Raw genomic sequence first — 55,888 nt, 5'->3', positions numbered from 1 at the left:
AGACCATTTTGTTGGTCGGTCAAGTGCACACCGATCTGCCGTACATGCCCGGCGATGCCGAAGTCGATATCGACACCTTCGACCTGCTGATCGACGCGAAGGACAGCAGCACGCTGTTTTCCACGCCGAACATGCCGGTGGGCTTTCAGGATCACTTCATCGGCTTGCACGCCAGTACGCTGGTGCGCGACGGCGGTACGTTGCAGATCGGCATCGGCTCGATGGGCGATGCACTGACCGCCGCACTGCTTGCGCGGCAGGCAGACAACGCCGGTTATCAGGCCCTGCTCAATGACATCAATCTCAGTCAGTGGGCGCAGTTGATCGAGCGCGAGGGCGGTACCGCGCCGTTCGCCAAAGGCCTGTATGGCTGCAGTGAAATGTTCGTCAACGGTCTGCTGGTGCTGGCCGATGCCGGGATCATCCGGCGCAAGGTCTACCCCGACGTGCACACTCAGGAGCAGGCCAACGCCGGCACTCTCGATGAGTCGGCGCAAACCGATGGCATCTCGGTGCACGGCGGCTTCTTCCTCGGTCCGCGCAGTTTCTACGAGCGCCTGCGTGAGTTGCCGCAGAGCAAGCGCCTCGAATTCAACATGACCCGCATCAGCTACATCAACGAGCTGTACGGGCAGGAAGAGCTCAAGCGCTTGCAGCGTCTCGATGCGCGATTCATCAACACCGTGTTCACCATGACGCTGATGGGCGCGGGTGTGGCCGATCAATTGGAAGACGGGCGGGTGCTCAGCGGTGTCGGCGGGCAATACAATTTTGTTGCCCAGGGCCACGCGCTGCACGATGCGCGCTCGATTCTGATCCTGCGCAGCTGGCGCGAGTCCGGCGGCGAGGTCAGCTCGAACATCGTCTGGGAGTACGGCCACTGCACGATTCCACGGCACCTGCGCGACATCGTGGTCACCGAGTACGGCATCGCCGATCTGCGAGGCAAGTCCGATGCGGTGGTGATCGAGTCGTTGCTCAATATCAGCGATTCACGCTTCCAACCGGGGTTGATCGAGCAGGCACAGAAGGTTGGCAAACTGCCGAAGGATTTCCGCCTCGATCCGCGCTTTGTCGACAACACCCCGCAACGCTTGCAGGTGATTGCCGCGAAGCATCCGAACCTGTTTCCGGAATATCCGCTGGGCTGTGATTTCACCGCGATCGAGCGCGATCTGCTGCGGGCGCTGAACTGGCTGAAGAGCAAGTTCAAGCTGAGCGAGATTCTGGAGCTGGGCAAGGCTGCGCTGGATGCGCCGGAGGCTTCGACGTTCCCCGAACACCTTGAACGTATGCAACTGACCAACCCGGAAGGCCTGAAAGAAGACCTGTTCCAGCGCCTGCTACTCACCGGCCTGAATGCCACCGCGCAGTAACCGCCCACCGCAAAACCCACTGTGGGAGCGAGCCTGCTCGCGAAAGCGGTGTATCAGTCAACCAAGATGTCGACTGACCCTAAGCATTCGCGAGCAGGCTCGCTCCCACAGGGGGTAATGCGGTGTGGTTTATTCGATGAAGGTAACGACGCCATCCTTCAGCGATTTCACGCGGGCCAGCGATTCAACGCGATAGCCCTGCGAGTCCAGCTCGGCACGCCCACCCTGGAACGACTTCTCGATCACGATGCCCAGACCGGCGACGGTGGCGCCAGCCTGTTTGATGATCGAGATCAGCGCCTGCGAAGCCTTACCGTTGGCCAGGAAGTCGTCGATGATCAGCACGCGGTCGCTGCTGGTCAGGTGACGCGGCGAGATGGCCACGGTACTTTCGGTCTTCTTGGTGAACGAGTAAACGGTCGCCGACAGCAGGTTTTCGGTCAGGGTCAGGGACTGTTGCTTGCGGGCGAAGATCACCGGCACGCCCAGGTTCAGACCGGTCATGATCGCCGGAGCGATGCCAGAGGCTTCGATGGTGACGATCTTGGTGATGCCCGAATCCTTGAACAGCGTGGCGAATTCGTCGCCGATCAGCTTCATCAGGGCCGGGTCGATCTGGTGGTTCAGGAAGGCGTCGACCTTCAGGACCTGGTCGGAAAGCACGATGCCTTGTTCGCGGATTTTCTGCTGCAATGCTTCCATGAAGCTGTCCTCGTTCAGCGCTTGTGCGCCCTAAGCTTTAAAAAAGTGGTCAATTCTAGCGCTTTAACATCGCGCGTATATCAGCCAATGCGCTATTGCCGCGCACGGCTTTGACTTCGGTCGGTGTGTCGTCGTTGCCTTCCCACGCCAGGTCGTCCGGCGGCAGCTCATCGAGGAAGCGGCTTGGCGCGCAGTCGATGATCTCGCCGTACTGTTTGCGCTTGGCGGCGAAGGTGAACGCCAGGGTTTGACGGGCGCGGGTGATACCCACGTAGGCCAGGCGGCGTTCCTCCTCGATGGTGTCGGCTTCGATGCTGGAGCGGTGCGGGAGGATTTCCTCTTCCATGCCCATGATGAACACGTAAGGGAATTCCAGGCCCTTGGACGCATGCAGGGTCATCATCTGCACGCCTTCGGCGCCATCCTCTTCTTCCTGCTGACGCTCGAGCATGTCGCGCAGGACCAGTTTGCCAATGGCGTCCTCGACGGTCATTTCGCCGTCTTCGTCTTTTTCCAGGGTGTTCTTCAAGGCCTCGATGAGGAACCAGACGTTGCTCATCCGGTAGTCCGCAGCCTTGTCGCTGGAACTGTTGGTGCGCAGCCAGTTCTCGTAGTCGATGTCCATGACCATGCTGCGCAGCGCCGAGATCGGGTCTTCGCCGGCACACTGCTCGCGCACCTTGTCCATGAAGCGCTTGAAGCGCGACAGGCGATCGGTGAAGCGGCTGTCGAGATGTTCGCCCAGGCCGATTTCGTCGGTCGCGGCGTACATCGAGATCTTGCGTTCGGTGGCGTAGTTGCCGAGTTTTTCCAGGGTGGTCGAGCCGATTTCCCGGCGCGGCACGTTGATCACCCGCAGGAAGGCGTTGTCGTCGTCCGGGTTCACGATCAGGCGGAAGTAGGCCATCAGGTCCTTCACTTCCTGACGGCCAAAGAAGCTGTTGCCGCCGCTCAGGCGGTACGGCACCTGGTGGTGCTGCAACTTCAGTTCGATCAGCTTGGCCTGGTAGTTGCCGCGATAGAGGATCGCGAAATCGCTGTACGGGCGGTCGGTACGCAAGTGCAGGCTGAGGATTTCCATGGCCACGCGCTCGGCTTCGGCGTCCTCGTTGCGGCAGCGGATCACGCGGATCTCGTCACCGTGGCCCATCTCACTCCACAGCTGTTTTTCGAATTCGTGCGGGTTGTTCGAGATCAGCACGTTGGCGCAGCGCAGGATGCGGCTGGTGGAGCGGTAGTTCTGCTCGAGCATCACCACTTTCAGCGACGGGTAGTCATCCTTGAGCAGCATCAGGTTTTCCGGCCGCGCGCCACGCCAGGCATAGATCGACTGGTCGTCGTCGCCCACCACGGTGAACTGGTTACGCTTGCCGATCAGCATCTTCACCAGCAGGTACTGGCTGGCGTTGGTGTCCTGGTATTCGTCGACCAGCAGGTAACGCACTTTGTTCTGCCACTTTTCGAGAATGTCGGCGTGCTCTTCGAAGAGCTTTACCGGCAGCAGGATCAGGTCGTCGAAGTCCACCGCGTTGAACGCCTTGAGCGTGCGCTGGTAGTGGGTGTAGACGATGGCGGCAGTCTGTTCTTTCGGATTGCGCGCGTTTTCCAGCGCCTGGGCCGGCAGGATCAGGTCGTTTTTCCAGGCGCCGATCATGTTCTTGATCTCGTCGACGCCGTCGTCGCCTGCGTATTCCTTCTGCATGATGTCGGTCATCAGGGCTTTGACGTCGGTCTCGTCGAAGATCGAGAAACCGGGTTTGTAGCCCAGCCGCGCATGCTCCTTGCGGATGATGTTCAGGCCCAGGTTGTGGAAGGTGCAGACCGTCAGGCCGCGACCTTCGCCGGCACGCAGCAGGGTGCCGACCCGCTCCTTCATCTCGCGCGCGGCCTTGTTGGTAAAGGTCATGGCGACGATGTACTGGGCGCGGATGCCGCAGTTCTGGATCAGGTGCGCGATCTTGCGGGTAATCACGCTGGTCTTGCCGGAGCCAGCGCCGGCGAGCACCAATAGAGGGCCGCCGACGTAGTTCACGGCTTCTTGCTGCCGGGGATTGAGTCGGGACATACGAAAATTCGGGAGTCGTTGACGAAATGGGCCGGCATTTTAACAGGCTCAGCGATTTGTGCTGCTCTGTCCGACTTGTGACGTACCACGCGATTCAAATTTGCCGGTTTTGTTACTTTCGCGGAGGATACACGGTGATTTTGCGGCTAATGTTCTCATTCGTGACACAAAATAACGTTCTGATAATCGTTGTCATTGAACATCGCAACGGCATAATGCCCCGCCCACATCATTGCAGAGTCTAGGGAGCTAGCTTGTCTACGCCTGTCGAACCCTTGCGTTTGCTGCTACTGGCCGAAGAGCCAGCGTGGACAGCGTTATTGCGCGAGTGTCTGGCTCCGATGGGGAGCGCGGCGGTGCTGATCAGCGCACCGAGCTGGGAGTCGGTCAGCAGTCTGTTCGAAGACAATCGCCACGCGGTGCTGTTGACCGTCCCCGCGTTGCAGCCGGCCCCGGGTCGTTGCAGCCTGCCGACGGTGTTGCTGCTGGATCACGAGCCGGTCACCGCGCCGGTTGGTGTCAGCGACTGGCTGGTGTTCGACGCCCTCGACGCCGGCATGCTGCGCCGTTGTCTGCGCCATGTGCGTGAACGCGGCGTCCTCGAAAACACCCTGCAACGCCTGGCCGAACAGGATCCGCTGACCGGCATCGCCAACCGCCAGGGCTTCCAGACCCTGCTCGCGGCGCGCCTGGCGGAAAACGACGGCCGTGGTCTGGCCCTCGGGCATCTCGATCTCGACAACTTCCGTCACGCCAACGACGCCCTCGGTCATCAGGCCGGCGATCGCTTGATCCTGCAAGTCGTCGCGCGGCTGAAAAGTCAGCTCGAGGCCGGGGATCAACTGGCGCGGCTGGGCAGCGACGAGTTTGCCTTGCTGATCGACACCCGCCGCGCGCCGCAACGCGCCGAGTGGATGGCCGAACGCATTACCGAAGCCCTCGCCGAACCGTATTGGGTCGATGGCGAAAGCCTGTTGATCGGCTCCAGCCTGGGCATCGCCCATGCCCGTGCACAGGGTGGTGCCGACCCGCTGATGTGGCACGCGCACATCGCCATGCAGCAGGCCAAGAGCACGCAGGGCTGCACCTTCCATATCTTTAACGAACGCATCAACCGCAACGCCCGGAGCATGGCCGACCTCGAAAGTGAGCTGCGCCGGGCCTTGCGCCGCGATGAGTTGGAGTTGCACTACCAGCCACGGCTGAATCTTGCAGACGGGCAGATCGTCGGCCTCGAAGCCCTGGTGCGCTGGCGCCATGGCGAGCGCGGTCTGCTACCGCCAAGCGAATTCGTGCCGCTGGCCGAGCAGAGCGGTCTGATCGTGCCGCTGGGCTACTGGGTGATTTCCCGCGCGTTGCGCGACATGCAGGCACTGCGCGAGCGCGGGCTGCCGGCGCTGCACATGGCGATCAACCTGTCGTTCCGCCAGTTTCAGGACAGCCAGTTGCTGCCGACGCTCAGCCGGCTGATTGCCGAGCGCGGGGTCGAGGCGCAGTGGCTGGAGTTTGAGCTCACCGAAACCGCCGTCATGCGCCGCAGCGATCTGGTCAAACAGACCATGGACGCCCTCGGCCGCCTCGGCGTGCGTTTCTCGCTGGATGACTTCGGCACCGGGTTCTCGTCATTCGTGCACCTCAACAGCCTGCCGATCACCTTGCTGAAGATCGACAAAAGCTTTGTCGGCGGCATGGAGCAGCGCGAAGAGAACCGCAAACTGGTGCACGCGATGATCAACCTCGCGCACAACCTGCATCTGGAAGTGGTGGCCGAAGGCGTGGAAACACCGGAACAGCTGGAATTATTGCGCGGCTTTGGCTGCGATCAGGTGCAGGGCTATCTGATCAGCCGGCCGTTGCCGTTGGCAGAACTGGTTGAATACCTGACCTTCGGCTCTAGCCAGCAGCCAGCCCTCGAAATCGTCAGTTGAACGCAATCTCCGGGTTAGGCATGAATCCCTGTGGGAGCGGGCTTGCTCGCGAAAGCGGTGTGTCAGCAAAGATAATTTGACTGACCGATCGCATTCGCGAGCAGGCTCGCTCCCACAAGGTGAAACTCACTCAGGTTGAGGGATGTTGAAGCCCCGAGATTGCGGTTCGCGCTGAATCATCCGCTTCATCTTCCATTCAAACGCCAGCGTCAGGCTCACCGCCGCACACGCCAGCCCCAGCGCCAGCCCCCACCAGACGCCAGTCGGCCCCCAGTTCAAATGGAACGCCATCCACCACGCCGCCGGTGCGCCAATCAACCAATAACAAGCGAGGCCGACCAGAAACGTGGTTTTCGCATCCTTGAGCCCACGGATGCAGCCCATGGCGATGGTCTGCGTGCCGTCGAACAGCTCGAACCACGCCGCCACCGCCAGCAGGCTCACCGCCAGACGAATCACTTCGGCAAAGGCCGGCTCGTTGTGATCAAGGAACAATCCGACCAGTTGATTCGGCAACAGCCAGAACACCATGGCGAAACCCAGCATCACCACTGCACCGAAAACGATGCCGACCCGGCCGGACATCCGCGCGTCGCTCAGTTGCCCGGCGCCGTAGTGCTGGCCGACGCGCATGGTGATCGCGTAGGACATCCCCGCCGGTACCATGAACGCCACCGAAACGATCTGCAGAGCGATCTGGTGTGCGCCGAGTTGCGTGCTGCCCATGGTGCCCATGCACAGCGCCGCGAAGGCAAACAGTCCGACTTCCACCGCGTAGGTGCCGCCAATTGGCAGGCCGAGCCGCCACAGTTCTTTCAGGTACTGACGATTTGGCCGTGACAGGCCGGCGCGCAATGGGTAGGCGTCGTAGGCCGGGTGCCGGCGGATGTGCCAGGCCAGCGCCAGCGCCATGCAGTTGGCAACGATTGCCGTGACCAGGCCGATGCCGGTCAACCCCAGTTTCGGCAGCCCGAACATGCCGGTAATCAATGCGTAATTGAGCAGGAAGTTGGCCACAGTGCCGCCGAGGCTGATGACCATCACCGGGGTCGCTCGGCCGATTGCACTGGTAAAGCCGCGCAGGGCCATGAAGCTCAGATAGCCGGGCAGGGCGAAGGGCAGAGCGATCAAAAATTGTCCAGCGGCGTTGACGTTGGTTTCGGTCTGGCCGAACAGCAGCAACACCGGTTTCAGATTCCACAACAGCAGCCCGGCGCCCAGCGCCATCAGCCACGCCAGCCACAACCCGGCCTGCGTCAGGCGGGCCGCGCCGATGATGTCGCCGGCACCCTGACGGATCGCCACCAGCGTGCCGACCGCTGCAATCACACCGATGCAGAAAATCGACACGAATGAATAACTCGCTGCCCCCAGTCCGCCGCCGGCCAGGGCTTCGGGGCTGAGGCGCGCCATCATCAGGGTGTCGGTCAGCACCATCAACATGTGCGCCAACTGCGAAGCAATCAACGGCCCCGCCAGCCGCAGGATGGCCCAGAGTTCGGTACGCACAGGATGCTGCATGGTCATCACCACCCATTAATCAGAGGGAACAAGAGTCCGTCGATTCTCGGCGCTTGGCAGGGTTTGCACAAAAGGATAAAAAGGATGGGTGGCATGATTAAAACTCATCATGAGTAAACCTCGCCGGGGTGGCCGGATGCCGCTAAAGGAGCTTTGTGTATGTCCCGTCGTCTTCCTCCCTTGTATGCCCTGCGCGCATTCGAAGCGGCGGCGCGGCACAGCTCGTTCACCCGGGCGGCCGAGGAATTGTCGATTACCCAGAGTGCAGTCAGCCGGCACATCAAGACGCTGGAAGAGCATTTCGCCTGCAAGCTGTTTCACCGCAGCGGACGCAACCTGCAACTCACCGAGTCGGCGCGGCTGCTGCTGCCCGGCATTCGCGATGGTTTCGCGGCGCTGGAGCGCGCCTGCAACACCTTGCGCGCCGAAGACGACATCCTGCGCATGAAAGCGCCGTCGACCCTGACCATGCGCTGGCTGCTGGCCCGGCTCAGCCGTTTTCGTCACCTACAGCCCGGCAATGAAGTACAACTGACCAGTGCGTGGATGGACGTGGATTCGGTGGACTTCAACAACGAGCCCTTCGACTGCGCGGTGCTGCTGAGCGATGGGCACTTCCCGCCGGACTGGGAGGCCAGCCTGCTGTTTCCCGAGGAGTTGATTCCTGTCGGCGCGCCGAACCTGCTGAACGATCAACCCTGGGATGTGACGCGGTTGGCCTCCACCGAGTTGCTGCACCCGACCCCGGACCGGCGCGACTGGCGCAGTTGGCTGGAACATATGGGGCTGTCCGATCAGGTTTCGCTCAAGGGCGGACAGGTGTTCGATACCCTGGAGCTGGGCATGATTGCCGCGGCGCGAGGCTACGGGGTGTCGATGGGCGATCTGCTGATGGTCGCCGAAGATGTGGCGCAAGGAAGACTGAGCCTGCCATGGCCGACCGCGGTCGCCAGCGGACTGAATTATTACCTGGTGTGGCCAAAAACCCGTCCGGGAGGTGAACGTTTGCGCCGTCTCAGCGACTTCCTGCAAGGCGAAGTGCGAGCCATGGCGTTGCCGGTGGTCAAGCGCTTGAGCTGAAACGTTAGAGCCGCCACAATGCCGGCCTTGTGCCATAACCCTGCTGTTCGCTCAAGTATTCGGCTTTACCGCCGAATACGTGCATGTGGAACCGCCGTGCAGGTATCCACGATTCACCCCCATTAGAAAATTATCCGAGCTGCGATCAAGGAGGATCGGCAAGTTCGGCCAGGAGCTGTCCATGTCTCAACCTCGCGCTCGGATCGCCTCGCAGCTGGGCCTCGCGCTCGCTGTGATACTGGCGATCGTCATCAGCGGCAGTACGGTGTTCGCCCTGCGTTCGCTGGATTCCGCCAACCTCGCCACCCGTGAAGAGCACCTCGCCAGTGAGGCGCGGCTGCTGGCCGACCAGTTGAGCACTTTCCACGGCACGCTGCGCGAAAGCACCCAGCGCCTGAGCGGGCTGTTCGAGAAGCGCTTCAGCGCGGGCCTGAGCATTCACCCGGATGAACCGGTGAACGTCGCCGGCACCCAGACCCCGGGCCTGCACTTGGGCAGCGAAGTGTTGAACAACAACTTCAAGGAAGTCGACGAGTTCAAGCAGATGACCGCCGGCGTTGCCACGCTGTTCGTGCGCAGCGGCGAAGACTTCGTGCGGGTCAGCACCTCGTTGACCAAACAGGACGGCACGCGCGCTATCGGCACTCTGCTCGATCACGCACACCCGGCCTACGCGAAGTTGATGGCGGGTCAGGGTTACGTCGGCCGCGCGTTGCTGTTTGATCGCTCCTACATGACCCAATACACCCCGGTGCGCGATGGCAGCGGCAAAGTGATTGCGGTGTTGTTCGTTGGTTTTGATTACACCGATGCGCAGAACGCCCAGTTCGACAACCTCAAGCGCTTCCGCATCGGCCAGACCGGTTCGCTGGCGCTGCTGGATGAGCAGAACAGATGGTTGGTGGCCCCGGCGGGCGTCCAGGCATTGGATCAGGCGGTCACGGTGATCGGCGGCCTGGCGAAAACCCCGGGCAAGGGGCAGTTCTGGAGCGACAAGAACGAAGATTTCTACAGCGTTTCGGTGCCATTTGACGGTGGGCCGTGGGCGGTGGTGGCGAGTATGCCGAAAGCCGAGATTCGCGCGGTGACCTGGAGCGTCGGCACGCAACTGGCCATCGGCAGCCTGCTGGCGATGCTGTTGGCGGTGGGTTCGGTGGTGTGGTTGCTGCGCAGCAAACTGGCGCCGCTGAGTGATCTGGTGCGTCAGGCCGAAGCTCTCGGTGCCGGTGATCTGAGCGTGCGCCTGAACGTGTCGAGCAACGACGAGATCGGTCAGCTGTCCCGCGCGTTCAACCAGATGAGCCAGGCGCTGTCGACGATGGTCGAACACATCCGCCGCTCCTCGGAAGAGGTCAACAGCCGCGCCCAGGCGCTGTCCGGTTTGTCCGGCGGTGCGTACGAAGGCATGGAACAGCAGTCCGGCGAAATCACCAGCATGGCCGGCGCAGTTGAAGAGTTCAGCGCCACCTCGCTGAACATTGCCGACAACATGGGTGCCACCCAGCGTCTGGCCCAGGAAAACGCTCAGCAGACGCAGATCGGTCGTACTTCCATGGACGAAGCGTCTTCCTCGCTGGAGCAAATCGCTGGCGCGTTGAACACCACGGCTACCGTGATCAACACCCTTGGCCAGCGTTCCCAGGAAATCGGCGGCATTGTCAGTGTGATCACCTCGATTGCCGAACAGACCAACCTGCTGGCGCTCAACGCGGCCATCGAAGCGGCCCGTGCCGGTGAACAGGGCCGTGGTTTTGCCGTGGTCGCCGATGAGGTGCGTAACCTGGCGTCGCGCACCCGTCAGGCCACTGATGAAATCTCCGGGATGATTCACAGCATTCAGCAGGAAACCGGCAACGCCATCAGCACCATGGAGCAGGGCAATCTGCTGATGCAGGAAGGCCTGTCGCGCAACGCCAACGTGGCGTCGGCGCTGGCGCGGATCGATGAGCAGAGCCGTTCGGCAGGGCAGCAGTTCGCCGCGATTACCACCGCGACCCAGGAGCAGAGCAGCACGGCTACTTTGCTCAGCAGTAACCTGCAGAGCATTGCGCTGGCCAACAGTGAGCAGCGTGAGGTGGTGTCGAACCTCGCGGTCACCGCCAAAGAGCTTGAAAAGCTGGCGGCGGATTTGCGTTCCGAGGTTGATCGCTTCCGTTGATACAGCCTTGATATCGCTTTCGCGAGCAGGCTCGCTCCCACAGTTTCCGGGGTAGCTCATAAATCGTTTGAGCACCCGAATACTCTGTGGGAGCGAGCCTGCTCGCGAATGCAACGCCGCCGATCCATGGCAAATCATCCTATATGTCTCTCATCTTTTCTTGCTGAAACGTTTCCGCAACGCTATAAAAATGGCACAACTCCAATAAAGGCTGCTGCCATGACCCCGTTCAAACTCGCCGTTGCATTCGGCGCACTCTCTGCTGCTTCCCACGCCATGGCCTGGGATTACGTACTCCTCGATACCAACAAGCCCGCGCAAAACTGGAGCATTACCAGTGAGCAGCTCGGGTTGAAAACCGACAAGCCTTTCTCCGTCAGCCTGCGCACCTTGCACGGCGGGCGACAGGAAGGTGTCAGCATCGTCGATATCGATAACGGCACGATGAAACTCTCGGTGGTGCCGACCCGTGGCATGAATGTCCTGCAGGCGTCTGTCGGCAACGTGCGCATGGGTTGGGATTCGCCGGTCAAGGAAGTGGTCAACCCGGCCTTCATCGAACTCAATGGACGCGGTGGCCTGGGCTGGCTGGAAGGCTTCAATGAGTTGGTGACCCGCTGCGGTTACGAATGGGTCGGCCATCCCGGTATGGACAATGGCGAGTTGCTGACCCTGCACGGCCGCGCCGCGAACATTCCGGCCAGCACTGTCACGCTGCACATCGATGAAAAACCACCCTACGCCATCAGTCTGCGCGGTGAACTGAAGGAACAGGCGTTCAAGAAAGTCGACTTCTCGGTCGTCACTGAGCTGGTCACCGAGCCGGGCAGCGTGCGCTTTGCCCTCAACGATACGCTGACCAACAACGGTGATTATCCGAAGGAATACCAGGCGCTGTATCACAGTAACTTCAGTACACCGTTCCTTGAGCAGGGCGCGCGGTTCGCGGCGCCGGTGAAACAGGTCTCGCCATTCAACGACAAGGCCAAAGCCGAGTTGGCGGACTGGCAGATTTATCGCGGTCCAACCAAGGACTACGATGAAACCGTCTATAACGTCGTGCCCTACGCCGACGCCAAAGGCGAAACCCTGACTGTTTTGCACAACAAGGCTGGCAGCCTCGGTGTCTCTGTTGGCTTCAATACTCAACAGCTGCCAGTGTTTTCCCTGTGGAAAAACACCGACACCCAAGGGCAGGGCTATGTCACGGGCCTTGAGCCAGGCACCAGCTTTTCCTACAACCGCCGCTATCAGCGTCCGCTGAATCTGGTGCCGACCATTGCGCCAAAGGCCAGCCAACAGTTTCAGATCAGCTACAGCCTGCTGGCAGACAAAGGCGCTGTGGATAACGCGCTGAAGCGCGTGAGCGAAATCCAGGCCGGGCGTGAAACCGAAGTGCGACAGGCGCCGCTGGTGGATCTGACCGAGCATTAAGGCGTCGCCGGGCGGTATTGCAGCGCTTCGGCCAGATGCTCACGGCTGATTGCATCGACTTGCTCAAGGTCTGCCAGGGTTCTGGCGACCTTGAGCAAACGATGGGCTGAGCGCAGTGACAAGGTCAGCCGTTCGCAGGCTGACTCCAGCCATTTCTCATCGGCTGTAGATAATTGGCAGTGCCGCTTCAGGCCTGGCAGATCGAGGAACGCATTGGCACAACGCTGACGCTTTTGCTGGCGTTCGCGTGCCTCGGCCACCACGGCTGCCGCACTGGCGCTGTCCTCGCCTGGCTTCACTGCCGGATTCAGCGCCGTCGCTTCCCGCGCCACCGTCAGGTGCAGATCGATCCGATCCAGCAACGGCCCCGATAGCTTGTTGCGGTAGCGCTGCACCATGTCCGGTGTACACGAGCACTTGCCGCTCGGCTCGCCAAGATATCCACAGGGACACGGATTCATTGCCGCCACCAACTGGAAACGCGCGGGAAAGCGTACGCGATCCTTGGCTCGGGCAATCACGATATGCCCGGATTCCAGCGGCTCGCGCAGCACCTCCAGCACCTTGCGATCAAATTCCGGAAGCTCGTCGAGAAACAGCACACCGTGGTGGGCGAGGGTGATCTCGCCGGGTTGCGGTTTCGAGCTGCCACCGACCAGCGCCGGCCCGGAGGCCGAGTGGTGTGGCTGGCGAAAGGGCCGTTGCGGCCAATGGGTCAGTGGCACGCCGCTGGCGACCGATTGAATCGCCGCCACTTCCAGCGCCTCGCATTCTGAGAGTGGCGGCAGCAGCCCCGGCAAGCGACTTGCCAGCAATGTTTTGCCCGTCCCCGGTGGCCCGCTGAACAACAAGTTGTGTGATAATACACCGCATATTATTTCAAGTTGATTAGCCATGACGTCCAAGCCCAAGGCATACAGCTATATTCGCTTTTCCAGCCCAGAACAGGCTCGTGGTGACAGCCGTCGGCGGCAGTCAGTGGCGGCCGTTGAGTACGCAAAAGAACACGGTTTGGAGCTCGTCAAGGACGCTGAATACGCTTTCGCTGACCTTGGCGTGAGTGCGTACAGGGGTGACCACGTAAATCGCTTGTCGAGCAATCTAGGGCGATTCTATGAGTACGTAAAAGCGGGCAAAATCGAACCTGGGTCTTACCTCCTTGTGGAATCGTTGGATCGGCTTAGCCGTGAACAAGTCCCAGAGGCACTAAGCCGGTTTTTACTATTGTTGAATGCGGACATTATCGTCGTAACATTCGGAGATGGCACGGTCTACAAGAAGTCATCCGATTCAATTCAGTTAATTATGTCCATCATTCATATGGGCAGGGCACATCAGGAATCGCACTGGAAAGGAAGTCGTGTCTCTGATGCATGGCAAGAAAAACAAGCACTGGCACGTTCCGAGGGTAAACCGATAGGTGCCGCATGTCCCCAATGGTTGAAATTTGACGGTGAAAAATACCAAGTGATCCCGGAAAGGGTGGAAGTGGTAAAGCGTGTGTTTGAGTTGACCATACAGGGCTATGGGCAGCGGGCAATTGTTAAATTGTTTAATCAAGAAGGCGTTCCTGTATTCGGAACCAAGAACAGGAACAAATCCGGGCTTTGGGGTAATAGCTCAATAGCAAAAATATTGGGCAATAGGTCTGTTTTGGGTGAATACCAACCAAATATTTGGAAGAATAATAAACGTTCGCCGTCTGGCAATGTGATTGAGGGTTACTATCCGAGCGTGGTTGATCAAGATATATTCTATGCCGCGTGGAATGAAAGGAAAGTCAGAGATGTCTCCAAAGTAACGAATCAATCCACGAACTTCAACGTGTGGTCAAAAATTGCAATCTGCTCCTATTGTGGATCAGCCATGCATCTTGTTGATAAAGGTAGGCCGCCGAAGGGTCAAAAATACCTTCGTTGTTCTAAATCTTCCAAGGGCGCCTGTGATAACAAGTCGATTCGTCTTGATCAATCTGAACTAATCTTCAAAGAAATGCTTGCCAAAATTAATTTGATCGGAGTAGTCAAGAATGATGTGGTGGCGCTGCGAAACAACATTACAGAGTTGAGTGGTCGTATCAGTGCCACTAGTTCAAAGTTGCAAGATTTGAATGAACTGATCAAGGAGTATCCATCAGCTTCTCTGGCTCAGTCGATAAAAGAAGTTGATTTACAGATCCAGAATTATATCAGCGAGCGTGATAGGTTGACTGGCTTGGTAGCCGCGCAACATGTAATTGATAAAGCCCAGTTTATGGCGGATTTGGACTTAAATACATATGAAGGTCGATATTTAGCTAATCAGCAGGTTCGGAGGCAGCAGATCAAGGTTCGTATGAAGCGTGACGAAGTGCGAATCCAATTCAATGTCCAATCGGATTGTGTCCCCAAGCTTGCGTTCGTCTGGGATCATGGTAAAGATTGGATTATTGTACCCCTGTCGAGAGAGTCTCTGCGCGCCAGCATTCGTCAGAATGATATGGCTAAAACAGCGTTATTTGAGAGACTTCCGAAATTGATGGAGGCAGTAAGGCTGGATGAAAGCATGCAGCCATACATAGAAATTCTATCGTCCGAAGGGGAGCGGTATAAAGCCGATTACAAACTTTCTGAAAGAGACGTGCAGCGGGTGCAAGCAGCCACCGATAGATGGTTGGCAACACTTAACCAGAGTTCACTGGCATCAGAGAATGATGAAGCGTTACCTCTTGGAGGCGAAGACCCGAAGCTGGCTTAGTTGATGGTACCGACGGAGTCCCTTAGAATTACTACACCCCCCGCCGTAGGGGGGGGGCTCAGCCGGTGGAAGTCTTTTTGATTCGATAGACCGTTGCAACCCCCACGTCAGCAAGCTTGGCGATGTCATTTGCAGACATCGTTGGGTGTTTGGCCATCAACAATTTTACTTTTGCCCATTTTTCCATGTTCTTGCCTTTGCCAACTGGCGTCCACTTCGGGTCTGCAAGGCGCTTGTTCTCCAAGCCTTGTCTGATTCGCTCAACACGTTTTTCTTGATCAAGACGTGCCATCGTAGCCATGAGATCCAGCAGCATACTGTTGATTACTGACATGATCTGGCCGGTCATACCCTTGTCGTCAATCAACATGTGAGTTGTAGGTAAATCTGCAATCACAAGGCGTAAGCCCTTTGCTTTGATCTTGGCTTTCAATGTTTCCCAATCCAATTGGGACAGACGGCTTAGACGGTCAACACTTTCACACACAATGCATTCACCGGGTTGGGCAGCATCCAGCAATCGCATTAGCTCTGGACGATCTAATGTTGTCCCGCTGACGTGCTCCGAATAAACACCGAGAACGACAAGACCTTTGTCTTTAACGAATGCATCCAAGCTAGCTTTCGCTCTGAGTGCGTCTTGGTCTTTGGTACTGGCTCTAAGGTACAGATGTGCGTTCAATTTTTTATCCTTTGTAGTTATTTTTGATAGATCTATGATAAATCGATCATATGCCTATCGGCAATAGGTTTTTGATAGGGGGGAAGTGACGCTTATCGAACTACCAGAAAAGTAGACTCTTTTGATAGTGTCAAAGGCTGCTGATCGAGCAGCAGTCGCACCTAGAAGCGAATGGCCACCATTCAACAGCAATAGCTAACTCGGTATCCTGCGCACCTCAGCAAATGACACGGAACACAGGGAACGTTCAGCAGGTATTTGGGATTTATCCTACAGCCAGTGCCTGGGCTTCCCGGTAACGTCATCCTGCCCCAGCCTCAGGTTGGAATTCCCCAAGGACGAAAGGAAACCCATGTCTGGCTATGTACCCAACCCACCCAAGGGCTACCGCTACAGCGGCGTTGAGCCTGTTGACATCCATGCCCAGCGTTGGGCGGAATACCCAGAACTCCTCACCGAAGAAGAAGCTAAGGCGAATAGCTCGGGCTGTGTGTTCGCCAAAAGCTGCGACCTCGCAAACGGCGTTATTGACCACATCAAAACAGCCGGATTCGTTCCCGTTGAAAAGGTGGGCAACTACGGTGAGTTTTCCATTCTCGGTGGCCGTGAAACGGATGCAGCCGGGAACATTCCCCTCAAGAAGATCAGTGGTAACTCGTTACCCGCTGCACTGGGCACGCTTCTATTAGGTGGTGCTGCTACGGCTGCTGGTGTGTCATGTGGTGGGTTATGCACTGCTGGCGCTGTAGCTGGTGGGAGCGTTGCAACCGGTGCAAGTGCTGGGGCCACTACTGGTGGAGTGGTTACGGCTGGTGTTGCTGCTGGGGCACTGGCCGGTGTCGTTGCATTGCTGTGGCCTTCCAGTTTGGGCGATAGCAGCCTGTACACAGAACAACAGCTTAAATCCCTTGAGAAAGCCCGTACACGTGTTCGAATTCACGTCGAACAGCAGGCGGATGGCACCTTAAAGGGATACGGGTACAACACCCAGAAGCGCACCGACTGGGAGATGATTCCGGTGGTGCAATTCGTTGAACAAGGCTCTCAGCAAGTGGCGGACTTCGGCGACGGAGTCACCCTGATATGGACACCAGCCGTTGACCCGTCCAGTACGTCAGGAATCCCACCGTTAGAGGGTGCACCCCAAGCTCCACAGATATGGATTTATCCGCCTACCGAACAAGCGGATAACATGATCGTTAGCCCTATCTACCCTGACGAATACAAGGATTTCATTCTTGTATTCCCGGCTGATTCTGGCATTCAGCCGCTGTACATCGTGATGAATGTCCGGCTTGATCCCGGCACCGTTACGGGACAGGGAAAGGATGTGACGGGCATTTGGCTCGCTGGGGCAACTTCTGGACTCGGTGCACCTATACCTACAGAGATTGCAGACCAACTCAGGGGCAAGAGCTTCGGCACCTTCGATAGTTTCAGGCGGGCACTCTGGAAAGCTGTAGGTGGTAGCGGATTGGTGGAGCAATTCACAGACAATAATGTTGATCGAATGCGTGAGGGTAAGGCGCCAAAGGCACGTTACAGGGACAGAGCAGGTAAACGCAGTTCGTTCGAGCTTCACCACGCGGACGAAGTTGCCAAAGGCGGGAAAGTCTACGATGTCGATAACCTGAACGTCGTTACTCCCAAACACCACATCGACATACACAGAAACGGATGACGCCAACAATGAAGACCGATATCACCGATTACACCGAAGACGAATTCATCAGCTTCATGCACAAGCTGTTAGCTGAAAACAAGGCAGCAACCGACGACGTGCTAGATGTCCTCCTAGACCAATTCTGCGAGTTGACTGGCCACCCAGATGGCACCGACCTCATCTACTACCCAGAGGGAGGCTCGAACGGATCAGCAGAGGACGTGACACGTGTTGTGAAGGCTTGGCGTGCTGCTCAGGGCTTACCGGGGTTCAAAGGCGACTAATCAAGTGCCTGGGAGGGAGTGTGACGACTGAGGGTAGTGGGTTTCGGATGCGAACCTCGTTTTTCGGATACTTGTAGCTCGCCCACACCAATGGACTGTCATCCTGCACAAATTCGGGCGTGGGCGAGCGATCCAGATTCTACCAGTTGCTAAGCTGGCATGAATCGAGGGACGTTTCATTCTGGCTATTCCTGACGCAGTACCCGTATTGCGCTCGCAATCCCTTCAGCATTCAAATCGAGTGTTTGCAGCGCTGTGACAGCGTTATCGGCAACGTCTACCGAACCTCGTTCGGCAACCCATTTGGCAAGCTCTTCAATGGCAGCACCGATTCCGTTCTGATTCATCATCAGCAGCTCGATGGCGTTGGCTAGAGCTTCATCACGATCTGACATGGCAGGGTTCTTCATTGATGGGGTTAAATCATCCTAGCCGGAAAAAAGGACATCAGCTGATCAGCATCGAATTGATTCCAAATGAGTACAGATCTACCCATCTGAAATGAGATGTGGTTCATTTGTCGACAAATATAAGCCCCAAAATATGGGGCTTATATCATTTCACAAGCTGTAACGCAGGTCGTGATATCACTTGCGTTTGCTCTTCAGTACCAAATTTTACGGGCAGTATCTCTGATAGAAATTCGGTTGTTACACCTAGATGTTCCGCTAGCGCGTGATTCGTGATGCCATGATGTTCATAAAGCACCTTGAGTGCTGCGATGATCATTTCTGGTTGTTCACGAACGCAATAAGGATCCTCTTTTTCGACTATGCCCTCACCTTGGTTTTTCAAATAGATGACTGCCCCCCGATACTGGTAGTCGTCTATCAGCCCTAAAGACTTTGCACGGTAGATAATCGCCGCCTTGCTGACTTGAAAATCCATTTTCATCATACTAATCCCTATCCAGTCCAAACGACTGCCGCGACGGGGAAAGGCTTTCAAAAATGTAGATCTTGGAATCAAGAATGCGGAAGCAAAGCGGTTGGCTTCAGATTCTGTTTTGCGATCACCAGTGACTTGCCCTTCATGCAGTACTAGATGGCCTAACTCATGAGCAATGTCAAACCGAAGTCTAAATGGACTCTGTTTTGCTTCGTTTCGCACAATAACGGGTCTGCGAGACGTAATTGACAGGGCATCTACTTCTGTAGACGTGTCTTGAAATAGGGTGACAACCGCCCCGGCACGCTCGACAACTCTGACCATATGGGAAATCGGCCCGAAGCCTAACCCCCAGTATGAGCGCAGTCGTTCAGCGGCTTGTTCAATTTCCTCTGTAGTTTCAGCCCCAGATTCATCTGGAAAATCGACCGCAGGCAAGCGAACCTTAGTGTCAATGAACTCTACCAACTGGTCAAAAACCGTGCCTCTGGCTAACACTTTTTGTTTCATGCTGGCCTTGGTGGTTGCCAGCTTACGGAAGTGTGCCTGTTCCTCAGATAACGAAACCCCGACGGGTTTGAAGAAAAACGTCGGGGCCACGTGAAGGGAGCACGCTAAATCCTGTGTTGTTGGGTCATCTTGTTTCAACTTCCCCTTGCCATTTTCTAATTGCGAAACATATTGGCGAGTTTTGCCAATATCTTCCGCTATATCGTTGAGGGTCTTGCCCCAGTAGTGGCGGGCCAGGCGTAGCTGACTACCCTTAAATACCCCGTCCATTTCTATCAACGGCTTCATCATCTTTACCTTCGGCCGTATCTTCGTCTATCGGAGACAGTTCAATTGGTTCTAGTTCCGCAGCAACCGGAATTATATTGTCCGCTGCCGCAAGAGTCCTGACGCGTTCGGCGTTGTATCGCCATTGCGCAATCAAAGTGCCATCGCGTTCTGCATGTGCTTCATACCCCACGAAATAGACTTGATGCTCATCTTCGTCGGTGATCGCTCGTTCGATGATGAACCGCCATAGGTATTCCGAATGGGCATCTTCCTCAAACAACTGCAATTGTCGGGCTTCAGAGCTCGTAGGATTTAGCACGCGCATTTTCTTTGGATTTTCGTGATCGTCAAGGAAAAAGCGTACGGTTTCGCTACCGATGCCTATCAATAGGTCGTTCCCGGCATGCTTAATGGTCAGCCAAGAATGATCCCCCGATTGTGCAAGCTGGAGGAGCGCGTTTTTGATACGCGCCCACGACAAGGTTCCACGACTGTAGGAGCAGTCAAGGTCAGTACTGGCGGTACGCAAAGCATCATCGAGCACGTCGAGAATACGCTCTGCAATGATACTGAGACGACTGGATGTCAAGCTTGAGGAGATTTCCGATGGTTTGTTCATGCGCCCGCCATACTGTTCTTATGCCGTGATTTGTAAAGCATGATTGTGCCGAAACGAAAATTTGTCAAGCGCTAGGGGCATGTGTTGCTTTGTTCTTAAGTCTTTCTCTGTCGGGCATTGATGCATGGGCTTGGATCGGAGACCTTAACGCGCTTGTTCCCTCGCCTCTGAAGCACGGAATCTGCACGTTACGGGGTTTTTGCATCACTTTAGCTTGCGAATTTCATCTGAAAATTCTTGGATCAATTCGACTAGCTCACATCGCAGCACGATGCACAGATCGTTTATCTGGATTATATCCAGTCGTCGAACCCCTCGCTCGACGTCACTCATGAACGACTGAGGTCTACCCAGTGCCCTCGAGCACTCAGCTTGCGTTAGTCCGGCTTTGACTCGGCGGGCTTTCAGCAGGGTCAAAAATACATCGTATTCACTTCGATAAATGGCCTTTGGCATGAGGGCTGTCCAGTATGAGCAGCCCTGAAACCTATATCTGATTTTCGGATATCTGAATTTCAGATATCCTGTTGATGTGCGCGCCGACTCACCCCGTCGAGCGTTTATTGACTAAGGGAATAGATATGAAGCTTTACCTTTCACTGTTTCTCGCAGCACTCTGTATGCCAGTCGCCAGTCTCGCAGGAATTTTTGCCATAGAGCTTGGATATGTCCTGAGCTTCCGCCAAGCGATTGGTGTCGGCGTTCTTGTCGGCTCTGTGATTCTTATCCTCGCCATCATCATGTTCGTGCTAAGCGTCCCATCAACCATGCAGCGTTCGCGCGCCCCATCGTGCCGCAGCAATTAAAGTCAAGGATGACGATGAAAAAGCTCTCAAAGCTTCCGTTGTTGCTGGTTGCTGCCATTGCAAGTGCATCGAGCCCGGTGATGGCAAGTCAACCAAACAACGCGAAGTCAATGGCATCTAGCTTTTACAATGAACGTCTACAAGAAATGTTAACTACCACTGGCTGGAATTTTGAATCTGCTACGGATACCAAGCAGATCGCCAGAGAGTTCCGGGCGAATCAAGCAAGGGCAAAGATTCAATTCAGTAAGCCGGGCATTTACCATGGTCGGATCAGCAAAGTTGTAGTGGATGGTCTCGGCACAAATTTTATCGTTGACCAAGGTCTAGACACCGCTGTCACGGTGCTTTTGGACAAGTATCAAGCGTGGCCATGGAAAAACACCGCATCCAAAGCTGAAGTCGGTGGAGTTCAATCAGCCCTAGAGTTCGCGGCGAATTTCAATCCGAATCAGGAAATGTATTTCCAATGCCGTCGAGTGGAATTTGGATTGGGAATATACCTATCCAACTGCCTCGCCTTCCCGGCATCTATAACCGCAACTAAGCTTGCACCTGAATTGCCACGTAACATTTATGCAGCCGCAAACTTCGAAGAATTGATCAAAGCCAGAGCCTCGGAAGGTTGGGCACGTCCATTGTCGACACAAAGCAACATGTCCGTAACGTTGGAAATTTTTGTCGACGTTGACGGGGCTATCGCCTCGGTCAACATTTCCAGATCAAGTGGTAATAAAGCTTACGATAATTCTGTGGTTGCAGCGATCAACAATATTGGTGCCTTACCCGAGATACAAGGTGTCAACTCAAGTAATGAAAAATATCACTCATTCAAAATTTCGCTTACACCAGCCGACTTGGCTTTATGATTGATACCATGGTAGATTGATGCAAGGTAGAACACCCTCCATACACTGCTTCAGCTTAAAGCGTCCTGGAGCCTTTCTGGGCGCAGTTAAGTTGCAGGCGCTACCATTGCACTACTAGCGAATCTAAATTCGTTCTGCGTGCTAATAGATGGCTTCCCGGGCATTCAAAAGCATTAGGCTGCCATCATTTCCTCCAGAACTGTTGATTCCTTACATTTGGCGAGTAATTTCGAAAAACCGAATCGCCGATGCGACTCGCCAGTACCAAATTGCTTATCCCGGATTTTCGCGAGATAACTCAGGTGATGAAAACAGTTCGCGAAAGCGTTGTGGTCACCTCGCGTCAATCGATGCTGCTTCGTAAAGTGAACGGTACCACCTGTAAGTTCAATCCAGCGATTTTCAAGCAGCCTCCATACGCCGGAATGCCCATCACCCGAAATCAGTCCCAAATTGCGCTGCAAGGTCTGGAATGCGAAAAATAAATGGTAATGGGGCTTGCCAAATTCACCAACTTCCTTGACCCAGCCGTGAACAAATCGTTTATGGTTGCCCCATGAGTTTGAACCAAGATCAGCTTTGCATTTTTTGATGTATCGACTGAGCTTTGAATTTTCCAGCTTATTGTTGTTAACGTGCCCTTCCGGAAAATGCAGATCCAACCGCACCACCGTAACGCGACAATGGTACTCTTGCAGATTGGTGATTTGGGTGTACATCCGATCAAGAATTACTGGATACAGTCCGTAACCCTTGTCTTTATCGGCGTTTACTTTAATTCCTTTGAACGTATCACTGAAGCTTATTTTCATTTTCATCTTTTGTTTTAATTCCCGTTTACCTTGATTGTTTTTATTATGGCTGTAATATATAAAATGTTATTTGCTGTTTCATTGGTGTTACTGATTGATATTAAAATGGTGCACGCAGCCGTATGCGCTCCAAGCATTGCTGTTGGTGGGGTTCAGAAGGGATTGCGATCTGACAAAAGAGGTCTCGTCTTGTCGCTGTCCTCATAGAATAACGCGAGCAAGGCTGATTCTAAACATTGAAGCAAAAAATGTTCGGATTCGATTCTGGTTTGCTGTGAGCAACATCGCCGGGAGGCGCAGTTTCAGCGGCCGGAAGGCCTGTCCTGATCTGTTTATACCCTTGGAATGCGATTACTGAGTTGTGGGCGGGATGTAGTAAAAATGATTGCTTTTTGCGTATTGCATTTGAAGGATACTAGAGGGCTTTTGTAAGTCATAAGCCATTCGGGTAAGCAGTCCGCCACCAAGATATCCTATGCCAAACTTATCTCCCATTGACATTGTTAACGCCTTACCCTTTATATGAATATTCTCAACGTTAACTCTTCTAGGGGGTGTAGTTAAGGTTATCATGCTGGGATATATGCTGTTTGACAGGTCTAAAAATTTTTCAATATCCAAGCAGGCGACCATGATGACATCGCCTTTGAATATTTCAATCACAAACTCTGTCGGCATGTCTAGAGAAACAAGGGGTCTTGAAAGTGCGTCGTGAAAGCTGTCAGTAAGATTGTAAATTTCTGACTTGCATTCAATCATAGACATCCATGAGTTAAAGCCAACGTATGCCATTTCAAGGGTTTTGTACATTCCTACGTATAAGCAGTTATCGATTACTGTTATCGCATAGTTTCCATTTTCTTCAAGTCTTTTGCGGCAGTCCATCAACTCACTGATGTAGAACGTTGGTGTAACTTTGGTTTCTTCAATCTTGAGGTTTAATCCGGTGAGTGAATCTTTTCCTAAGTTACTCCGCAAAGTGCTTGACAGGTTGTTGTTTCGTTCGATCTGATTTTTTGTTCGTTTCAGTTGTTGCTTGTCTTTGTTGTCAAAGTTGCGTGTTAAGATTTCGTTCGCAATCGCGCAGTTTAAGTTTTGTACGATTTGTGCGGTTCGTGTAATTGATGTTCCTTTTTTACCACTCTTTAATTCAATAAAAACTACGCCCGAAGGTGATCGTTTAACAATGTCGCCGTGATGAACAAACGTTGTGATGTCACTCAATATAGCTATTGTTAAAGGGCATTCATTATATTCGTCAATGGTGGGTCTAGCATCCTCTATGTTTTTGATTGAAAGGTTATCGCCGGTGTTTTTAATCGGAAGTCTGCGTATCGTAGAGTGCTCGTTGTCCAGTATGCCCCAAACAATAGAGTCGACGAATCTTCGAAAGATCAAGTTTTCTAACTTGAGTTTTCTTATTGTTTTTAGTGTGTTGGCTTTTTCTGTCGGAAGGCGCAGTTGATGTAGGCGAATCTTTTCTTTTTCTAATGCTTCAATTTCTCTTAAATTGTGAATGAGCTTTTCGATTATTAAGTTTTGTGCAAGCTTCCAGCCGTCGTGTACTGCGCCTAAGAATCTTATGTTGTTTGATTTGTCATCTTTTGAAGGTTTTACCTTGTAAATCCCATGTCCTCTGATCAAATGAATAAGCTTTACTGCCAACTCTCTTGAATCATCCCCGATGATAAGCCCTAGACGGAAAAAGCGTTCAATACCAAGAGGCTGTTTATCACCCTTATTTTGTGTGCCCGTGCCCATACTGGTTTCCCTCCGAATGTTCGGTCAGCGTAGCAGAATGGATCAGATAAACGACTGTGGTGTATTGTTGCACTACATCAGCAAATTGTGCGCGCCCGCTGCGGCAATCAGCAGCGCGCGTTTTGCGGCCATCTGTCCTTGCACCTCGTTGAGGTCGGGATAAGGTTTCGCCGCATGGATCAGCCCGTCCGAGACATAAGGCTCGACCGGCGTATGCCCGTTGAAATGCGCCACTGCTTCCAGCAGATGATCCACCGCAAACACCTTCAACCCCGAAGCCAGACATGCTTCCTCGGCATTCGCCCGCGGCACCACCAGTGCCCGCCCGGCCTTGCGCGCCGCCAGCGCCGCCGGCAACACCCCGCGTACCGGCCGCACAGCGCCGGACAACGCCAGTTCACCAAGGCATTCCACCTCATCCAGCGTCAGACACGGCACCTGCACACTCGCCGACAGAATCCCCAGGGCAATCGCCAGATCAAAGCGCCCGCCATCCTTGGGCAAGTCCGCCGGCGCGAGATTCAAGGTGATCCGCCGCGCCGGAAACTGCAGCCCGGAATTGATGATCGCGCTGCGCACCCGATCCTTGCTCTCCTTCACCGCCGCCTCGGGCAGACCGACCATGGTCAGCGACGGCAGACCGTTGGCCAGATGGACTTCGACAGTGACAGCGGGGGCATCCACGCCTATCTGGGCGCGACTGTGGACGATGGAGAGGGACATGGTCGTTCCTTGAGCTGAATCGGGGACCGCTTCCTGCGGGTTTTTGAAGGGTAGTTGGGGAAGGGCGATCAGGCGGGGGCGAACTTTCACTGGATGTTGCGGGAAAGCGGTCAACCAATTTCGAGGCGAAAAAAAACCGCCTTGAGGAGACGGTTTTCAGTTTGCAGGCTTCGGTGAGGCCAAGGCCTGCGTATCCTTTGCGGACACACTCACGTGCGATCAGGTTATGCATGTTTGCTCATTGGCGCAAGTATCAGATGGGCTTGAAAGGGGGGCAACGGTCCCGTTGATAGTGCCTCATAACGACTTGATACAAGTTGTTTAAATCGCTTTCTAAGGGCTGTCATAAAGTCCGCAATGACGATGCCCACTCATGGGGTATTCGCGAAGTGTGGCCGGGAGCGCAAAGACTTCATGTTCCTCGACGCGGTGTGAGACCCGTGCCGGTGCTTTTTTTGGGGGACTCACACCCGGCCGCCTTGGCGGACACACTCACGTGTAGTCCCGAAGGTGTTCGTACGCCGGAAAGTGCATCGGAGGTTTGGCCCCACGCAAGGAGGGCCAAAGTATGTCTAAGTTTCTTAAACATATGTGGCGCCTCGTCAGAATCGCGTTATGGGCTTTTCGCCTGTACGAGTTTCTGCGAGACCGTTGGAATAATTCGTTGTAGAGGATTGATCTGACGGAAACCGCTCCTGCCTAGGCAGGAGCGGTTTAATTTCTTTCGCAAACTTCAAGGCACTTTGGCTCAGGGTCTGCAGACTTACTCGGCCGGCGGCGTCAGCTTGGCTTCCATCTCGGCGACTTTGGCCTCAAGGCTTTCGAGGCGAGCACGGGTACGCGCCAATACAACCATCTGACTATCAAACTCTTCACGGCTCACCAAATCGAGTTTGCTGAACGCACTCTGCAGCAGCATCTTGAACTGGCTTTCGATTTCGGCTTTCGGCAGCGGGGTGTCGCCGCTGAACAGGCGGGAGGCGGTGCCGCTCAGGGCGTCGAGGAAGTCTTTGGGCGCGAGCATGGAATGTGTCCTGTAAACAGTGGCGGGCAGTGTATCACGCAGTGTCTATAGTCATTGACGCAGGCACGGATGCACGCTTTTCGCGCAAGCGGACGGACGGCAACGCACCGTTGTTGTGCGTAACCGTCGGGGCTTTTTTGCGCGGGCGCCTGTGGCAGCGGCCAAGGGCTTGAAATCAGAGGAATTTGGCGAGATGGCAAGCTTTCTGCTTAGTCGGTAGTGACCCATGCACTGATGCAGTCGCTGTGACGAATGCAGTGCGGCAGGCGGGACGGGGAGTTTCGCCGGCAGCGGTTAGCTGGCGTCAGTCGGGCAGGTAAGGCCGACGATGCGTTACAAAGCCAGGCACTGCGCTTAGACTTGAGTCGGGTTTGTTTTCCTGGGGCAAGTCCACCAATTCGGGAGAGAGTTTCATGAAGCTAGTCACTGCCATCATCAAGCCGTTCAAGTTGGACGACGTGCGCGAGTCGCTGTCCGAAATCGGCGTGCAGGGCATTACCGTTACTGAAGTCAAAGGCTTCGGCCGGCAGAAGGGTCACACCGAGCTGTATCGCGGCGCGGAGTATGTGGTCGATTTTCTGCCCAAGGTGAAAATCGACGTGGCCATCGACGACAAGGATCTGGATCGGGTTATCGAGGCGATAACCAAAGCGGCCAACACCGGCAAGATCGGTGACGGCAAGATCTTCGTGGTCAATCTGGAACAGGCGATCCGCATCCGTACCGGCGAAACCGATACCGACGCGATTTAAGCCGCCACAAACCCCAACGCCCCAGGAGAAAACAATATGACTCTGCGTAAATTCGCAGGGCTAGGAGCCCTGTTGTCCATCGTAATGCCCGGCCTTGCAATGGCGGCAGACGAAGTGGCGGCCCCGGTCCTCAATTCCGGCGACACTGCCTGGATGCTCACCTCGACAGCCCTCGTGCTGTTCATGACCATCCCGGGCCTGGCGCTGTTTTACGGCGGCATGGTTCGCTCGAAAAACATTCTTTCCGTGATGATGCAGTGCTTCGCCATTACCGGTCTGATCAGCATCCTGTGGGTCATTTATGGCTACAGCATTGCGTTCGACACCACCGGCATGGAGCAGGGCGTCGTCAACTTCAACTCGTTCTTCGGCGGCATGGGCAAGGCGTTCCTCGCCGGTGTCACGCCTTCGAGCCTGACCGGCCCTGCGGCGCTGTTCCCCGAGGCGGTGTTCATCACCTTCCAGATGACCTTCGCGATCATCACCCCGGCGCTGATTGTCGGTGCATTCGCCGAGCGGATGAAATTCTCCGCGATGCTGATTTTCATGGGCATCTGGTTCACCCTCGTCTATGCACCGATCGCGCACATGGTCTGGTCCGGTAACGGCGGCCTGATGTGGGACTGGGGCGTACTCGACTTCGCGGGCGGCACAGTGGTGCACATCAACGCCGGTGTGGCCGGTCTGATTGCCTGCCTGGTATTGGGCAAGCGCAAAGGTTTCCCGACCACCCCGATGGCACCGCACAACCTCGGTTACACCCTGATGGGTGCAGCGATGTTGTGGGTTGGCTGGTTCGGCTTCAACGCCGGTTCCGCCGCAGCCGCCAACGGCACCGCCGGCATGGCGATGCTGGTCACTCAGATTGCTACCGCTGCGGCTGCACTGGGCTGGATGTTTGCCGAGTGGATCACCCACGGCAAGCCAAGTGCACTGGGCATCGCCTCGGGTGTGGTTGCCGGTCTGGTGGCAATCACTCCGGCGGCCGGCACTGTGGGCCCGATGGGTGCACTGGTGATCGGTCTGGCGGCAGGTGTGGTGTGCTTCTTCTGCGCCACCACGCTGAAACGCAAACTCGGCTATGACGACTCTCTGGACGCGTTCGGCGTACACGGTATCGGCGGTATCCTCGGTGCGATCCTCACCGGTGTGTTCGCTGCACCGTCGCTGGGTGGCTTCGGCACCGTCACCGACATCGCCGCTCAAGTGTGGATTCAGTGCAAAGGTGTCGGCTTCACGGTGATCTACACCGCGATCGTCACCTTCATCATCCTCAAGGTCCTGGACGCCGTGATGGGGCTGCGCGTGACTGAGGAAGAAGAGTCGGTGGGTCTCGATCTGGCACAACACAACGAACGCGGCTACAACCTGTAAGTTCGCGCATTAAAAAACTTGCCCGGTTCGCCGGGCATTTTTTTGTCTGGAATTTGTCATTGAAAGGAAGGCTGAAAGGATTTTTCGTACGGCTTTGGTCGTGTTTACGGCGGGCATTTTTCTGCGGCCAATCGCTTACATCATTGCAGGAATATTAGGGCCTTTGTTTTTTCCCAGAGCGCGCTAGAATGCGCCCCGAACGTGCGGAGAACTGTATGTGGCAACAGACTCTGATAACCCTGCGGGCACGGCCCCGGGGCTTTCATCTGGTAACGGACGAGTTACTCGCCGGCCTGCCTGAACTCAAGGCGTGCCGGGTCGGTCTGTTGCATTTGTGGCTGCAGCACACCTCGGCGTCGTTGACCATCAACGAGAACGCCGATCCGGCGGTCCGTCGCGACTTCGAACGATTTTTCAATCGTCTGATCCCACAAGGAACAGACGGCTATGAGCATAACGACGAAGGCCTGGACGACCTCCCGGCGCACTTCAAGGCCAGCGTACTTGGCTGTCAGATCAGTCTGCCGGTTTCGGCAGGGCGACTGGCACTGGGCACCTGGCAAGGTGTTTATCTGGGCGAGCACCGTGATCATGGCGGTGCCCGTAAAGTCCTCGCCACCCTGCACGGTGAAGGGGCGTAAACCGTTGGTCACCCGCGGTTACCGATTTTTTTCCGGCGACTTTCGACAGTCGCCAAAGCTGGTCTATAACTAATCTGCTTTTCGCAAGTCATGAGGTAGAACATGAGCGACGATGATCTGGAAAACGACGACCTCGAAGTAGGCGACGAAGACGAGGCCGAGGACGGTCTGGAAGCAGCAGCGGAAGACGTTGCTGAAGACGATGGCGGTGACGATACGCCGGCCCCGGCTGCCAAAGGCAAAGCCAAGGCTGCGGTGTCGGTCGACGAGTTGCCGAGCATCGAAGCCAAGAACAAGGAGCGCGACGCCCTGGCCAAGGCCATGGAAGAATTCCTTGCGCGCGGCGGCAAGGTGCAGGAAGTGGAGGCCAACGTGGTCGCCGATCCGCCCAAAAAGCCGGACAACAAGTACGGCAGCCGCCCTATCTGAGGCGTGCTATCTGCTTGCTGAAAAAGCCCGCCGTCGCTGCGGGCTTTTTCATGCCTGAAACAAAGAGGTCATGGATACACGCAACCCCCTGTGGGAGCGGGCTTGCTCGCGAAGGCGGTGTGTCATTCAAATTGTATGTCGACTGACACGGCCTCTTCGCGAGCAAGCCCGCTCCCACAGGGGGTTACGTCAGGTGGAGAGGGCATTCCAGCGTGCGAGCACGGCTGGCAAATCGGTCAGGCTGCGGATTTCAGCATCCGGCAGTCGCTCGGCTTCCCAGACCTTGCCCGTCGGGTTGAACCAGACGGCACGCATGCCCGCTTGTTGCGCCCCGGCAATGTCATCGCCCGGATGATCGCCGATATGTACGGCGGTTTCGGCTGTGGCGCCACCACGCTGCAACGCCTCGTGAAACAGCCGCACATCCGGCTTGGCGATACCGATATCTTCGGCGCACAAGGCAAACTTGAAGTAATCCGCCAGGCCCAGCCGACGCACGTCGGCGTTGCCGTTGGTGACCACGCCGAGTGCGTAATGGTTGGCGAGGATTTCCAAAGTCGGTTCGACCTCCGGGAACACCTCGATCTGATGCCGCGCATGCAGGAACACTTCAAAGCTTTTGTCGGCCAGATCCGCAGCTTCGCCGTGGGCGTACCCGGCTTCCTCCAGTGCGTGGAACAGCACCCGCCGACGTAACGCACTGATGCGGTGCTTGAGGCCCGGTTCGCTGGCCAGTACCCGCTCACGAATCCCCCACAAATGCTCCACCGGCACTGCGCCCAGATTCGGCGCGTGTTCGCTCAGCCATTGGCGCAATACCGCTTCGGCGCTGACGATCACCGGGGCGGTGTCCCACAGGGTGTCGTCGAGGTCGAAGGTGATCAACTGGATGTTCATGAATCGTCGCCTTTGCTGCGTTTGGCCCGTGGGTGGGCGCTGTCGTAGACCGCCGCCAGGTGCTGGAAGTCCAGGTGGGTGTAGATCTGCGTGGTCTTGATGTCCGAGTGGCCGAGCAATTCCTGCACCGCGCGCAGGTCCTGTGAGGATTCCAGCAAGTGGCTGGCAAAGGAATGCCGCAGCATGTGCGGGTGCAGGTTCTGCCCCAGTTCGCGCTCGCCGGCCAGTTTCACCCGCACCTGAATCGCCCGTGGGCCGAGGCGCCGACCTTGTTGGCTGACGAACACGGCGTCGTCGGCCGGGTTGGTCATGGCCCGCAGCGGCAGCCATTGCTCCAGTGCTTCGCGCGCCTTTTTGCCGACCGGCAGCAGGCGGGTCTTACTGCCCTTGCCGAGCACCTGAACCATGCCGTCGGCCAGATCCAGCTGATCGAGATTGAGCCCGGTCAGCTCGGACAGGCGCAGGCCCGAGGAATAGAACAATTCGAGAATCGCCTGATCACGACGGGCGAGAAAATCGTCCTCGACCGCACCTTCCAGCAGTTGCAATGCGCGGTCGGTGTCGAGGGTTTTCGGCAGGCGCCGTTCGCCTTTCGGCGGCGCCAGACCGGTCGCCGGGTCGTGGTCGCACAGACCTTCGCGATTCAGATAGTGATAGAGCCCGCGCACCGCCGAGAGCAATCGGGCGAGACTGCGTGACGACTGCCCCTGCGCATGCAGGCGGGCGATCAGGCTGCGCAGGCGCTGAATATCCAGCGCCGCCCAACTGCCAATGTTCTGCTTGAGGCACCAGCCGAGGACTTTATCGAGGTCGCGGCGGTAGGCCGACAGGGTGTGCGGCGACACCTGTCGCTCACTGCGCAGGTGTTCGCAGTAAGCGTCCAGTTGTCGTTCCATGCTCAGCGTACCGAGCGCAGGGGGCTGTTGACCCGTGGCAGCACGCGACCCATGACTTCAGCGATGTAGCTGAGGAACAGCGTGCCCACCGAACTCTTGTAGTGCTGCGGATCACGGCTGGCGATCGCCAGAATGCCGTGGATACCTTGATGGCTGACCGCGACTACCGCGGTGGAGCCGATCTGCTTGCGCTGTTCTTCGCCGAACAGGAAGTCCAGCTCATGTTCTCGCAGAGTGCCGCTGACGCTCTTGCCTTCGGTGAGCAGCCCGCCGATCGCGGTTTGCGCGTCGGCATGAGTCACCCAGCGGCCAACCGGTGCCGGGTTGTCGCCGAGCAGGATCAGGCTGACAAAGGGCACCTGAAAGTCCTGGCGCAGGCTGTCTTCGACGCTGATCACCACGTCTTCCAGACTGGCCGCGTCCATCAGCGACAGAATCAGGCGACGGGTCTTGTCGAACAGCCGGTCATTGTCGCGGGCGACGTCCATCAACTGCGAGAGACGATGACGCATCTCGATGTTGCGGTCGCGCAGGATGCTCATCTGCCGCTCGACCAGCGAAACGGTGTCACCGCGCTGGTGGGGAATGCGCATGGCGGGCAGCAGTTCTTCGTGCTCGACGAAGAAGTCCGGATGAGCCTCCAGGTATGCGGCAACCGCTGCCGCCTCCAGGCTCTCGGACGCGGATTCGTCGGACTGTCGGGCGGGTACCTGAGGCTTATCGGTCATGGCTTCTGCTCACTCAAAGACGCACTTGTCCTTCGTATACACGCACTGCCGGGCCGGTCATCAGCACTGGATGGCCAGGGCCTGCCCATTCAATGGACAGACGCCCGCCGGGCAGGTCGATCAACAGCGGCGAATCCATCCACCCCTGGCTGATGGCCGCAACTGCAGCGGCACAAGCGCCGGTACCGCAGGCCTGTGTTTCCCCGGCCCCGCGTTCCCAGACGCGCAACTGCGCGCGGTTGCGGTCGATGACCTGGATGAAACCGACGTTGACCCGCGCCGGGAAGCGCGGATGGTGTTCGATTTTCGGCCCCAGTTCATGCACCGGTGCATTGTTGATGTCCTGTACGCGCAGCACCGCATGGGGGTTGCCCATTGACACAGCGGCCAGTTCGACCGTGGTGCCGTCGACTTCCAGCTGATAGCTGCTGGCCTGCGCCGGTGCGTCGAACGGAATATCCGCCGGCACCAGACGCGGCGCGCCCATGTTCACCCCGATCTGGCCGTCGTTACGCACGTCCAGCTCGATGATGCCGCCCTTGGTCTCGACGCGAATCTGCCGTTTAGCGGTCAGGCGCTTGTCGAGCACGAAGCGCGCGAAGCAGCGTGCACCGTTGCCGCACTGTTCCACTTCCGAGCCATCGGAGTTGAAGATCCGGTAACGGAAATCCACGTCCGGGTTGCTTGGCGCTTCGACAATCAGCAACTGGTCGAAACCGATACCGGTGTGCCGGTCGCCCCATTGCTTGGCGTGCTTGGGCTGAATATGCGCGTGCTGGCTGACCAGGTCGAGAACCATGAAGTCATTGCCCAGGCCGTGCATTTTGGTAAAACGCAGCAGCATGGGTTACTCCGGCAGCAGGCTTTCGCCGGCAAACAGCTCAGCCACGGTTTCGCGGCGGCGCACTTCAAAAACCTGATCACCGTCTACCAGCACTTCAGCGGCACGGCCGCGGGTGTTGTAGTTGGAACTCATCACGAAGCCATAGGCACCGGCCGAATGCACGGCCAGCAGGTCACCCTCTTCCAGCGCCAGCTCACGATCCTTGGCGAGGAAATCGCCGGTTTCGCAGATCGGGCCAACCACGTCGTACTGGCGCGCGGCGCTGTCACGCGGCTTGACGGCGGTGACGTCCATCCAGGCCTGATACAGCGCCGGGCGGATCAGATCGTTCATCGCCGCGTCGACGATGGCGAAATCCTTGTGTTCGGTGTGCTTGAGGTATTCGACCTGGGTCAGCAGCACGCCGGCGTTGGCGACGATAAAGCGGCCCGGCTCGAACACCAATGCCAGATCACGGCCGCTCAGACGCTCGCGCACAGCCTTGATGTAATCGCCGGCCAGTGGCGGCTCTTCATCGCGATAACGCACGCCCAGGCCACCGCCGAGATCGATGTGGCGCAGGTGAATGCCGCAATCGCCGAGGCGGTCGACCAGGTCCAGCAGACGGTCGAGGGCGTCGAGGAACGGTGGCAAGGTGGTCAGTTGCGAGCCGATGTGGCAATCGACACCGATCACTTCCAGGTTCGGCAGGTGTGCGGCACGCACGTACACGTCTTCGGCGTCGGCAATGGCGATGCCGAACTTGTTCTCTTTGAGACCGGTGGAAATGTACGGATGGGTGCCGGCATCGACGTCCGGGTTGACGCGCAACGAGATCGGCGCGCGAACGCCCAGCTCGGCAGCCACCACTTGCAGGCGCTCCAGTTCGTCGGTGGATTCGACGTTGAAGCAGTGCACGCCGACTTCCAGCGCGCGGCGCATGTCGTCACGGGTCTTGCCGACACCGGAGAACACGATCTTGTCGGCGCTGCCGCCAGCGGCCAGTACACGTTCCAGCTCGCCACGGGAAACGATGTCGAAACCGGCGCCGAGACGGGCCAGGACATTCAGAACCCCGAGGTTGGAGTTGGCCTTGACGGCGTAGCAGACCAGGTGCGGCATGCCGGCCAGCGCGTCGGCGTAGGCCAGATACTGGGCTTCGATGTGCGCACGCGAGTAGACGTAGGTGGGCGTGCCGAAGCGGTCGGCGATGGCGGACAGCGCCACACCTTCCGCGAACAGCTCCCCGCCACGGTAGTTAAAAGCGTCCATGGCGATCCCTTATTGGTAAACGTCGTGCTTGTGTGCTTTGGACGGCTGCTTTTGCGAAGACTGGGCTTGCTCGGCCGGGTCCTGATCGTCATCCGGCAGGTACAGCGGGCCTTTTTGACCACAGGCCGAAACGAGGCAGGCAACCGCGACGAGCGCAGCAAGGGAAGAGATCAGGCGCTTCATGGCGAAATCCTTGAAAATGCGTTAATTGCGCCGGAGTATACCGGCCACCCGGCAGCTTGCCTATGCGAGGGGGTTCCCGTCCGGCGGGGCTCTGTGAATACACACAAACCCCTGTGGGAGCGGGCTTGCCCGCGAAGGCGTCGGTCCAGTCGAGAAAAATGCTGGATGTGCCGGCCCCTTCGCGAGCAAGCCCGCTCCCACAAGTGTTGTGTTGGATATGCCGGCAGGTGCTTGGTCGTTAATCTTTGCAATCGGCCGGCAGCGTCCGTATCTTGCGGCGCTTGAGCCTGATCAGACATTTTTTGAGGTTGCCACAATGAGTTTGTCCGAAGCGCGTTTCCACGATCTGGTCGATGAAACCCAGGAAAAACTGGAGGACATCTTTGACGAAAGCGACCTGGATATCGACCTGGAAAGCTCGGCCGGTGTACTGACTGTGAAGTTTGAAAACGGCACGCAGCTGATTTTCAGTCGTCAGGAGCCGTTGCGTCAGCTGTGGTTGGCGGCGGTCTCCGGCGGTTTCCACTTCGACTACGACGAAGAGAGCGAGCGCTGGATGTGCGACAAGAGCGAAGAGCAATTGGGCGAAATGCTCGAACGCATCGTCAAGCAGCAGGCCGGTGTCGAATTCGATTTCGAAGGTCTGTGATTTCGTGACTGATAGCGCACCTGTTCGTCCGCCAAAGCCGCTTTACAGCAACATCAGCCCGGCCGTGCCTTCGCCGTGCAGCGGCGTGTGCCGGCTGGATGAACAGAAGGTTTGTCTCGGCTGCTTCCGCCATGTCGAGGATATTCGCGAATGGCGCTCGGCAGACGATCAGCGCCGTCGGATCATCTGCCAGCAGGCTGCCGCACGAAAAGCCCTGACTTGACTCGACCTTGTGGTGAGGGGATTTATCCCCGATAGACTGCGCAGCAGTCTCAGAAGCTTGGGGCCGCTGCGCGACCCATCGGGGATAAATCCCCTCGCCACAGGGGTTCTTGCCAGATCAAAAGTGGGTGGCTTGTATATTTTTTGAGCTGTGATAGTGTCCGAACACGCCTCAACCCATCGAGGCCTGGTGAAAACCCCGTCTTTTTTGGCGGGGTTTTGCTTTTTTTGTGTGCAGAAGAAAGGAGTCTGCCCGGATCATGACCGCACCTTCCATCACTCTTACCCGTCTGGACGTGCAACGTCTGGAGCGCTTGATCGACAACCTGAATGAGAAAGACCAGGCTGCGCCGGGCGTGATCGCGCTGCAAACCGAACTGGACCGCGCCGATACGCTGGTCGGCCACGATGAAGTGCCCGCCGATGTCGTGACGATGAATTCCCGCGTGCACTGCCGCGAAGAAGGCAGCGGCAAGGACTATCACCTGACGCTGGTCTATCCCAAGGATGCCAACGCCGACGAGGGCAAGATCTCGATCCTCGCGCCGGTCGGCAGCGCGCTGCTGGGCCTGAAGGTCGGTCAGCACATCGACTGGCCGGCTCCGGGTGGCAAGACCCTGAAACTGATTTTGCTCGAGGTCGAATCGCAACCGATCAAGGGTGGCGATTTTCCGGAGTAACCCGCCTCAGACCTGTTCGAGCGCCTCGTTCAGGGCGCGCTCCAGGTCGGCCTTGTAGCGCAGATACAAATTGCTTGAACTCTGACCATCACCGAGCAGGCCCGAGAGGTCCAGGTCGGTGATGTAGCAGCGATAGCGCTCGGTCTCGCGGCGCTGCTCGACGATCTCCCGGGCGACCACGTGGAACAGCTGGTCGCCATATTCCAGCTCGCTGAATTCCCGTTGATTGCAATACAAGGTGACCTGCACCTCTCCCGGTGCGGCTTTGCCGACGATCGCCTGCACGTCGTAGAACGGTTTGTTGACCGGTGTCTGCGGCGCCGGTCGTGGTTCGACCCGGCGCGCCCGCCCGGGGCCGGAAGGCAATAGCTGGTAATACAAGGTGTCGAGGCCGACCGCCGGGCTGCCATCCATCGGCAACAGCGCTTCGCGTCGGTACTGGATCGATTGCAGGAAGCGCTGCAGCGGTACCAGCAGGCTCTGTTCATCGTGATACGGCAGATGCTGTTGCCACAGCGCGTTGAACTCATCCAGCACGTACAGCTCGGCCTGTTGTTCGCTGATCCGGTAGAACACCTGAATCGATTCCGGCTGACCCATCGGCAGGATCAACGCGAGGTCGTGATCCTCCAGCGCCATCGGGTCCAGGTGCAGCGGGCTGTAGCGCGGCTGTTCTTCGCCCAGATAATCGAGCAGCGCCGGCAGTGTGGCGAGTGCGACATGGTTGACCTGGCCCGGCACCAGCTCCAGCACGTGATAGTGCTGTTGCACCTGAATCAGGTAGCGGTGATTGAGCTCGCTGAGCAGCAGGGTCTGCGCGGTGTCGATGACTTCTTCCACGCGCCGGGCAATGAACTGCGCGCGGTTGTGGCAGAAGCAGCGCACCTTCAATGACGGCTGCTGCGCGCCGCGCGGCAGATTGTTGAGGTAGTCGCGCAGGCAATCGAGCAGCGCGTGGGGGCCGTCGAAACGGTTGACCAGCACTTCATTCCAGCTGTTGAGCGTGACCTGATCGAGGGTCAGCACAAGGTTTTCGCGCACCCCGGCGTAACTCAGTGAGTCGGTGCGCTCGGTGGTCATCAGGATATTCAGGTCGCGGTGATGCTTGAGCGGATCGATACCGACGTTGACCAGCATCAGCACTTCGCTCGGCACCGCAGCGCGCAGCAGTCGTTCTTCGGCAACGGTCGGCAGGGGCAGGGCGATGCACTGCTGCAGGCTGCCGAGCAGGTTGAACAGCTCGAACTCGCTCATATCGCTAGTGCCGGGGTGCAGCGCCAGTCGGGTGCTGCTGTCGATCACACCGTTGCGGTGGCACCAGGTCAGCAGTTCGAGCAACTCGCGGCTGCGCTTGATCGGCGCGAAGTGCTCCCACTCCAGCGCGTTCAGGCTACCGTTGTACAAACCCCACTGGGTTTGCCCGGGCTCTTTTTTGTTCGGCGATTGCACCAGCGTCAGGGTGTCTTCGGCCAGATCCGGGGCGATGCCGGGATTGATGAATTCGACCTTGTCGGCCTTGCGCTCGAATGCGGCGTACAAGCGACGACCGAGCACGTTCAGGTCGCGCTTGTTGATCAGGCTGACGGTCTGTTCGGTGCGGGCGAACTGGGTCAGGAAGCGGTAGCTGTAATTCAGCTCATTGACCAGGGCACGGCGTTCGGCGCTGACCTGGCGGACTTTCCACTGGCTGCGGCTGTCGAGCAAGGCCAGTTGCCGCTGATCCCAATGCCATTCGTGCGCCAGGCGCTCCAGCAGCGAACGCTGCCAGCTTTGGGTGCGGCTGTTGCCGGTGAGCTTGCGGTTGACCTTGAGGTACAGCGCGCGCCGCACCAGCTCCAGACGCTCCGGCTCGTTGCGGGCGCAGAGGTATTCCTCGATGCGTCGGTACACCACCATGTACGGATCCAGCTCATCCAGATCCAGCTGATTGGCGAACACGGCCTGCTTGTAGCGCAGGCTCAGACACTGCACTTTCGGGTGTTCGCTGGCGTAGACCTCGGTCAGCAACAGCTTTAGCACTGACTTGTAGGGCGACTCGATGCCCTTGAACAACTGCCACAGGCCGGCACCGATGAACTCGCCCGGCGGAATTGTCGCCAGATGCCCGAGATCAAGCGTCTCGTCGGCGCGAATGAAACGCTTGGACAGCAGAGTGTGGGTGTACAGGTCGTAAGCGCTTTCTTCGTAGACTGGCACCAGCCACCAGATCGGTGTGCGCCCGGCCAGCCAGATCGCGGTGCGATAAAACTCGTCCAGCAGCAGATAGTGCTGCGTGCTGCCGCAGTTTTCGGAGCTGAGCTGGGTGTCGCGTTCGCCTTTGACGAAGCGTACCGGGTCGATCAGAAAGAAGTGCGCCTCGGCGCCTTGGGTCGCGGCCCAGGCTTCGAGGAGCTGGCATTTTTTGCGCAACTCGGCGAGTTCGTTGTCGCTCAGGTCCGGTGCGTGGCAAACCCACACGTCCATGTCGCTCTGATCGGCCTGGGCCAGGGTGCCGAGGCTGCCCATCAGAAACAGTCCGTGAATCGGCCGAGGCGGGTTGCTGCCATGGCGCGGCTTGTAGGAGAACGAGCGGGTCAGGCGCTGCGCTTCGGTGAGGGCGCTGGCGTCCGGTTCATAGTTGGACAGCCCGGCTGGGGTGCTGCCGGAAACATAGCCCGGCAACAGCGGGTGATTGACGTGGAAGAACAGTGGCAGCAGGGTCAGCACGCCTTGCTGGCGGCTCGACAGACCTTCGAGCGCCCGGCCAAGGCGACCCTCATTGAGCTTGAGAAAGCGCGCGCGCAGCTGGCTGAGCACCTTGCGGTCGATGCCTTCGTCCAGGTCGGGGCGGATTTCATGGGTGCGCGTCATGTCAGCTCAAACCGGCTCGCAGGCTCGGAAGAAGAGGGTCTCGGAATGGGAGGCAGTTTAGCCTTTGCGCAGCGGGACTTTTAAGCTGAATTTGTTTTTTGACGTCAGATTTTTAGCGGTGAGCGATCAAGCGGGCCCGCGGAAATCCCGTGGCAGGAGTTCCCGTGGGCGAAGACGGGAAAAATCAGGCGGTTTCCTGTTCTCTCAGAATGGTCAGCACGGTTTGCACATTTTGCGCGGCATCACGACCCAGACTGGTCAGATACCCGCCATCGGGCTGGTCGGTGAGGTCTTTCTCGAAGAGGCGTTTGGCGGCGGCGATATGTTTCGGGGCAGCGGTCTGATGAATTTTCAAACCTTCCTGGGAACTGTCCAGGGGAAAGAGTGCGAGGACTTCCAGTTCGGCAACCAGCTCAGGGGTAAGCGACATAAGGACTCCAGACTTTCTAGGAATTGGACGACAGCGCCCCTAAGGTGAACCCGCTTTTGCGGCATGTCCAGTGCTCAGATCAGGGATTTTGTCTTGAGGCGGATTCCAGTCTAGTCGGGGCCGGAGAGTTGGCTGGATGGATGGGTGACAAATTGTGTGGGAGCGAGCTTGCTCGCGAAAGCGATGTGTCATATAGCGTTGTCTTTGCTGATGCACGGCATTCGCGAGCAGGCTCGCTCCCACAGGGGGATGTGTTTGGCCTACTGTTTTTCGGGTGGCAGCTCAGGCAATGCACGCAGCGCGGTTTCATACCACTCGGTATTGAACGCGCGGTCTTCGTCGAGCATCGCGTCGATTTCGTAGGCCAGCACGTGGGCCATCAGATTCAGGATGTCATCACGCTCGTAACCGACCAGCGTCAGCTTGTTGAAGGTTGCCTTGGCCGCTGGCGGGTTGTCGCTTTCGATCTGGTTCTCGATCGCTTCGATCAGCGTCGATTCGGTGAACTCTTCTTCATCATTGTCGATGTCAGTCGGCTCGCTCATGGCAGGCTCCTCAAGGAAAGGCGCCAGTTTACCCGCATTCAGCGGCGTGATGCTGCTGGCAGGATCGAGCCCGGCGATCTATAAACAGTGCCTGCCCACCCCGCACGGCCTGGAGGCTATGTGATGTTCAAGCTCTACGGATTCGCTGTCAGCAACTACTACAACATGGTCAAGCTGGCGCTGCTGGAAAAAGGCCTGGCGTTCGAAGAAGTCACCTTCTACCCGACGCCGACGCCTGAATCATTGGCGATCAGTCCACGCGGCAAAGTGCCGGTGCTGGGCGTCGAGGCGGGTTTCATCAACGAGACCGCGATCATCCTTGAATACCTCGAGCAGACCCAGAAAGGCACGCCGCTGCTGCCGAGCGATCCATTCGAGCGGGCGCAGGTGCTGGCGATCGCCAAGGAAATCGAGTTGTACATCGAACTGCCGGGCCGCGCCTGTTATGGCGAAGCGTTCTTCGGCTCGCCGGTGCCGGAGGCGATCAAGGAGAAAACCAAAGCCGAGCTGCTGCTGGGTTTCGCGGCACTGGGCCGCCACGGCAAATTCGCCCCGTACGTGGCGGGCGACAGTTTGAGCATCGCGGATTTGTATTTCCTGTACAGCGTGCCGCTGGCGTGTGCGGTCGGGCAGAAACTGTTCGGGATCGATTTGCTGGCAGAGATGCCGAAAGCCAAGGCGCTGCTGGAGCGGCTTGAGCAGAATCCGCATGTGCAGAAGATTGCAGCGGACAAAGAGGCGGCGATGCCGGCGTTTTTGGCGATGATCGCTGCCAAGAAGTGAATTTTATAGCGCTCTGAAGGGAAGCCTTCCCGAGCAGGCTCGCTCCCACAGGGGATTTTTGTCGGCCACAAATTTTGTATTTAACAAAAATCCAAATGTGGGAGCGAGCCTGCTCGCGAAGCTTTTGACCTTAGCGGCTGGCGATGAGGGCCTGACCGCGAACCACCGCTGCCTTGACCTGCGCCGGCGCCGTCCCGCCGATATGGTCACGGGCATTCACCGAGCCTTCCAGGGTCAGCACGGCGAACACGTCCTGCTCGATCTGGTCGCTGAACTTACGCAGTTCTTCCAGGCTCATCTCGGCCAGATCCTTGCCGGTATCCACGCCGTACTTCACCGCGTGACCGACGATTTCGTGGCAGTCACGGAACGGCAGGCCACGGCGTACCAGGTAGTCCGCCAGGTCGGTCGCGGTGGAGAAACCACGCAGCGCCGCTTCACGCATGATCGCGTGTTTCGGTTTGATCGCCGGGATCATGTCGGCAAACGCCCGCAGCGAATCGCGCAGGGTGTCGGCGGCGTCGAACAGCGGCTCTTTGTCTTCCTGATTGTCCTTGTTGTAGGCCAGTGGCTGGCCCTTCATCAGGGTCAGCAGGCCCATCAGTGCGCCGAACACGCGGCCGGTCTTGCCGCGAACCAGTTCCGGCACGTCCGGGTTTTTCTTTTGCGGCATGATCGAGCTGCCGGTGCAGAAGCGATCAGGCAGATCGATGAACTGGAACTGCGCGCTGGTCCACAGCACCAGCTCTTCGGAAAAACGCGACAGGTGCATCATCGCGATGCTGGCGGCCGAGCAGAATTCGATGGCGAAGTCGCGATCGGAAACGTTGTCCAGCGAGTTGCCGCCGACGGCGTCGAAGCCCAGCAGTTGCGCGGTGTATTCGCGATCGATCGGGTAGGTGGTGCCGGCCAGCGCGGCGCTGCCCAGCGGCATGCGGTTGGTGCGCTTGCGGCAGTCGACCAGACGCTCGTAGTCGCGGCTGAGCATTTCGAACCACGCCAGCATATGGTGGCCGAAGGTCACTGGCTGAGCAGTTTGCAGGTGAGTGAAGCCGGGCATGATGCTCGCCGCTTCACGCTCGGCTTGCTCCAGCAGGCCTTTTTGCAGGCGGGTGATTTCGGCCAGGATCAGGTCGATCTCGTCACGCAGCCACAGACGGATGTCGGTGGCGACCTGATCGTTGCGGCTGCGCCCGGTGTGCAGTTTCTTGCCGGTGATACCGATGCGGTCGGTCAGGCGCGCTTCGATGTTCATGTGCACGTCTTCGAGGTCGACGCGCCAGTCGAACTGGCCGGCTTCGATTTCGCCCTGAATGGTCTTCAGGCCGTCGATGATGCTGTCGCGCTCGGCATCGGTCAGCACGCCGACCTTGGCCAGCATGGTGGCGTGGGCGATCGAGCCCATGATGTCGTGGCGATACAGGCGCTGGTCGAAGGTGACGGAGGCGGTGAAGCGGGCGACGAAGGCGTCGACGGGTTCACTGAAGCGGCCGCCCCAGGACTGATTGGTCTTGTCAGTGCTCATGAATTCGCTCGTATCGGCTTGAAGAAAGAAGGCGTGAAACGCTGGCGCGGATAATAACAGGGTTGCCAATCCTGTCGCTGACACCGGTCGATACGTTTTTTTCTCATCTGCTCATTCATAGTCGGCGCCGTCTGCGGGGGATTTGCGCAAGGATATTTTTCGATTGAGCAATATCGGCCCGGCAAGCGTCTACAGTTGGACATAAGGGTCGGCGCGACTGCGGATCGCACAAAGGTCCGGACGCCGACTATAAGAAGAGGGGGTGGGTGGTTTTGTCCTTTGGCATACCCCGTGAAAAACGCAGGAAACAGCGGGCTTTGAGCAGTACGACCCGGACACTGGCAAATATTGCTGGCCGACGTACGGCACTTTTTGGCGCTCGGGCTAGTCTTAGCGTGGATCGCGGTGACGGACGTCACTTCACCTGTCTACGCTATCCTTGTGCGAGACTCACGCAGGAATCCAGCGCAATATGAATGTCCTGATCGTTGATGACGAACCACTGGCTCGCGAGCGCCTAAGCCGAATGGTAAGCGAGCTCGAGGGTTATACAGTCCTGGAGCCCAGCGCCACGAATGGCGAAGAGGCGTTGGCGCTGATCGACAGCCACAAGCCGGATATCGTGCTGCTCGATATCCGCATGCCGGGCCTTGATGGCCTGCAAGTCGCTGCCCGTCTGTGCGAACGCGAAACGCCGCCGGCCGTGGTGTTTTGCACCGGCCCCGATGAATTTGCCGTGGAAGCCCTGCAGGCCAGCGCCGTGGGCTATGTGGTGAAACCCGTGCGAACCGAACATCTGCATGACGCCCTGAAACGGGCTGAACGTCCCAACCGGGCGCAACTCTCGGCCCTGACCCGTCCCGCCGCCGAAAGCGGTAATGGCCCGCGCAGTCACATCAGCGCCCGCACCCGCAAAGGCATCGAGCTGATCCCGCTGGATCAGGTGGTCTATTTCATTGCCGATCACAAATACGTGACCCTGCGCCATGAAAGCGGCGAGGTGCTGCTGGATGAGCCGCTGAAAGCCCTCGAAGACGAATTCGGCGAGCGTTTTGTGCGTATCCACCGCAACGCGTTGGTCGCCCGTGACCGCATCGAACGTCTGCAACGCACGCCGTTGGGGCATTTCCAGCTGTTCCTCAAAGGCCTTAATGGTGATGCGCTGATCGTCAGCCGTCGGCATGTGGCCGGTGTGCGCAAGATGATGCAGGGCCTCTGACCCGGCCTTCGCGCGCGGTTGCACTTTCTTCTACCGGGCATTGCAGGCCAGGGAGGCCACGCCGTTTCTGATTCAAGTCAAAGTGGATTTGGCTGAGCTGTTATTATCCGCCGTATCTATTCAGTACGGATTGATCCATGTCCTCTCGCGAAATCCGCATCGCCACCCGTAAAAGTGCGCTGGCCCTTTGGCAGGCCGAATATGTCAAAGCCCGTCTGGAAGCGGCCCATCCGGGTCTGCTGGTGACGCTGGTGCCCATGGTCAGTCGCGGCGACAAGCTGCTCGACTCGCCGCTGTCGAAAATCGGCGGCAAGGGCCTGTTCGTCAAGGAGCTGGAAACCGCGCTGCTGGAAAACGAAGCCGACATCGCCGTGCATTCGATGAAAGACGTGCCGATGGACTTCCCCGAAGGCCTTGGCCTGTTCTGTATCTGCGAACGCGAAGACCCGCGCGATGCTTTCGTTTCCAATACCTACGCCAGCCTCGATGCGCTGCCTGCCGGCGCCATCGTTGGCACCTCCAGCCTGCGGCGTCAGGCGCAACTGCTGACCCGTCGTCCTGATCTGGAAATCCGCTTCCTGCGCGGTAACGTCAATACCCGTCTGGCCAAGCTCGATGCCGGCGAGTACGACGCGATCATTCTCGCGGCGGCCGGTCTGATCCGTCTCGGTTTCGAAGACCGTATCACCTCGGCCATCAGTGTCGATGACAGTCTGCCGGCCGGTGGCCAGGGCGCCGTCGGCATAGAATGCCGCAGCGCCGACACGCAAATCCACGCCTTGCTCGCACCGTTGCATCACGCCGACACCGCTTCGCGCGTGACCGCTGAACGTGCCCTCAACAAACACCTGAATGGCGGCTGCCAGGTGCCGATCGCCTGCTACGCCGTGCTCGAAGGTGAGCAGTTGTGGTTGCGTGGGCTGGTGGGCGAACCGAGCGGTGGCAAGCTGCTCAGCGCCGAAGCGCGTGCGCCGCGTGCCAATGCCGAAGCGTTGGGCGTGCAGGTCGCTGAAGCGTTGCTCAGTCAGGGTGCCGACGACATTCTCAAAGCGGTGTATGGCGAGGCAGGTCACGAGTGACTGGCTGGCGCCTGCTGCTGACGCGCCCTGCGGATGACTGTGCGGCGCTGGCCGCGGTGTTGGCCGGGCAGGGGATTTCCAGCAGTTGCCTGCCGCTTCTGGACATCGTGCCGCTGCCGGTTTCTGACAAGATACGTCAGGCGCTGGCGCGGCTTTCGGGTTGCAGCGCGGTCATCGTGGTCAGCAAGCCGGCGGCGCGGATTGCGCTTGATCTGCTGGACGCTTATGGACCTGAGTCATTGTCGATGCCGTGGTTCAGCGTCGGTGCGGCGACCGCGCAGATTCTTCGCGATCACGGTCTCGATGTGCACTGTCCCGCCGACGGCGATGACAGTGAAGCCCTGCTGCAATTGTCGCGTCTGCGCGAGGCGGTCACCGAGCCCGGCGCGCAGGTGCTGATCCTGCGTGGCGAGGGTGGCCGCGAGCTGCTCGCCGAGCGCCTGCGCGCGCTTGGTGCTAGTGTCGAGTATCTGGAGTTGTATCGGCGTGACCTGCCGGCCTACCCGCCGCAAGAGCTGCCGCGGCGGATTGCAGCGGAACGCTTGAACGGGCTGGTGGTCAGCAGTGGACAGGGTTTCGAGCACTTGCGCCAGATGGCCGGCGATGCCTGGCCTTCAATTGCGCAGTTGCCGTTGTTTGTGCCAAGCCCAAGGGTCGCCGAGCTGGCACGTGCCGCCGGGGCCCGAACAGTTGTGGATTGCCGCGGCGCGAGTGCCGCGGCTTTGCTGACGGCGTTACGGGAGCATCCCGTGCCCGTTCTCTAATGCAAAGGATGGATACGTGAGCGAAACAGCCTTGCCTAAAGATGATGTCCAGCCTGTGATCGATGCCCAGGTTGAAACTCCACCGCCGGCCAAAGAGCCGCGCCGAGGCAACGGACTGGCCATTGTCGCCCTGTTGCTCGGCGCTGCCGGCGTGGCGATCGGTGGCTGGGGTGTCTGGCAGGTGCGTCACCTGCAGAGCAACACCGCACAACAGTCAGGCCAGGTGCAGGCACTGAACGATCAGGCACAGAGCCTCAAGCTCAACGAACAGCGCCTGACCGAGCGCCTCGCGCAACTGCCCGGTGCCGATGAACTCGCCGAGCGCCAGCGTCTGGTGACGCAACTGCAGGGTGATCAGCAGCGCCTCAACCAGCGTCTGGAAACCGTTCTCGGCGCCAGCTGCAAGGACTGGCGTCTGGCCGAGGCCGAGCATCTGCTGCGTCTGGCCAGCCTGCGTCTGTCGGCCTTGCAGGACATCAGCAGCGCCCAGGCGCTGGTGCAGGGTGCCGACGAAATCCTCCGTGAACAGAACGATCCCGGCTCGTTCGCCGCCCGCGAGCAAGTGGCCAAGACCCTCGTCGCCCTGCGCAGCACCGAGCAGCCGGATCGCACCGGGCTGTTCCTGCGCATCGGGGCCTTGCGCGATCAGGTCATTGAACTGACCGAGCTGGCGCCTGAGTACAAGGATCGCGGCGAATCGCTGCTGGGCCTGACCGCTGACGGCGATGGCGCTAGTCGCTGGGCGCAGTGGTGGGATCAGGTGTCGCGTTACATCCGCATCGATTTCAATGCCGACAAGAATGTGAAGCCGCTGCTGGCCGGGCAAAGTCTGAGCCAGGTGCGCCTTGCCCTGAGTCTCGCGCTGGAGCAAGCGCAATGGGCGGCGCTCAATGGCCAGGCACCGGTCTACACCCAGGCACTGACCGAAGCGCGGGATGTGCTCACGGGCAATTTCAACCCGGACAATCCGCAGAGCAAAATCATGCTTGAACAGGTTGCCGAGCTGAGCAAGCAACCGGTCACGGTCAAGACGCCGGACCTGACCGGCACGCTGAGTGCGGTGCAGGCGTATCTGGAGCGCCGTAACGTCAACGCTGAAGAATCGGTCAAACCGTTCGCCAAACCTGCCGCCAATACCGCGCAGGAGACCACGCCATGAAACGCCTGTATGTGATCGTGTTTCTGGTGATCGCGGCGACGGCGGCACTGGGCCTGGCGATTGCCGAGCACTCCGGGTACGTGTTGATTGCCTACAAGAGCTTCCGCTACGAGGCCAGTCTGTGGGCCACGCTGGGCCTGATCGCGGTGTTGTGGCTGCTGATCTGGGGGATCAAGGCCTTGGTCGAGCTGGTCATGGCCTCCAGTGGCGTGGTCAATCCGTGGTCGCGCCGCAACCGCAGCCGGCGGGTGCAGGTGGCCATCGAACACGGGCAACTGGATCTGGCCGAAGGTCGCTGGGCCAGCGCGCAACGTCATCTGTCTCGCGCCGCCGAGGCCGAGCGCCAGCCGCTGTTGTATTACCTCGGCGCGGCACGCGCGGCCAACGAACAAGGCAAGTACGAAGAGTGTGATCACCTGCTTGAACGTGCGCTGGAGCGCCAGCCGCAGGCCGAATTGGCGATTGCCTTGAGTCATGCGCAGTTGCAGACCGATCGTGGTGATACCGACGGCGCCTTGGTGACCCTGCAGGCGATGCACGAGCGACATCCGCATAACGTGCAGACCTTGCGACAGTTGCAGCGTCTGCATCAGCAGCGCGGCGACTGGTCGGCGGTGATTCGCCTGTTGCCGGAACTGCGCAAGGACAAGGTGCTGCCGCCGGCCGAACTGGCTGAACTGGAACGTCGTGCCTGGGGCAACAACCTGTCTCTGGCAGCGCATCGGGACGAGGACGGCAAGGTCGGTCTGCAGTCACTCACCCGTGCCTGGGAGCAGTTGACCTCCGCGCAGCGTCAGGAGCCGGCGCTGGTGCTGGCATACGCCGAGCAATTGCGTCAGTTGGGTGCTCAGGTCGAAGCTGAAGAAATCCTGCGCAGTGCCCTCAAGCGCAAGTACGACAGCCATCTCGCGCGTCTGTATGGCCTGGTGCGCGGCAGCGATCCGGCGCGCCAGTTGCAGACCGCCGAAGGTTGGCTCAAGGAACATCCTGCTGACCCGAGCCTGTTGCTGACCCTTGGTCGTCTCTGTCTGCAAGCCAGCTTGTGGGGCAAGGCACGGGATTACCTGGAAAGCAGTCTGCGAGTGCAGCGTAACCCTGAAGCCTGCGCCGAGCTCGCACGTCTGCTTGCGCAACTGGGGGACACCGAGCGCAGTAACCAGCTGTTCCAGGAAGGTCTCGGATTGCTGGATGAGCGTCTGCTGGCCGCGCCGTTGCCGGTGCCGGTTCACGCCTGATAACGCGAGGGAGCATGCTCCCTCGTTAACGTTCAGTGAGCGAAAAATTACCTGTGGCGGGCGTCTTGGGCAAAGTCCTACAACGGACTACACCTATTCCTCTCGCACCTGTCGGGTTTTCCCTACACTTCTGGTGAACTGTCGCCAAGGCCCCGCCTTGAAAGGCTGACAAGCTTACCTCTACCGTAACTGCCTGTCTCCACTGTTACGGAAAAGCCATGTCGTTGGCCTGTTCACGCTCCTTGTTTTTCACGGCTTTCACTGCAGGGGCCATGGCCCTGGGAGCTTCCTATTATCTCGAGTATGCGGTCGGGCTGACGCCCTGCAGCCTGTGCCTGGCGCAACGGTTTTTCATGGCGTTGCTGACGTTCTGTTGCGGGTTGGCGGCGGTCCACGGCCCACGGCGTGTCGGCCTGTCGCTGTACTGGGTCGCCGCGCTTGGCCTGAGCCTGGGCGGGACGACGGCGGCCTGGCGACAGGTGTTGTTGCAGAGTGACCCGTTGATGCAGATGACGAGGTGCGCGCCTGATGCCGAAGCGTTGTTCAGCAACCTGCCGTGGTTGTGTGCAACGTTGCGGATGCTTAGGGGCGGTGTAGATTGCGCAGAAATTTCCTGGACGCTGTTCGATTTGAGCATCCCGGAATGGAGCCTGCTGTTCTTTGTGGCGATGTCGATCCTGGCGGTCTATCAATTGCTGCGGCTGGTCTGGAGCGCTCTGCAGCGACCGCTCAGCGGCGAAGCGTCGCACCGCACGCTGGTCAGGGATTAAACACTTGTATGAACTTTATCTCCTGCGTACCTTGAAGCCATAGGCGTGCGGGCATAATCTGGCCCGCACGTGTCATTGGATTTATGTTGCTCGATGACGCTCTGCCCGGTCGGCCCCCAAGCGATAACAGCCAGAAGAGGGGCGCGGGTGTAGAGCAGCATGACCCACAAGGGAAGAGAGATCGCCATGCTCGAAAGTTGTCAGAATGCTCAGGAACGCTGGGGTGGAGTTCATCTGCTGATCGACCGCTGGTTGCAAGAGCGTGAAGAACTGATCGGTGCCTACGACAAGTTGGGCGACAAACCCCAGGCTCTGTCCGAGAACCGTAAACCCTTGCTGGAGTTCTGCGGCGTGCTGGTCGATTACGTTTCGGCCGGGCACTTCGAGATCTACGAACAGCTGACCGGTGAAGCCAAGGCCTTCAACGACAAGCGCGGCCTCGAACTCGCCGAAACCCTCTATCCGCGCATCGACGTCATCACCGAAAAACTCCTCGCGTTCAACGACCTTTGCGATGAAGGCAAATGCGTCGCCGAGAAGTTCAAGGAACTGGGCGGCCTGCTGCACGAGCGCTTCGAGCTGGAAGATTGTCTGATTGAAGTGCTGCACACGGCACACAAGCAGGAAGATCCGGTCCAGGCCTGACAGGTTTCTCGCAGGCATAAAAAAACGCGGTGCGCCGAAAGCGCACCGCGTTTTTTCATGCCTGCACGTCGGCTGCGCTCAGCTCGTTGCACCGCGCAATTCGACTTCAAACACCAGCGGTGTGAACGGCGCGATCAGATCGCCCGCACCGTCGGCGCCATAGGCCTGATCCGATGGAATCACCAGTCGCCACTTGGCACCCACCGGCATGTTCTGCAGCGCGGAACGCCAGCCGGCTATCACGCTGTCGAGGCTGAACCATTGTGGCTGAGTGTTCTGATCGAACACCGTGCCATCCGGCAGGCGTCCGACATACAACACCTGGACTTTTCCATCCGGACCGGCCTTGGCACCGGTGCCCGGCGTCAGTTCGGTCAGCAGGATGCCGTCGGCCAATTCCTTCACACCCGGTTTGGCTTTTTCGGCGGTGAGAAAACGCTGCTCGTTTTCCATCGCAGCATCACTGGAAGGCAGCGACGCGTGTTCGGCGTTTTGCGATTCGTGATCGGCCAGGATCTGCTCGATCCGCGCTTCGCTCAGGGCCAGCGGCTTGCCTTGATAGGCCTGCTGCAAACCGTCGACCAATGCCTGAATCTGCAATTGCGGCACCTCTTGGCGCAAGCGTTCACCGAGGCTGGCGCCGAGGCTGTAGGCCAGATCGTGAGCATCGTTCGCGGTGGTTTTTTCGTCGGCGTGGGCGGCGGAAAAAATCATGCAGAGGGATAAAAAAAGGTAGCGCGACATGGGCACTCTCCGTCCTGAGATGCGGGCGATTATGCCAGCGCGAAGGTCTGCAACGGTGAACTGCTTTTGTGCAGAACATTTTCGCTTCGTTGCAACGCAACGGTTTCGTTACTGTCAAGATGACCTAGCGGCGGTAACTGCAGAGGTCTAGTATGAGCCGCACTCACGTCAGCCAGGAGGTAAACCATGTCGGCCACCAAGAAGCCTGTAAACACTCCGTTGCACTTACTCCAACAACTCTCGGGCAGCCTGCTCGAGCATTTGGAAAACGCTTGCTCCCAAGCCTTGGCTGATGCTGAAAAACTGCTCGCCAAACTGGAAAAGCAACGCGGCAAGGCGCAAGAAAAACTGCACAAGTCCCGCACCAAATTGCAGGACGCCGCTGCTGCCGGTAAAGCCAAGGCACAGAACAAGGCCAAGGCTGCCGTCAAAGAACTTGAAGACCTGCTCGATGCGTTGAAGGATCGTCAGTCCGACACTCGCGGCTACATTCTGCAACTCAAGCGCGATGCCCAGGAAAGCCTGAAACTGGCCCAGGGTGTCGGCCGGGTGCAAGAGGCCGCCGGCAAAGCGCTGTCCTCCCGCGCCGCTAAACCAGCAGCAGCGCCTGCGAAAAAAGCGCCAGCCAAACCTGCTGCGGCGAAAGCCCCGGCGAAAACCGCTGCGGCAAAACCGGCAGCCAAACCAGCAGCCAAGGCACCGGCTAAAACCGCCGCCAAACCTGCTGCAAAAACCGCAGTGAAAACACCGGCTGCGGCGAGCGCTGCGAAACCGGCCGCACGTACTGCCGCTGCCAAACCTGCAGCGGCCAAACCGGCTGCTAAGCCAGCAGCAAAACCTGCTGCGCGCAAAGTCGCTCCGGCAAAAACCGCTGCTGCTAAACCAGCTGCCAAAGTAGCGGTAAAACCGGCTGCCAAACCTGCCGCGAAAACCGCCGCTGCAAAACCGGCAGCCAAGACTGCGGCCAAACCAGTCGCGGCAAAACCTGCTGCCAAGGTTGCTGCCAAACCAGCGGCCAAGCCTGCCGCTAAAACCGCTGCCAAACCTGCAGCAGCAAAACCTGCGACCGCTGCAGCCAAGCCTGCCGCCAAACCAGTAGCCGCAAAGCCAGCCGCAAAGCCAGCCGCTAAACCAGCCGCCAAGCCAGCTGCCAAACCTGCCGCGAAAAAACCGGCCGTTGCCAAACCAGCTGCCGCCAAGCCGGCGACTGCACCTGCCGCCAAGCCAGCCGCTCCGGCGCCGGCCGCCGCCGCGCCTGCTCCAGCCGCTTCCACCTCGACCACCACGACTGCGCCAACGCCAGCCGCCGCGTCGAGCGCCAGCAGCAACCCGACCAGCGCTTCCTAAGTGCCGGTTGCCGCGACGCGCAGCACTTGCAGCGCGTCGCGGTTCGGGCTGGCGGCCGATCCCGTCAGACTCTCCAGCCACTCCCCCGACGCTGATGCGTCATCGCGCGGCCAATCCTGCGCAACCTGTTCCAGTTGCCACAGCAGATGCCGTTCGGCTTCCAGCTCCAATGCTTTCATTTGTTCTCGCAGACCCTTGAGTACCGGATCTTCCTCGGCCAGGGTTTTCCATTGAGTGCGCAATGCACGCAGTGGCTGCACCACCTCCGCATCCCAAGGCCCCACCAGCGTTTTCAACTGCTCCAGGCGTTGTTCGTCGCAGGCCACGCCACGTTGTTCCAACCACAGACCGCACAGCAGCAGGCAGACATTGGCCCCCGCCGCTTGCAGTTGCAGGCAGGCAGGTTCCACGCCCGGTAGGGTGTAGGTGGCAAGGGAAAAGCTCCACAGGTCAGAGGACATCGTGCTACTCGCGCCAGTTGTGAGCGAAGCTGGTAGACTCCGCCGCCATTATGATCCGACTTCAGAACCTGACTTTACAGCGTGGCCCGCAACGTCTGCTAGAAGACGCCGAGCTGACTCTGCACGCCGGCCACAAAGCCGGCCTCATCGGTGCCAACGGCGCCGGCAAATCCAGCCTGTTCGCCTTGCTGCGCGGCGAGTTGCACCCGGACTCGGGCGATTGCCTGCTGCCGGCCGACTGGCGGATCGCGCACATGCGCCAGGAGGTCGAAACCCTCGAACGCCTGGCGGTCGACTATGTGCTCGATGGCGACCTGCGTCTACGCGAGGTGCAACGTGACCTCGCCGTGGCCGAAGCGGCCCACGATGGCACGGCTCTGGCCCGCCTGCACGCCGAACTCGACAGCGCCGACGGCTATACCGCCGATGCGCGGGCACGCAAGTTGCTGGCCGGTCTCGGTTTCACCAACGAGCAGATGGATCGTCAGGTAGGAGATTTCTCCGGTGGCTGGCGGATGCGTCTGAACCTGGCGCAGGCCTTGATGTGTCCGTCGGACCTGTTGCTGCTCGACGAACCGACCAACCACCTGGATCTCGACGCGATCATCTGGCTCGAAGAGTGGCTGAAAAGCTACCCGGGCACCCTGCTGCTGATTTCCCACGACCGCGACTTCCTCGATGAAGTGGTCGATCACGTGGCCCATGTCGATCAGCGCAAACTGACCCTCTATCGTGGCGGCTACACTGCGTTAGAACGTGCCCGTGCCGAACGTCTGGCCCAGCAGCAACAGGCCTACGAGAAGCAGCAGGCGCAACGTGCGCACATGGAAAGCTACATCGCCCGCTTCAAGGCCCAGGCCACCAAGGCCCGTCAGGCGCAGAGCCGGATCAAGGCCCTGGAGCGCATGGAAGAGCTGTCGGCGGCCCACGTCGATTCGCCGTTCGACTTCGTGTTCCGCGAGTCGACCAAGATCTCCAGTCCACTGATCGACCTGTCCGATGCGCGCCTGGGTTACGGCGACAAAACCATCCTGGAGAAGGTCAAGCTGCAACTGACCCCAGGTGCGCGGATCGGTCTGCTCGGGCCGAACGGTGCCGGTAAATCGACCCTGATCAAGAACCTCGCCGGCGAGCTTGAACCGCTGGCCGGGCGCCTGACCCGTGGCGAAAACACCGTGGTTGGCTATTTCGCCCAGCATCAGCTCGACTCGCTGGATGCCAAGGCCAGCCCGCTGCTGCACTTGCAGCGTCTGGCGCCGACCGAACGCGAGCAGACCCTGCGCGACTTCCTCGGCGGTTTCGATTTCCGTGGCGCACGCATTGACGAGCCAGTGCTGAATTTCTCCGGTGGCGAGAAAGCGCGTCTGGCGCTGGCATTGATCGCCTGGGAACGGCCGAACCTGTTGCTGCTCGACGAACCGACCAACCACCTCGACCTGGAAATGCGCCTGGCGCTGACCATGGCGCTGCAGGAATTCAGCGGCGCGGTATTGGTGGTGTCTCACGATCGGCACTTGCTCAAGAGCACCACCGACAACTTCTACCTGGTCGCCGATGGCAAGGTAGAAGAGTTCGATGGCGACCTTGAAGATTACGCGCGCTGGCTGGTGGAATATCGTCAACGCAATGCGCCGGTCAGCAACACCCCGGTGAACCCGGACAAGACCGACAAAAAGGCCCAGCGCCAGGCCGCTGCTGCATTGCGTCAGCAACTGGCACCGCACAAGCGTGAAGCCGACAAGCTTGAAGCCGAGCTGGGGAAGCTCCACGAGAAACTCGCCAAGGTCGACGCCAGCCTCGGTGACAGCGACATCTACGAGCCGGCGCGCAAGAACGAATTGCGTGATCTGCTGGCAGAGCAGGCCAAGCTGAAAGTGCGCGAAGCCGAACTGGAAGAAGCCTGGATGGAAGCGCTCGAGACGCTGGAAAGCATGCAGGCGGAGCTGGAGGCGCTGTCCTGATGGAAACGTTCAAGCTGCCGCTGCCGGCGATGTGGGTCGAACCGATCTGGCTCGGCGTGCAGATTCTGCTGATCCTGCTGGCCGGCTACTTCGCTCAACGTGTCGTCGCTCGATTCCTCACCCGCCTGGGCGAGCGCTATCCGTTTCCGCCGCAGTTGCTGATGCCCCTGCGTGGCGTATTGCGCTGGCTGATCATGGGCAGCGCGGTGATTTTTGTGCTGGAGCGCCTCGGCGTATCGGCCACGGTGTTGTGGACGGCGCTGTCGGGTTTCGTCGCGGTGGCGGCGGTGGCGTTCTTCGCCATGTGGAGTGTGCTGTCGAACCTGCTTTGCGCGATCCTGATCTTCACCGTCGGCCCGTTCCGCCTCGGCGATGTGGTCGAGCTGGTGGACACCACCGACAAGCCGGGTGTCAAAGGCCGGGTGGTGGCGATCAATCTGCTCTACACCACGTTGATCGAAGCCGAGGAACTGGGGACTGGCAGCGCCATGGTGCAAGTGCCGAACAGCCTGTTCTTCCAGCGTTCGGTGCGGCGCTGGCGCGGGAGTGATGTGTTTCCTTCGAGCGGTTTCGAGAAGTAGTCTTCGGGCGTCTGATCTGACGCCCTCGCGAGCAAGCCCGCTCCCAGATTGGATCTGTGATCGACATAAATCCAACGTGGGAGCGGGCTTGCTCGCGAAGAGGCCCTCAGCCGCGCCCGAACCCTCCAGCAAAAATCGGTAGTCATCCGCGCCAAAGCGCATTAGCTTTGACGTCTGTCACGATTCAGAGTCGAGGTGTGCGATGGAGCTTCAAACATGGCTGGCATTCTTTGCCGCCTGCTGGGTGATCAGTCTGTCCCCGGGTGCTGGCGCCATTGCGTCGATGTCCAGCGGTCTGCAATACGGTTTCTGGCGCGGTTACTGGAACGCCCTCGGCCTGCAGATCGGCCTGGCGGTGCAGATTGCGATTGTCGGCGCCGGTGTCGGCGCGATCCTGACCGCCTCGGCCACCGCATTCCACGCGATCAAATGGTTCGGTGTGGCCTATCTGGTCTATCTGGCGATCAAGCAATGGCGTGCGCTGCCCATGGACATGAGCGATGACGCGGCGGTACGGCCGATCGGCAAACCTCTGGCGCTGGTGTTTCGCGGCTTCCTGGTCAACATCAGCAACCCCAAGGCACTGGTGTTCATGCTGGCGGTGCTGCCGCAGTTCATCAATCCTCACGCACCGTTGCTGATTCAGTATGTGGTGATCGGTGCGACCATGATCTGCGTGGATCTGATTGTCATGGCCGGCTACACCGGACTGGCGTCCAAGGTGCTGCGTCTGTTGCGTACGCCGCAGCAGCAGAAACGCATGAACCGCACGTTTGCCGGGCTATTCATTGGCGCTGCGGCGTTCATGGCGACGTTGCGTAAAGCGGCGGTGTAAAACCTGCCGGCACAAAAAAGGCGACCTTGCGAGGTCGCCTTTTTCGTTTCTAACGATACATTTGGGTTACATCCAACTGTGGTGAGGGAGCTTTTGTGGTGAGGAGATGAATCCCCTCACCACACTCAGCCGGTCAGTGCAAAATCACCGGCGCGGTATCACGCGGCAGATTGTTGCGCTGCTGCGCCTCACGCGGCTGCTCGTAACCGCCGCCACCGAGCTGCATGCTCAGTTGCCCGGCCACGTCCTCACCCAGCGCTTTCGACACTTCACGTACCACGCGAGGGCGATTCAGCGAGATCTTGATGTCGCGGCCGTTCACCAGTTTGGTGTCCTGCGCTTCGCCCATCGCCGTGAAGGCCGAGGTGATTTCGTAGGTCTTGGTGTTGATCAGGCTGAAATCCGCCACCAGCGTCAGGCCCAAAACCGCCGAATAGCTGTCGGTGTGTGCCAGCTCGTTCATGTCCTGGGTGAAGTCGATGTCCGACACGGTGCCAAACAGCACGTAGTCGGCACCCTTGAAGTTGCCGGCCTTGATGCGCTTGATCACATCGTAGACGTCACCCTTGGACGAGGCGGTGTACGGCGTGCCCTGCACCAGCTGGAACATCCCGGTGCGGAGGATCTCGCCCTTGATGTCGCCGGTGAATTTACGCAGCTCACCTTGTTCGATGTAGCTGGTGGTCGCTTCCAGCTCGTTGTAGTTCGACGAACCACTGGAGCTGTAGTAACCCTCGCGGTAATTGTTCTGCGCCGAAACGATGTGGATGTACTGCTCCACGCGCTCCTGATACGCCAGATCCGTTACCGCGACTTTCGGGGCCGCTTGCACGCTGAACGCGCAAGCCAGGGCCATCATGCCAATCCATGCGCGCATCAATTAACGCTCCGTAGTTTTGCGGATCTCTTTTTCGTCCATCCACTCGGCCAGACCGCTTTCGACGTCGATCAGTTGCAGGCTGAATTTGTAGAAGACGTCCTTGTAGTCGCTGCTGCGCTTGACGATCGAGCTGATCGAACCTTCCAGACGGTATTTGGCGGCGATCATGTTGCCGGTTTTGGCCACGGTGCTCTTCTTGTACAGGCCGCTCTGGTTCTGCAGCTTGAGCTGGTCGACCTGGCTCTGCATCGCGGTGTTGTCGCTGGCGAAGCGGGCGGTGCCGGACTTCATCAGCTGAGTCTTGATGCTGGTGGTGATTTCGCGGGTATCGATGTACTCGCTGGTCTTGTTCTTCACGTCGTAAACCTGCACCACCGGGCGGCCCTGCAGAATGCCGGACTGGGCCAGCGAGCGGGTCATCGATTCGGCGATCATTTGCAGGTCGGTCGAGCCGAATTCGTTGGTCACGGTTTCAACCGCTTTGGTGTCGCCGTAGCTGATGTTCTTGCTGCCCAGGGTCGGCGAGGTGTTGGCGCAACCGGAAGCCAGCAGGGCGAGGACAGCGATCAGGGAAAAGCGTGCAAACATGGGAATGCTCTCTAAAACAGGAATAGGGTG

Annotated in this window: 54 protein-coding genes and 2 pseudogenes (1 of these 56 only partly in view); 29 read left to right on the top strand and 27 right to left on the bottom strand. The window is 58.5% G+C overall.

The window, feature by feature from the left end:
• Positions 1-1,376 carry the 3' portion of an acetyl-CoA hydrolase/transferase family protein gene (locus HDC30_RS11590; protein ID WP_183783033.1) on the top strand. Its footprint begins 547 nt before the window's first position, so the window shows 1,376 of its 1,923 coding nt (coding positions 548-1,923); its start codon lies beyond the left edge, outside the window; it ends in the stop codon at positions 1,374-1,376.
• A 129-nt stretch (positions 1,377-1,505) separates the two neighbouring features.
• Here HDC30_RS11590 and HDC30_RS11585 read toward each other — a convergent pair whose 3' ends face one another.
• Both HDC30_RS11585 and rep read right to left on the bottom strand, forming a co-directional pair.
• The gene (locus HDC30_RS11585) at positions 1,506-2,078 is read right to left on the bottom strand and encodes a xanthine phosphoribosyltransferase (RefSeq protein WP_007962388.1); all 573 of its coding nucleotides are present in this window, start codon (positions 2,076-2,078) and stop codon (positions 1,506-1,508) included.
• A 55-nt stretch (positions 2,079-2,133) separates the two neighbouring features.
• Entirely contained in the window at positions 2,134-4,143 is a 2,010-nt protein-coding gene (gene rep, locus HDC30_RS11580) for a DNA helicase Rep (protein ID WP_027610430.1), read from the bottom strand.
• Between the two features lie 254 nt (positions 4,144-4,397).
• On the opposite strand from rep, the gene HDC30_RS11575 reads away from it, so the two are divergent.
• Entirely contained in the window at positions 4,398-6,071 is a 1,674-nt protein-coding gene (locus HDC30_RS11575) for a bifunctional diguanylate cyclase/phosphodiesterase (protein ID WP_097089513.1), read from the top strand.
• A gap of 126 nt (positions 6,072-6,197) precedes the next feature.
• Here HDC30_RS11575 and HDC30_RS11570 read toward each other — a convergent pair whose 3' ends face one another.
• Entirely contained in the window at positions 6,198-7,592 is a 1,395-nt protein-coding gene (locus tag HDC30_RS11570) for a NorM family multidrug efflux MATE transporter (protein ID WP_183783031.1), read from the bottom strand.
• 159 nt (positions 7,593-7,751) lie between these two features.
• Between HDC30_RS11570 and HDC30_RS11565 the strand changes: the two genes are divergently transcribed.
• The 3 genes from HDC30_RS11565 to HDC30_RS11555 all read left to right on the top strand — a co-directional run bounded on the left by HDC30_RS11565 (position 7,752) and on the right by HDC30_RS11555 (position 12,264).
• Positions 7,752-8,672 carry a LysR substrate-binding domain-containing protein gene (locus HDC30_RS11565; RefSeq protein ID WP_166495229.1) on the top strand — a complete coding sequence of 307 codons (921 nt, stop codon included), beginning with the start codon at positions 7,752-7,754 and terminating at the stop codon, positions 8,670-8,672.
• Between the two features lie 181 nt (positions 8,673-8,853).
• The gene (locus tag HDC30_RS11560) at positions 8,854-10,830 is read left to right on the top strand and encodes a methyl-accepting chemotaxis protein (protein WP_096796101.1); all 1,977 of its coding nucleotides are present in this window, start codon (positions 8,854-8,856) and stop codon (positions 10,828-10,830) included.
• 219 nt (positions 10,831-11,049) lie between these two features.
• Positions 11,050-12,264, top strand: coding sequence for an aldose 1-epimerase family protein (locus HDC30_RS11555; protein WP_096796102.1), 1,215 nt, complete (start codon positions 11,050-11,052; stop codon positions 12,262-12,264).
• Here HDC30_RS11555 and HDC30_RS11550 read toward each other — a convergent pair.
• Positions 12,261-13,124: pseudogene (locus HDC30_RS11550) on the bottom strand (YifB family Mg chelatase-like AAA ATPase); the annotation flags it as partial. The gene HDC30_RS11555 and the pseudogene HDC30_RS11550 sit on opposite strands and share 4 nt — an antisense overlap.
• A 34-nt stretch (positions 13,125-13,158) precedes the next feature.
• Here HDC30_RS11550 and HDC30_RS11545 point away from each other — a divergent pair.
• Positions 13,159-15,000 carry a recombinase family protein gene (locus HDC30_RS11545; RefSeq protein WP_183783029.1) on the top strand — a complete coding sequence of 614 codons (1,842 nt, stop codon included), beginning with the start codon at positions 13,159-13,161 and terminating at the stop codon, positions 14,998-15,000.
• A 58-nt stretch (positions 15,001-15,058) separates the two neighbouring features.
• On the opposite strand, the gene HDC30_RS11540 is transcribed toward HDC30_RS11545, so the two are convergent.
• Complete coding sequence (locus HDC30_RS11540) at positions 15,059-15,682, bottom strand: recombinase family protein (RefSeq protein WP_183783027.1); 624 nt, start codon at positions 15,680-15,682, stop codon at positions 15,059-15,061.
• Positions 15,683-16,034: 352 nt separating this feature from the next.
• On the opposite strand from HDC30_RS11540, the gene HDC30_RS11535 reads away from it, so the two are divergent.
• Together HDC30_RS11535 and HDC30_RS11530 are read left to right on the top strand one after the other, a co-directional pair.
• Positions 16,035-17,363: an S-type pyocin domain-containing protein gene (locus tag HDC30_RS11535; protein ID WP_183783025.1), complete on the top strand. Its 1,329-nt coding sequence runs from the start codon at positions 16,035-16,037 to the stop codon at positions 17,361-17,363.
• 8 nt (positions 17,364-17,371) lie between these two features.
• Complete coding sequence (locus HDC30_RS11530) at positions 17,372-17,629, top strand: bacteriocin immunity protein (RefSeq protein WP_167394878.1); 258 nt, start codon at positions 17,372-17,374, stop codon at positions 17,627-17,629.
• A 185-nt stretch (positions 17,630-17,814) separates the two neighbouring features.
• Here HDC30_RS11530 and HDC30_RS11525 read toward each other — a convergent pair whose 3' ends face one another.
• The 4 genes from HDC30_RS11525 to HDC30_RS11510 all read right to left on the bottom strand — a co-directional run bounded on the left by HDC30_RS11525 (position 17,815) and on the right by HDC30_RS11510 (position 20,372).
• Positions 17,815-18,024, bottom strand: a complete 210-nt coding sequence (locus HDC30_RS11525) for a hypothetical protein (RefSeq protein WP_100846842.1) — start codon at positions 18,022-18,024, stop codon at positions 17,815-17,817.
• A 160-nt stretch (positions 18,025-18,184) separates the two neighbouring features.
• A complete protein-coding gene (locus HDC30_RS11520; protein ID WP_221303399.1) occupies positions 18,185-19,315 on the bottom strand; it encodes an XRE family transcriptional regulator in 1,131 nt (376 codons plus the stop codon).
• Complete coding sequence (locus tag HDC30_RS11515) at positions 19,281-19,916, bottom strand: hypothetical protein (protein ID WP_100846843.1); 636 nt, start codon at positions 19,914-19,916, stop codon at positions 19,281-19,283. The genes HDC30_RS11520 and HDC30_RS11515 overlap by 35 nt, the downstream gene beginning before the upstream one ends.
• Before the next feature lie 204 nt (positions 19,917-20,120).
• Positions 20,121-20,372, bottom strand: a complete 252-nt coding sequence (locus tag HDC30_RS11510) for a helix-turn-helix domain-containing protein (RefSeq protein ID WP_183783023.1) — start codon at positions 20,370-20,372, stop codon at positions 20,121-20,123.
• A 125-nt stretch (positions 20,373-20,497) separates the two neighbouring features.
• Here HDC30_RS11510 and HDC30_RS11505 point away from each other — a divergent pair, with 125 nt between their 5' ends.
• Positions 20,498-20,722 carry a hypothetical protein gene (locus HDC30_RS11505; protein WP_183783021.1) on the top strand — a complete coding sequence of 75 codons (225 nt, stop codon included), beginning with the start codon at positions 20,498-20,500 and terminating at the stop codon, positions 20,720-20,722.
• 14 nt (positions 20,723-20,736) lie between these two features.
• Positions 20,737-21,591 (top strand): energy transducer TonB, encoded by an 855-nt coding sequence (locus tag HDC30_RS11500; protein WP_183783019.1) that lies wholly within the window; start codon positions 20,737-20,739, stop codon positions 21,589-21,591.
• A 173-nt stretch (positions 21,592-21,764) separates the two neighbouring features.
• On the opposite strand, the gene HDC30_RS11495 is transcribed toward HDC30_RS11500, so the two are convergent.
• The 4 genes and pseudogenes from HDC30_RS11495 to HDC30_RS11480 all read right to left on the bottom strand — a co-directional run bounded on the left by HDC30_RS11495 (position 21,765) and on the right by HDC30_RS11480 (position 25,911).
• Positions 21,765-22,403: an inovirus-type Gp2 protein gene (locus HDC30_RS11495; protein ID WP_183783017.1), complete on the bottom strand. Its 639-nt coding sequence runs from the start codon at positions 22,401-22,403 to the stop codon at positions 21,765-21,767.
• Between the two features lie 351 nt (positions 22,404-22,754).
• Positions 22,755-24,164: a hypothetical protein gene (locus HDC30_RS11490; RefSeq protein ID WP_183783015.1), complete on the bottom strand. Its 1,410-nt coding sequence runs from the start codon at positions 24,162-24,164 to the stop codon at positions 22,755-22,757.
• A gap of 75 nt (positions 24,165-24,239) precedes the next feature.
• Positions 24,240-24,887 (bottom strand): annotated as a pseudogene (locus HDC30_RS11485) (magnesium chelatase domain-containing protein); the annotation flags it as partial.
• 763 nt (positions 24,888-25,650) lie between these two features.
• Entirely contained in the window at positions 25,651-25,911 is a 261-nt protein-coding gene (locus HDC30_RS11480) for an accessory factor UbiK family protein (RefSeq protein ID WP_007920416.1), read from the bottom strand.
• 413 nt (positions 25,912-26,324) lie between these two features.
• On the opposite strand from HDC30_RS11480, the gene glnK reads away from it, so the two are divergent.
• The 4 genes from glnK to sutA all read left to right on the top strand — a co-directional run bounded on the left by glnK (position 26,325) and on the right by sutA (position 29,107).
• Positions 26,325-26,663 carry a P-II family nitrogen regulator gene (glnK, locus tag HDC30_RS11475; RefSeq protein ID WP_002555808.1) on the top strand — a complete coding sequence of 113 codons (339 nt, stop codon included), beginning with the start codon at positions 26,325-26,327 and terminating at the stop codon, positions 26,661-26,663.
• Positions 26,664-26,699: 36 nt separating this feature from the next.
• Positions 26,700-28,037, top strand: a complete 1,338-nt coding sequence (locus HDC30_RS11470; protein WP_027610437.1) for an ammonium transporter — start codon at positions 26,700-26,702, stop codon at positions 28,035-28,037.
• A gap of 215 nt (positions 28,038-28,252) precedes the next feature.
• A complete protein-coding gene (locus HDC30_RS11465) occupies positions 28,253-28,678 on the top strand; it encodes a secondary thiamine-phosphate synthase enzyme YjbQ (RefSeq protein WP_003229414.1) in 426 nt (141 codons plus the stop codon).
• A gap of 102 nt (positions 28,679-28,780) precedes the next feature.
• A complete protein-coding gene (gene sutA, locus HDC30_RS11460; protein WP_007951900.1) occupies positions 28,781-29,107 on the top strand; it encodes a transcriptional regulator SutA in 327 nt (108 codons plus the stop codon).
• 189 nt (positions 29,108-29,296) lie between these two features.
• On the opposite strand, the gene HDC30_RS11455 is transcribed toward sutA, so the two are convergent.
• The 6 genes from HDC30_RS11455 to lptM are packed head-to-tail and all read right to left on the bottom strand — an operon-like array spanning position 29,297 to position 33,906.
• On the bottom strand, positions 29,297-30,004 hold the full coding sequence (locus tag HDC30_RS11455) for an HAD family hydrolase (RefSeq protein WP_096796104.1): 708 nt from the start codon (positions 30,002-30,004) through the stop codon (positions 29,297-29,299).
• The gene (xerC, locus tag HDC30_RS11450) at positions 30,001-30,900 is read right to left on the bottom strand and encodes a tyrosine recombinase XerC (protein WP_003229409.1); all 900 of its coding nucleotides are present in this window, start codon (positions 30,898-30,900) and stop codon (positions 30,001-30,003) included. Before xerC ends, HDC30_RS11455 begins: the two co-directional genes overlap by 4 nt.
• Before the next feature lie 2 nt (positions 30,901-30,902).
• A complete protein-coding gene (locus HDC30_RS11445; RefSeq protein WP_096796105.1) occupies positions 30,903-31,628 on the bottom strand; it encodes a DUF484 family protein in 726 nt (241 codons plus the stop codon).
• Between the two features lie 13 nt (positions 31,629-31,641).
• Positions 31,642-32,472: a diaminopimelate epimerase gene (dapF, locus tag HDC30_RS11440; protein ID WP_027610441.1), complete on the bottom strand. Its 831-nt coding sequence runs from the start codon at positions 32,470-32,472 to the stop codon at positions 31,642-31,644.
• A gap of 3 nt (positions 32,473-32,475) precedes the next feature.
• Positions 32,476-33,723, bottom strand: coding sequence for a diaminopimelate decarboxylase (gene lysA, locus HDC30_RS11435; RefSeq protein WP_183783013.1), 1,248 nt, complete (start codon positions 33,721-33,723; stop codon positions 32,476-32,478).
• Positions 33,724-33,732: 9 nt separating this feature from the next.
• Positions 33,733-33,906 (bottom strand): LPS translocon maturation chaperone LptM, encoded by a 174-nt coding sequence (lptM, locus tag HDC30_RS11430; RefSeq protein WP_007911098.1) that lies wholly within the window; start codon positions 33,904-33,906, stop codon positions 33,733-33,735.
• A 316-nt stretch (positions 33,907-34,222) separates the two neighbouring features.
• On the opposite strand from lptM, the gene cyaY reads away from it, so the two are divergent.
• The 3 genes from cyaY to rnk all read left to right on the top strand — a co-directional run bounded on the left by cyaY (position 34,223) and on the right by rnk (position 35,457).
• Positions 34,223-34,555, top strand: a complete 333-nt coding sequence (gene cyaY, locus HDC30_RS11425; RefSeq protein WP_003229398.1) for an iron donor protein CyaY — start codon at positions 34,223-34,225, stop codon at positions 34,553-34,555.
• Positions 34,556-34,559: 4 nt separating this feature from the next.
• The gene (locus tag HDC30_RS11420) at positions 34,560-34,778 is read left to right on the top strand and encodes a DUF1289 domain-containing protein (protein WP_081730175.1); all 219 of its coding nucleotides are present in this window, start codon (positions 34,560-34,562) and stop codon (positions 34,776-34,778) included.
• A gap of 259 nt (positions 34,779-35,037) precedes the next feature.
• Entirely contained in the window at positions 35,038-35,457 is a 420-nt protein-coding gene (gene rnk / locus HDC30_RS11415) for a nucleoside diphosphate kinase regulator (RefSeq protein WP_115988639.1), read from the top strand.
• A 6-nt stretch (positions 35,458-35,463) separates the two neighbouring features.
• On the opposite strand, the gene HDC30_RS11410 is transcribed toward rnk, so the two are convergent.
• The 3 genes from HDC30_RS11410 to HDC30_RS11400 all read right to left on the bottom strand — a co-directional run bounded on the left by HDC30_RS11410 (position 35,464) and on the right by HDC30_RS11400 (position 39,282).
• Entirely contained in the window at positions 35,464-38,307 is a 2,844-nt protein-coding gene (locus HDC30_RS11410; RefSeq protein WP_183783011.1) for a class I adenylate cyclase, read from the bottom strand.
• Positions 38,308-38,491: 184 nt separating this feature from the next.
• Positions 38,492-38,737, bottom strand: coding sequence for a TIGR02647 family protein (locus HDC30_RS11405; protein ID WP_027610446.1), 246 nt, complete (start codon positions 38,735-38,737; stop codon positions 38,492-38,494).
• 260 nt (positions 38,738-38,997) lie between these two features.
• Entirely contained in the window at positions 38,998-39,282 is a 285-nt protein-coding gene (locus HDC30_RS11400) for a hypothetical protein (RefSeq protein WP_027610447.1), read from the bottom strand.
• A 123-nt stretch (positions 39,283-39,405) separates the two neighbouring features.
• Here HDC30_RS11400 and HDC30_RS11395 point away from each other — a divergent pair, with 123 nt between their 5' ends.
• Positions 39,406-40,065, top strand: a complete 660-nt coding sequence (locus HDC30_RS11395) for a glutathione S-transferase family protein (protein ID WP_097089524.1) — start codon at positions 39,406-39,408, stop codon at positions 40,063-40,065.
• Between the two features lie 130 nt (positions 40,066-40,195).
• Here HDC30_RS11395 and argH read toward each other — a convergent pair whose 3' ends face one another.
• Positions 40,196-41,590, bottom strand: a complete 1,395-nt coding sequence (gene argH, locus HDC30_RS11390) for an argininosuccinate lyase (RefSeq protein WP_183783009.1) — start codon at positions 41,588-41,590, stop codon at positions 40,196-40,198.
• 472 nt (positions 41,591-42,062) lie between these two features.
• Here argH and HDC30_RS11385 point away from each other — a divergent pair, with 472 nt between their 5' ends.
• The 7 genes from HDC30_RS11385 (at position 42,063) to rsd (ending at position 48,461) form a co-directional block, all read left to right on the top strand.
• Entirely contained in the window at positions 42,063-42,809 is a 747-nt protein-coding gene (locus tag HDC30_RS11385) for a LytTR family DNA-binding domain-containing protein (protein ID WP_003229385.1), read from the top strand.
• Between the two features lie 137 nt (positions 42,810-42,946).
• The gene (gene hemC / locus HDC30_RS11380; RefSeq protein WP_135296820.1) at positions 42,947-43,888 is read left to right on the top strand and encodes a hydroxymethylbilane synthase; all 942 of its coding nucleotides are present in this window, start codon (positions 42,947-42,949) and stop codon (positions 43,886-43,888) included.
• Positions 43,885-44,652 (top strand): uroporphyrinogen-III synthase, encoded by a 768-nt coding sequence (locus tag HDC30_RS11375; protein WP_183783007.1) that lies wholly within the window; start codon positions 43,885-43,887, stop codon positions 44,650-44,652. Before hemC ends, HDC30_RS11375 begins: the two co-directional genes overlap by 4 nt.
• Before the next feature lie 16 nt (positions 44,653-44,668).
• Positions 44,669-45,811: a uroporphyrinogen-III C-methyltransferase gene (locus HDC30_RS11370; protein WP_183783006.1), complete on the top strand. Its 1,143-nt coding sequence runs from the start codon at positions 44,669-44,671 to the stop codon at positions 45,809-45,811.
• On the top strand, positions 45,808-47,046 hold the full coding sequence (locus HDC30_RS11365; RefSeq protein ID WP_027610453.1) for a heme biosynthesis protein HemY: 1,239 nt from the start codon (positions 45,808-45,810) through the stop codon (positions 47,044-47,046). The genes HDC30_RS11370 and HDC30_RS11365 overlap by 4 nt, the downstream gene beginning before the upstream one ends.
• A 218-nt stretch (positions 47,047-47,264) precedes the next feature.
• A complete protein-coding gene (locus tag HDC30_RS11360) occupies positions 47,265-47,816 on the top strand; it encodes a disulfide bond formation protein B (protein ID WP_095137655.1) in 552 nt (183 codons plus the stop codon).
• Positions 47,817-48,002: 186 nt separating this feature from the next.
• On the top strand, positions 48,003-48,461 hold the full coding sequence (gene rsd, locus HDC30_RS11355) for a sigma D regulator (protein ID WP_183783004.1): 459 nt from the start codon (positions 48,003-48,005) through the stop codon (positions 48,459-48,461).
• Between the two features lie 78 nt (positions 48,462-48,539).
• Here rsd and HDC30_RS11350 read toward each other — a convergent pair whose 3' ends face one another.
• Positions 48,540-49,205 (bottom strand): FKBP-type peptidyl-prolyl cis-trans isomerase, encoded by a 666-nt coding sequence (locus tag HDC30_RS11350; protein WP_096796111.1) that lies wholly within the window; start codon positions 49,203-49,205, stop codon positions 48,540-48,542.
• A gap of 186 nt (positions 49,206-49,391) precedes the next feature.
• On the opposite strand from HDC30_RS11350, the gene HDC30_RS11345 reads away from it, so the two are divergent.
• Positions 49,392-50,552 (top strand): AlgP family protein, encoded by a 1,161-nt coding sequence (locus tag HDC30_RS11345; protein ID WP_183783002.1) that lies wholly within the window; start codon positions 49,392-49,394, stop codon positions 50,550-50,552.
• Here the strand turns inward: HDC30_RS11345 and HDC30_RS11340 are convergent.
• Complete coding sequence (locus tag HDC30_RS11340; protein ID WP_183783000.1) at positions 50,549-51,013, bottom strand: TIGR02444 family protein; 465 nt, start codon at positions 51,011-51,013, stop codon at positions 50,549-50,551. The two genes, HDC30_RS11345 and HDC30_RS11340, sit on opposite strands and share 4 nt — an antisense overlap.
• Positions 51,014-51,063: 50 nt before the next feature.
• Between HDC30_RS11340 and HDC30_RS11335 the strand changes: the two genes are divergently transcribed.
• From HDC30_RS11335 to HDC30_RS11325, 3 genes are all read left to right on the top strand, one after another.
• Positions 51,064-52,974, top strand: a complete 1,911-nt coding sequence (locus HDC30_RS11335) for an ATP-binding cassette domain-containing protein (RefSeq protein WP_183782998.1) — start codon at positions 51,064-51,066, stop codon at positions 52,972-52,974.
• Positions 52,974-53,555, top strand: coding sequence for a mechanosensitive ion channel family protein (locus tag HDC30_RS11330; protein WP_183782996.1), 582 nt, complete (start codon positions 52,974-52,976; stop codon positions 53,553-53,555). The genes HDC30_RS11335 and HDC30_RS11330 overlap by 1 nt, the downstream gene beginning before the upstream one ends.
• Positions 53,556-53,757: 202 nt before the next feature.
• Entirely contained in the window at positions 53,758-54,390 is a 633-nt protein-coding gene (locus tag HDC30_RS11325; RefSeq protein WP_027610461.1) for a LysE family transporter, read from the top strand.
• A 133-nt stretch (positions 54,391-54,523) separates the two neighbouring features.
• Here the strand turns inward: HDC30_RS11325 and HDC30_RS11320 are convergent, their stop codons facing one another.
• Together HDC30_RS11320 and lpoB are read right to left on the bottom strand one after the other, a co-directional pair.
• Positions 54,524-55,267 (bottom strand): hypothetical protein, encoded by a 744-nt coding sequence (locus tag HDC30_RS11320; protein WP_027610462.1) that lies wholly within the window; start codon positions 55,265-55,267, stop codon positions 54,524-54,526.
• Between the two features lie 3 nt (positions 55,268-55,270).
• Positions 55,271-55,858, bottom strand: a complete 588-nt coding sequence (gene lpoB / locus HDC30_RS11315; protein WP_003229365.1) for a penicillin-binding protein activator LpoB — start codon at positions 55,856-55,858, stop codon at positions 55,271-55,273.
• Positions 55,859-55,888 lie beyond the last annotated feature (30 nt).

The sequence above is a fragment of the Pseudomonas sp. JAI115 genome (assembly GCF_014200835.1).
Classification (GTDB): Bacteria; Pseudomonadota; Gammaproteobacteria; order Pseudomonadales; family Pseudomonadaceae; genus Aquipseudomonas; species Aquipseudomonas putida_A.
The sequence above is the reverse complement of the archived record's forward strand: the minus strand, read 5'-3'. Positions and strand labels throughout refer to the sequence as shown.

Bases quoted from the DNA above. Each gene is read 5' to 3' on its own strand.
- HDC30_RS11340 (WP_183783000.1), bottom strand. From the start codon at position 51,013: ATGTCCTCTGACCTGTGGAGCTTTTCCCTTGCCACCTACACCCTACCG.
- glnK (WP_002555808.1), top strand. From the start codon at position 26,325: ATGAAGCTAGTCACTGCCATCATCAAGCCGTTCAAGTTGGACGACGTG.
- hemC (WP_135296820.1), top strand. From the start codon at position 42,947: ATGTCCTCTCGCGAAATCCGCATCGCCACCCGTAAAAGTGCGCTGGCC.
- HDC30_RS11445 (WP_096796105.1), bottom strand. From the start codon at position 31,628: ATGACCGATAAGCCTCAGGTACCCGCCCGACAGTCCGACGAATCCGCG.
- HDC30_RS11505 (WP_183783021.1), top strand. From the start codon at position 20,498: ATGAAGCTTTACCTTTCACTGTTTCTCGCAGCACTCTGTATGCCAGTC.
- HDC30_RS11330 (WP_183782996.1), top strand. From the start codon at position 52,974: ATGGAAACGTTCAAGCTGCCGCTGCCGGCGATGTGGGTCGAACCGATC.
- HDC30_RS11480 (WP_007920416.1), bottom strand. From the start codon at position 25,911: ATGCTCGCGCCCAAAGACTTCCTCGACGCCCTGAGCGGCACCGCCTCC.
- rnk (WP_115988639.1), top strand. From the start codon at position 35,038: ATGACCGCACCTTCCATCACTCTTACCCGTCTGGACGTGCAACGTCTG.
- HDC30_RS11515 (WP_100846843.1), bottom strand. From the start codon at position 19,916: ATGAACAAACCATCGGAAATCTCCTCAAGCTTGACATCCAGTCGTCTC.
- HDC30_RS11500 (WP_183783019.1), top strand. From the start codon at position 20,737: ATGAAAAAGCTCTCAAAGCTTCCGTTGTTGCTGGTTGCTGCCATTGCA.
- HDC30_RS11365 (WP_027610453.1), top strand. From the start codon at position 45,808: ATGAAACGCCTGTATGTGATCGTGTTTCTGGTGATCGCGGCGACGGCG.
- HDC30_RS11395 (WP_097089524.1), top strand. From the start codon at position 39,406: ATGTTCAAGCTCTACGGATTCGCTGTCAGCAACTACTACAACATGGTC.
- HDC30_RS11405 (WP_027610446.1), bottom strand. From the start codon at position 38,737: ATGTCGCTTACCCCTGAGCTGGTTGCCGAACTGGAAGTCCTCGCACTC.
- xerC (WP_003229409.1), bottom strand. From the start codon at position 30,900: ATGGAACGACAACTGGACGCTTACTGCGAACACCTGCGCAGTGAGCGA.
- HDC30_RS11350 (WP_096796111.1), bottom strand. From the start codon at position 49,205: ATGTCGCGCTACCTTTTTTTATCCCTCTGCATGATTTTTTCCGCCGCC.
- HDC30_RS11470 (WP_027610437.1), top strand. From the start codon at position 26,700: ATGACTCTGCGTAAATTCGCAGGGCTAGGAGCCCTGTTGTCCATCGTA.
- lpoB (WP_003229365.1), bottom strand. From the start codon at position 55,858: ATGTTTGCACGCTTTTCCCTGATCGCTGTCCTCGCCCTGCTGGCTTCC.
- HDC30_RS11335 (WP_183782998.1), top strand. From the start codon at position 51,064: ATGATCCGACTTCAGAACCTGACTTTACAGCGTGGCCCGCAACGTCTG.
- HDC30_RS11510 (WP_183783023.1), bottom strand. From the start codon at position 20,372: ATGCCAAAGGCCATTTATCGAAGTGAATACGATGTATTTTTGACCCTG.
- HDC30_RS11400 (WP_027610447.1), bottom strand. From the start codon at position 39,282: ATGAGCGAGCCGACTGACATCGACAATGATGAAGAAGAGTTCACCGAA.
- HDC30_RS11385 (WP_003229385.1), top strand. From the start codon at position 42,063: ATGAATGTCCTGATCGTTGATGACGAACCACTGGCTCGCGAGCGCCTA.
- HDC30_RS11545 (WP_183783029.1), top strand. From the start codon at position 13,159: ATGACGTCCAAGCCCAAGGCATACAGCTATATTCGCTTTTCCAGCCCA.
- HDC30_RS11530 (WP_167394878.1), top strand. From the start codon at position 17,372: ATGAAGACCGATATCACCGATTACACCGAAGACGAATTCATCAGCTTC.
- HDC30_RS11560 (WP_096796101.1), top strand. From the start codon at position 8,854: ATGTCTCAACCTCGCGCTCGGATCGCCTCGCAGCTGGGCCTCGCGCTC.
- rsd (WP_183783004.1), top strand. From the start codon at position 48,003: ATGCTCGAAAGTTGTCAGAATGCTCAGGAACGCTGGGGTGGAGTTCAT.
- rep (WP_027610430.1), bottom strand. From the start codon at position 4,143: ATGTCCCGACTCAATCCCCGGCAGCAAGAAGCCGTGAACTACGTCGGC.
- sutA (WP_007951900.1), top strand. From the start codon at position 28,781: ATGAGCGACGATGATCTGGAAAACGACGACCTCGAAGTAGGCGACGAA.
- HDC30_RS11520 (WP_221303399.1), bottom strand. From the start codon at position 19,315: ATGAAGCCGTTGATAGAAATGGACGGGGTATTTAAGGGTAGTCAGCTA.
- HDC30_RS11465 (WP_003229414.1), top strand. From the start codon at position 28,253: ATGTGGCAACAGACTCTGATAACCCTGCGGGCACGGCCCCGGGGCTTT.
- HDC30_RS11570 (WP_183783031.1), bottom strand. From the start codon at position 7,592: ATGCAGCATCCTGTGCGTACCGAACTCTGGGCCATCCTGCGGCTGGCG.
- HDC30_RS11525 (WP_100846842.1), bottom strand. From the start codon at position 18,024: ATGTCAGATCGTGATGAAGCTCTAGCCAACGCCATCGAGCTGCTGATG.
- HDC30_RS11495 (WP_183783017.1), bottom strand. From the start codon at position 22,403: ATGAAAATAAGCTTCAGTGATACGTTCAAAGGAATTAAAGTAAACGCC.
- HDC30_RS11535 (WP_183783025.1), top strand. From the start codon at position 16,035: ATGTCTGGCTATGTACCCAACCCACCCAAGGGCTACCGCTACAGCGGC.
- HDC30_RS11410 (WP_183783011.1), bottom strand. From the start codon at position 38,307: ATGACGCGCACCCATGAAATCCGCCCCGACCTGGACGAAGGCATCGAC.
- cyaY (WP_003229398.1), top strand. From the start codon at position 34,223: ATGAGTTTGTCCGAAGCGCGTTTCCACGATCTGGTCGATGAAACCCAG.
- lysA (WP_183783013.1), bottom strand. From the start codon at position 33,723: ATGGACGCTTTTAACTACCGTGGCGGGGAGCTGTTCGCGGAAGGTGTG.
- HDC30_RS11360 (WP_095137655.1), top strand. From the start codon at position 47,265: ATGTCGTTGGCCTGTTCACGCTCCTTGTTTTTCACGGCTTTCACTGCA.
- argH (WP_183783009.1), bottom strand. From the start codon at position 41,590: ATGAGCACTGACAAGACCAATCAGTCCTGGGGCGGCCGCTTCAGTGAA.
- HDC30_RS11555 (WP_096796102.1), top strand. From the start codon at position 11,050: ATGACCCCGTTCAAACTCGCCGTTGCATTCGGCGCACTCTCTGCTGCT.
- dapF (WP_027610441.1), bottom strand. From the start codon at position 32,472: ATGCTGCTGCGTTTTACCAAAATGCACGGCCTGGGCAATGACTTCATG.
- HDC30_RS11490 (WP_183783015.1), bottom strand. From the start codon at position 24,164: ATGGGCACGGGCACACAAAATAAGGGTGATAAACAGCCTCTTGGTATT.
- HDC30_RS11325 (WP_027610461.1), top strand. From the start codon at position 53,758: ATGGAGCTTCAAACATGGCTGGCATTCTTTGCCGCCTGCTGGGTGATC.
- HDC30_RS11565 (WP_166495229.1), top strand. From the start codon at position 7,752: ATGTCCCGTCGTCTTCCTCCCTTGTATGCCCTGCGCGCATTCGAAGCG.
- HDC30_RS11585 (WP_007962388.1), bottom strand. From the start codon at position 2,078: ATGGAAGCATTGCAGCAGAAAATCCGCGAACAAGGCATCGTGCTTTCC.
- HDC30_RS11320 (WP_027610462.1), bottom strand. From the start codon at position 55,267: ATGCGCGCATGGATTGGCATGATGGCCCTGGCTTGCGCGTTCAGCGTG.
- HDC30_RS11455 (WP_096796104.1), bottom strand. From the start codon at position 30,004: ATGAACATCCAGTTGATCACCTTCGACCTCGACGACACCCTGTGGGAC.
- lptM (WP_007911098.1), bottom strand. From the start codon at position 33,906: ATGAAGCGCCTGATCTCTTCCCTTGCTGCGCTCGTCGCGGTTGCCTGC.
- HDC30_RS11345 (WP_183783002.1), top strand. From the start codon at position 49,392: ATGTCGGCCACCAAGAAGCCTGTAAACACTCCGTTGCACTTACTCCAA.